General features: G+C 42.2%; 41 protein-coding genes, 3 tRNA genes and 3 rRNA genes (2 of these 47 running past the window's edge). 20 read left to right on the top strand and 27 right to left on the bottom strand.

Annotated elements, in window-relative coordinates; all coding sequences use genetic code 11:
• A protein-coding gene (locus H3302_RS00830) for a potassium channel family protein (protein WP_036974230.1) crosses the window boundary here: on the bottom strand, nt 1–519 show its 5' portion. The gene continues 549 nt to the left of window position 1, outside the view; only the first 519 of its 1068 coding nucleotides appear in the window; it begins with the start codon at nt 517–519; its stop codon lies beyond the left edge, outside the window.
• Nucleotides 520–665: 146 nt separating this feature from the next.
• On the opposite strand from H3302_RS00830, the gene H3302_RS00825 reads away from it, so the two are divergent.
• Complete coding sequence (locus H3302_RS00825; RefSeq protein ID WP_182395982.1) at nt 666–1616, top strand: chemotaxis protein CheV; 951 nt, start codon at nt 666–668, stop codon at nt 1614–1616.
• Nucleotides 1617–1723: 107 nt separating this feature from the next.
• Entirely contained in the window at nt 1724–3037 is a 1314-nt protein-coding gene (locus H3302_RS00820) for a short-chain fatty acid transporter (protein WP_036974234.1), read from the top strand.
• A 78-nt stretch (nt 3038–3115) separates the two neighbouring features.
• Here H3302_RS00820 and H3302_RS00815 read toward each other — a convergent pair whose 3' ends face one another.
• Nucleotides 3116–4132, bottom strand: a complete 1017-nt coding sequence (locus tag H3302_RS00815) for a metalloprotease (protein WP_182395980.1) — start codon at nt 4130–4132, stop codon at nt 3116–3118.
• Between the two features lie 176 nt (nt 4133–4308).
• Here H3302_RS00815 and H3302_RS00810 point away from each other — a divergent pair, with 176 nt between their 5' ends.
• Nucleotides 4309–5529, top strand: coding sequence for an EAL domain-containing protein (locus tag H3302_RS00810; protein WP_036974238.1), 1221 nt, complete (start codon nt 4309–4311; stop codon nt 5527–5529).
• On the opposite strand, the gene H3302_RS00805 is transcribed toward H3302_RS00810, so the two are convergent.
• A complete protein-coding gene (locus H3302_RS00805; protein WP_182395978.1) occupies nt 5526–6590 on the bottom strand; it encodes a hemolysin family protein in 1065 nt (354 codons plus the stop codon). The two genes, H3302_RS00810 and H3302_RS00805, sit on opposite strands and share 4 nt — an antisense overlap.
• Before the next feature lie 145 nt (nt 6591–6735).
• On the opposite strand from H3302_RS00805, the gene H3302_RS00800 reads away from it, so the two are divergent.
• Together H3302_RS00800 and H3302_RS00795 are read left to right on the top strand one after the other, a co-directional pair.
• On the top strand, nt 6736–9231 hold the full coding sequence (locus tag H3302_RS00800) for a S9 family peptidase (RefSeq protein ID WP_182395976.1): 2496 nt from the start codon (nt 6736–6738) through the stop codon (nt 9229–9231).
• Nucleotides 9232–9396: 165 nt separating this feature from the next.
• On the top strand, nt 9397–10101 hold the full coding sequence (locus H3302_RS00795; RefSeq protein WP_036974296.1) for a response regulator transcription factor: 705 nt from the start codon (nt 9397–9399) through the stop codon (nt 10099–10101).
• A 96-nt stretch (nt 10102–10197) separates the two neighbouring features.
• Here H3302_RS00795 and H3302_RS00790 read toward each other — a convergent pair whose 3' ends face one another.
• The 11 genes from H3302_RS00790 to nudE form a co-directional block, all read right to left on the bottom strand.
• Nucleotides 10198–11709: a YifB family Mg chelatase-like AAA ATPase gene (locus tag H3302_RS00790; RefSeq protein WP_180311289.1), complete on the bottom strand. Its 1512-nt coding sequence runs from the start codon at nt 11707–11709 to the stop codon at nt 10198–10200.
• Nucleotides 11710–11747: 38 nt separating this feature from the next.
• Nucleotides 11748–12362, bottom strand: a complete 615-nt coding sequence (locus tag H3302_RS00785; protein WP_036974258.1) for a trimeric intracellular cation channel family protein — start codon at nt 12360–12362, stop codon at nt 11748–11750.
• Between the two features lie 70 nt (nt 12363–12432).
• Nucleotides 12433–12804 carry a hypothetical protein gene (locus H3302_RS00780; RefSeq protein ID WP_075594189.1) on the bottom strand — a complete coding sequence of 124 codons (372 nt, stop codon included), beginning with the start codon at nt 12802–12804 and terminating at the stop codon, nt 12433–12435.
• Nucleotides 12805–12859: 55 nt separating this feature from the next.
• On the bottom strand, nt 12860–16357 hold the full coding sequence (locus H3302_RS00775; RefSeq protein ID WP_182395974.1) for a PKD domain-containing protein: 3498 nt from the start codon (nt 16355–16357) through the stop codon (nt 12860–12862).
• Nucleotides 16358–16654: 297 nt separating this feature from the next.
• Nucleotides 16655–19588 (bottom strand): ATP-binding protein, encoded by a 2934-nt coding sequence (locus H3302_RS00770; protein ID WP_220469619.1) that lies wholly within the window; start codon nt 19586–19588, stop codon nt 16655–16657.
• Nucleotides 19561–20655: a two-component regulator propeller domain-containing protein gene (locus tag H3302_RS00765; RefSeq protein WP_182395970.1), complete on the bottom strand. Its 1095-nt coding sequence runs from the start codon at nt 20653–20655 to the stop codon at nt 19561–19563. Before H3302_RS00765 ends, H3302_RS00770 begins: the two co-directional genes overlap by 28 nt.
• Nucleotides 20656–21105: 450 nt before the next feature.
• Nucleotides 21106–21182: transfer RNA gene (locus H3302_RS00760), tRNA-Met, on the bottom strand.
• Between the two features lie 63 nt (nt 21183–21245).
• Nucleotides 21246–21322 (bottom strand) — tRNA-Met (locus tag H3302_RS00755).
• Between the two features lie 63 nt (nt 21323–21385).
• Nucleotides 21386–21462: transfer RNA gene (locus tag H3302_RS00750), tRNA-Met, on the bottom strand.
• Between the two features lie 138 nt (nt 21463–21600).
• Nucleotides 21601–22398: a 3'(2'),5'-bisphosphate nucleotidase CysQ gene (gene cysQ, locus H3302_RS00745; RefSeq protein ID WP_036974269.1), complete on the bottom strand. Its 798-nt coding sequence runs from the start codon at nt 22396–22398 to the stop codon at nt 21601–21603.
• Nucleotides 22391–22963 carry an ADP compounds hydrolase NudE gene (gene nudE / locus H3302_RS00740; protein ID WP_036974304.1) on the bottom strand — a complete coding sequence of 191 codons (573 nt, stop codon included), beginning with the start codon at nt 22961–22963 and terminating at the stop codon, nt 22391–22393. Before nudE ends, cysQ begins: the two co-directional genes overlap by 8 nt.
• Before the next feature lie 61 nt (nt 22964–23024).
• Between nudE and yrfG the strand changes: the two genes are divergently transcribed.
• Nucleotides 23025–23681: a GMP/IMP nucleotidase gene (yrfG, locus tag H3302_RS00735; RefSeq protein WP_036974272.1), complete on the top strand. Its 657-nt coding sequence runs from the start codon at nt 23025–23027 to the stop codon at nt 23679–23681.
• A gap of 12 nt (nt 23682–23693) precedes the next feature.
• Here the strand turns inward: yrfG and H3302_RS00730 are convergent, their stop codons facing one another.
• The gene (locus H3302_RS00730; RefSeq protein ID WP_075594192.1) at nt 23694–24314 is read right to left on the bottom strand and encodes a dUTP diphosphatase; all 621 of its coding nucleotides are present in this window, start codon (nt 24312–24314) and stop codon (nt 23694–23696) included.
• A 124-nt stretch (nt 24315–24438) separates the two neighbouring features.
• Between H3302_RS00730 and H3302_RS00725 the strand changes: the two genes are divergently transcribed.
• Nucleotides 24439–25065 carry a peroxiredoxin-like family protein gene (locus H3302_RS00725; RefSeq protein ID WP_036974307.1) on the top strand — a complete coding sequence of 209 codons (627 nt, stop codon included), beginning with the start codon at nt 24439–24441 and terminating at the stop codon, nt 25063–25065.
• 43 nt (nt 25066–25108) lie between these two features.
• On the opposite strand, the gene H3302_RS00720 is transcribed toward H3302_RS00725, so the two are convergent.
• Nucleotides 25109–25477, bottom strand: coding sequence for a YacL family protein (locus tag H3302_RS00720; protein ID WP_075594193.1), 369 nt, complete (start codon nt 25475–25477; stop codon nt 25109–25111).
• 131 nt (nt 25478–25608) lie between these two features.
• Nucleotides 25609–25833, bottom strand: coding sequence for a hypothetical protein (locus H3302_RS00715; RefSeq protein WP_036974279.1), 225 nt, complete (start codon nt 25831–25833; stop codon nt 25609–25611).
• A gap of 259 nt (nt 25834–26092) precedes the next feature.
• On the opposite strand from H3302_RS00715, the gene uvrD reads away from it, so the two are divergent.
• The 4 genes from uvrD to H3302_RS00695 all read left to right on the top strand — a co-directional run bounded on the left by uvrD (nt 26093) and on the right by H3302_RS00695 (nt 32311).
• The gene (uvrD, locus tag H3302_RS00710; RefSeq protein WP_036974281.1) at nt 26093–28258 is read left to right on the top strand and encodes a DNA helicase II; all 2166 of its coding nucleotides are present in this window, start codon (nt 26093–26095) and stop codon (nt 28256–28258) included.
• Entirely contained in the window at nt 28236–30308 is a 2073-nt protein-coding gene (locus H3302_RS00705) for a GNAT family N-acetyltransferase (RefSeq protein WP_075594194.1), read from the top strand. Before uvrD ends, H3302_RS00705 begins: the two co-directional genes overlap by 23 nt.
• Before the next feature lie 76 nt (nt 30309–30384).
• Nucleotides 30385–31395, top strand: a complete 1011-nt coding sequence (locus H3302_RS00700; protein WP_227006853.1) for an ABC transporter substrate-binding protein — start codon at nt 30385–30387, stop codon at nt 31393–31395.
• A gap of 67 nt (nt 31396–31462) precedes the next feature.
• Complete coding sequence (locus H3302_RS00695) at nt 31463–32311, top strand: CZB domain-containing protein (RefSeq protein ID WP_036974285.1); 849 nt, start codon at nt 31463–31465, stop codon at nt 32309–32311.
• 543 nt (nt 32312–32854) lie between these two features.
• On the opposite strand, the gene rrf is transcribed toward H3302_RS00695, so the two are convergent.
• From rrf to rhlB, 5 genes are all read right to left on the bottom strand, one after another.
• Nucleotides 32855–32969: ribosomal RNA gene (gene rrf, locus H3302_RS00690) — 5S ribosomal RNA — on the bottom strand.
• A gap of 121 nt (nt 32970–33090) precedes the next feature.
• Nucleotides 33091–35976, bottom strand: a 23S ribosomal RNA gene (locus H3302_RS00685).
• 281 nt (nt 35977–36257) lie between these two features.
• Nucleotides 36258–37797 (bottom strand): 16S ribosomal RNA (locus tag H3302_RS00680).
• The 16S, 23S and 5S rRNA genes sit together here, the layout of an rRNA operon.
• Nucleotides 37798–38336: 539 nt before the next feature.
• Nucleotides 38337–39830 carry a guanosine-5'-triphosphate,3'-diphosphate diphosphatase gene (gppA, locus tag H3302_RS00675; protein WP_118843894.1) on the bottom strand — a complete coding sequence of 498 codons (1494 nt, stop codon included), beginning with the start codon at nt 39828–39830 and terminating at the stop codon, nt 38337–38339.
• 45 nt (nt 39831–39875) lie between these two features.
• Complete coding sequence (gene rhlB, locus H3302_RS00670; RefSeq protein WP_036974450.1) at nt 39876–41153, bottom strand: ATP-dependent RNA helicase RhlB; 1278 nt, start codon at nt 41151–41153, stop codon at nt 39876–39878.
• A gap of 90 nt (nt 41154–41243) precedes the next feature.
• On the opposite strand from rhlB, the gene trxA reads away from it, so the two are divergent.
• From trxA to H3302_RS19980, 3 genes are all read left to right on the top strand, one after another.
• On the top strand, nt 41244–41570 hold the full coding sequence (trxA, locus tag H3302_RS00665; protein ID WP_036974472.1) for a thioredoxin TrxA: 327 nt from the start codon (nt 41244–41246) through the stop codon (nt 41568–41570).
• A 178-nt stretch (nt 41571–41748) separates the two neighbouring features.
• Nucleotides 41749–43008 (top strand): transcription termination factor Rho, encoded by a 1260-nt coding sequence (gene rho / locus H3302_RS00660; protein ID WP_083633683.1) that lies wholly within the window; start codon nt 41749–41751, stop codon nt 43006–43008.
• A 297-nt stretch (nt 43009–43305) separates the two neighbouring features.
• Entirely contained in the window at nt 43306–44556 is a 1251-nt protein-coding gene (locus tag H3302_RS19980) for a methyl-accepting chemotaxis protein (RefSeq protein ID WP_182395966.1), read from the top strand.
• On the opposite strand, the gene H3302_RS00650 is transcribed toward H3302_RS19980, so the two are convergent.
• Complete coding sequence (locus H3302_RS00650) at nt 44529–47363, bottom strand: tetratricopeptide repeat protein (protein WP_182395964.1); 2835 nt, start codon at nt 47361–47363, stop codon at nt 44529–44531. The two genes, H3302_RS19980 and H3302_RS00650, sit on opposite strands and share 28 nt — an antisense overlap.
• Nucleotides 47364–47523: 160 nt before the next feature.
• Between H3302_RS00650 and H3302_RS00645 the strand changes: the two genes are divergently transcribed.
• A complete protein-coding gene (locus H3302_RS00645) occupies nt 47524–48105 on the top strand; it encodes a DNA-J related domain-containing protein (RefSeq protein WP_182395961.1) in 582 nt (193 codons plus the stop codon).
• 2 nt (nt 48106–48107) lie between these two features.
• On the opposite strand, the gene dbpA is transcribed toward H3302_RS00645, so the two are convergent.
• A complete protein-coding gene (dbpA, locus tag H3302_RS00640) occupies nt 48108–49496 on the bottom strand; it encodes an ATP-dependent RNA helicase DbpA (protein WP_036974444.1) in 1389 nt (462 codons plus the stop codon).
• 181 nt (nt 49497–49677) lie between these two features.
• On the opposite strand from dbpA, the gene H3302_RS00635 reads away from it, so the two are divergent.
• The gene (locus tag H3302_RS00635; RefSeq protein ID WP_182395959.1) at nt 49678–50634 is read left to right on the top strand and encodes a tetratricopeptide repeat protein; all 957 of its coding nucleotides are present in this window, start codon (nt 49678–49680) and stop codon (nt 50632–50634) included.
• A gap of 280 nt (nt 50635–50914) precedes the next feature.
• On the opposite strand, the gene H3302_RS00630 is transcribed toward H3302_RS00635, so the two are convergent.
• Together H3302_RS00630 and H3302_RS00625 are read right to left on the bottom strand one after the other, a co-directional pair.
• Nucleotides 50915–52873 (bottom strand): S9 family peptidase, encoded by a 1959-nt coding sequence (locus tag H3302_RS00630; protein ID WP_182395957.1) that lies wholly within the window; start codon nt 52871–52873, stop codon nt 50915–50917.
• Nucleotides 52874–52983: 110 nt separating this feature from the next.
• Nucleotides 52984–53889, bottom strand: a complete 906-nt coding sequence (locus H3302_RS00625) for a DUF808 domain-containing protein (protein WP_182395955.1) — start codon at nt 53887–53889, stop codon at nt 52984–52986.
• 155 nt (nt 53890–54044) lie between these two features.
• Between H3302_RS00625 and H3302_RS00620 the strand changes: the two genes are divergently transcribed.
• The 4 genes from H3302_RS00620 to H3302_RS00605 all read left to right on the top strand — a co-directional run bounded on the left by H3302_RS00620 (nt 54045) and on the right by H3302_RS00605 (nt 57244).
• Nucleotides 54045–54329, top strand: a complete 285-nt coding sequence (locus H3302_RS00620; protein WP_227006855.1) for an MliC family protein — start codon at nt 54045–54047, stop codon at nt 54327–54329.
• An 85-nt stretch (nt 54330–54414) separates the two neighbouring features.
• A complete protein-coding gene (gene ubiD / locus H3302_RS00615; protein WP_036974440.1) occupies nt 54415–55881 on the top strand; it encodes a 4-hydroxy-3-polyprenylbenzoate decarboxylase in 1467 nt (488 codons plus the stop codon).
• 87 nt (nt 55882–55968) lie between these two features.
• Complete coding sequence (gene fre / locus H3302_RS00610) at nt 55969–56682, top strand: NAD(P)H-flavin reductase (RefSeq protein WP_065978892.1); 714 nt, start codon at nt 55969–55971, stop codon at nt 56680–56682.
• Between the two features lie 145 nt (nt 56683–56827).
• A complete protein-coding gene (locus tag H3302_RS00605) occupies nt 56828–57244 on the top strand; it encodes a CBS domain-containing protein (RefSeq protein ID WP_036974436.1) in 417 nt (138 codons plus the stop codon).
• A 23-nt stretch (nt 57245–57267) separates the two neighbouring features.
• Here the strand turns inward: H3302_RS00605 and add are convergent, their stop codons facing one another.
• Nucleotides 57268–57671 carry the 3' end of an adenosine deaminase gene (gene add / locus H3302_RS00600; RefSeq protein WP_182395953.1) on the bottom strand. It continues 598 nt past the right edge of the window, so the window shows 404 of its 1002 coding nt (coding positions 599–1002); its start codon lies beyond the right edge, outside the window; the stop codon is at nt 57268–57270.

The raw sequence follows: 57671 nt of genomic DNA, 5'->3' as shown, positions 1-57671 counted from the left end.
GGCAAAATCGACGTGCGGGTTGGCTAAAAATGGATGCTCCATTTGCTCTGTCACAGCGAGCAGAATACGACGATCTAAACGTTTTTGATCTGCTAAAATATAGTCAATCATCTTTTTAGTCCGCGTGTCATGCCAGCCAAAAATAATGATGTGATTGTTAATATGTGCGAAGCTTTTATCACCCGTCATAGCGCGCCTAATTAAGTAAGTTACTGTTTGCCCTGTTTTTCCTAACAGAACGCCAAATAATGCTAAACCAAATGGTATTTGTAATATTGCAACAATCCAACGTCCCAATTCTGTACTGGCGCTAAAGTCGCCATACCCTACCGTTGACGTTGTCACAACATAATAATAAAAATAGGTGCTAAGTGGTGTTAAGGCCTGCTCGCCAACAAGCACAAGTAACCACCAAATAAGTAGCATGTGCAACAGGGTTGTTATTACCACAGCTTGCCAACTCACTTGGTCAATATGGCTGCGAATAATCACCACTAAACGATTAAATAGATGATGCATAATCCTTGCAAATAGTCGTAGAGGAATTTATCCGATACGGTACTTTAATGCTTAGCCTTTGGCAACTGATGGAAAATTACTAATGCGTAACAATGAAAATTAATAGTAGACTATACTTTCTCTGTATTTAGTATTTAGGGTGATATATGTCTGGTGTTTTAGCCTCAGTCGACAAACGCACGCAACTGGTCGGTGAAAACCGTTTAGAGCTATTGCTTTTTTACCTGCATAGCCGCCATCTATTTGCCCTCAATGTTTTTAAAGTCAAAGAAGTGGTAAAAATACCACATATAAGCAAAGTCCCCCACGCCCACCCTAAGGTTGCTGGCGTGGTCGATATTCGTGGCGAATCCATCCCCGTGATTGATTTACGCAAGGCAATTTGTATGCCTGATGCACTGCATATCGAAGATTCCAACCTTGTAATTACTGAATACAACCGAACGGTGCAAGGCTTTTTGATTGGAAAGGTCGACCAAATCATCAACATGACATGGTCTGACATCATGCCACCGCCAACGGCGATTGGTAAAAATCACTACTTAACCGCACTCACTAAAATCAAACGCGATGGCCAAGAACACTTAGTGGAGATCATTGATGTTGAAAAAGTACTCGCTGAAATCATCGAATACGAAGTCAATATTTCTGACGACATTTTAGATCAAAGCATCGTTAATGAGTTTGCTGGTCGTAAAATACTGCATGCTGATGACTCTCCCACAGCCCGCAAACAAGTGAGTGACACGCTCTCTCAACTTGGTATTGAAATTATCCCTGCACGTAACGGACTTGAAGCACTTAACATGCTGAAGAGGTGGGCAGATGAAGGCAAAGATGTTGAAAAAGAACTGCTGATGGTGATCACCGATGCAGAAATGCCCGCGATGGACGGTTACCGCCTTACACACGAAATTCGTAACGATAATCGTCTTAAAAACTTACACATTGTATTGAACACTTCACTCAGTGGTAGCTTTAATCAAGCGATGGTCGAAAAAGTCGGCTGTAATGCCTTTTTATCAAAGTTTCAGCCCATTTTACTGGTTGAAGAAGTGCAAGCACGACTAAAAGCGGTACTCGAACAGCAACCGTAACACTGCTTTTTCTAATACACCGAATACAGTCTCCTCGGTATCAATTTGCCAATTAGCTTCATTCATGATTAATTGGCACTATTGATTCAACGACAACAATAAAAACTATGCTAAATCGCGTTGCTAAACCATTTACCAAGCTGGTTGAACGTTATCTACCAGATCCATTTATTTTCGTCATTTTATTAACCTTGCTGAGCTTTATTGTGGCCAGTATTTTTACCCCCTCGTCCCCGGTGCAAGTATTAGCTGCGTGGGGAGGTGGTTTTTGGAACTTATTGCAATTTGCCATGCAAATGCTGCTGGTCTTGCTAACAGGTTATATGCTGGCAAGTACCCCTGTTATGCGACACCTGTTAACTACGCTTGCGACGCTCGCGAATACCCCCGCTAAAGCAATCATACTAGTAACGTTAGTTTCTTTATTGGCAAGTTGGATAAACTGGGGATTTGGCTTGGTTATAGGGGCTTTATTTGCCAAAGCGATTGCCAAACAAACCCGGGTAGATTACCGACTACTGGTTGCCAGCGCTTATTCAGGCTTTATTGTCTGGCATGGTGGTTTAGCGGGTTCAGTACCGCTAACTATCGCCACCGATGGGCACTTTTCGGAACAAAGTATTGGGGTAATTGGCACTGAAAACACCGTCTTCGCAGGCTTTAATATTGCGATTGTGCTGGGTTTATTTATTATTATGCCATTGGTTAATCGCTACATGTTGCCAAACGAGAAAGACAGTGTGTATGTTGACCCAGCAAAACTTAACGATGAGCCCACGGCATCAGTAAAACCCACTCGCCCAGCCGAAGTGATTGAGCATAGTCGTATATTAGGTATCGGTATTGGCCTTGTTGGTCTTGGCTATCTATTTTATTACTTTGTACTCAGTGGCGGTGGCTTAAACTTAAATAGTGTCATCGCTATTTTCCTGTTCAGCGCTATTTTACTGCATCAAACACCTCATAATTTACTGCAAAGCTTACAACAGGCGATCCCGAGTGGCGCAGGCATCGTGATTCAATTTCCATTTTATGCAGGGATTATGGCCATCATGGTCAAAACAGGACTTGCCCAACAAATATCTGAAGGGTTTATTGCCATTGCAACCACTGAATCATTGCCCTTTTGGAGCTTTTTAAGTGCGGGGTTTGTAAATATTTTTGTGCCATCTGGTGGAGGTCAATGGGCCGTTCAGGCACCAATCGTGATCCCGGCAGCACACGCACTCGGTGCCGACATACCTCGTGTAGCGATGGCCGTTGCGTGGGGTGATGCGTGGACTAACCTGATACAACCCTTTTGGGCACTCCCTGTGCTTGCCATTGCAGGCCTAAAAGCCAAAGACATCATGGGCTTTTGCTTGGTGCAACTGATCATCACGGGTGTGTTTATTTCATTAATGTTGAGTTTTTATCCTTAAAAAGCAAAGCAGGAAGTGTAAAAACACTTCCTGCTTAGTCATTAGATTCACAAAAATATTCGCTCTGCTTTTGTAAACTTAACTCGATAAAATTTTCATTGGTAGGCTTAAAATTGCGCTTTCAGAGTCGGCAAAGTGCATCATAACAGCCACATGTCCGGCAACAACAAGTGCATACATTACCGCTGAAAAGCCTTGGCCATAGGTGTCCAGAGGGATTAAATGCGAGTAATGACGGCCGCGCCATTCGAAGACAATTTCCAGCGCCCCGACAAATAAGAAAAACACCAACAGCATTAAGCCAAAGGTGTAACTTAACCATAAGCCAAATAACACCCCTAATAAACACACGCTTAAACCAATCCAAGATCGCATTGAAAAGCTAATACTTTTTAAAACATGGCCGCCATCTAGCGGTAAAATTGGTAATAGGTTAAATAAATTAAGCAAAGCACTCAGTACAGCAACACCGGCAAATATTTCCATTTCAGTGGCGTAATAAAGCACGACACCGAGCACTGAGGTAATTAAACCAAATGCAGGCCCCATGAGTGAGATCACCACATCTTGCCAGCGCGTTGTTATTTTATCGTCGGATACAGCCAGTCCTCCAACAAAAGGGATAAGATAAATACCCTTGGTTTTAATACCAAAGTATTTCATGGCTCTAACATGACCATATTCATGCACCACTAAACAAGCAATCAGCATTAGCGCAAACTCGATTGAGAATAGCCATGCATAGCCGGCAACTGACGCACCAGCGAGTGCCGCTTTGACGACCTTTGCACTTTTAAAGAGTTTAAATCCTAACGCGAGCAAACCGATGATGCCACGTTTTGGCTCAGCCTCTTGCATAGCGGGTAATGCAAGTTGACTCACCCACTGTTGATTTACATAAACACCCAAGCTTTTATCGTGCACGGTGCTGGTATCTAACCCGATACGCTGCCCTTGAAAATCAAACTCATACATTTGTTGTTCTGGGTTCTCGAACGCAATCGCTTGTTGTTGATGAAATAATTGCACTAACTGCGCGCCCTTTAAATGCAATGTAAAGATTTCATTTGCTAAGCTCAGCTGAAGTCTGATCATAATCTATTTAACGGCTAATAAGGAGTGTGGCTATTATACTGAGGCGGCGCTAAATTACGAATTAACTCTTGCGGCCCTTGTTGTGATTATTTACATCAATACACAAGTAAAAAACATGACGAAATAGCATTTTTCTACTACTTTTAACTAAAGCATTTCTTGTTCATGGAGTGAATATGGTGAAGTCAGCACGGCATATACTCGTAGTCGATGATTCTAAAGCGATTCTTATCGTTATGCAGGCCATTTTAAATGAGCTTGAAGTTCCTCATGTCACAACCTGCTTAAGTGCTTGCGAAGCCTTAGAGAAAATAAAAAAAGCCCCGCATTATTTTGATGCCGTCTTCACTGATTTAAATATGCCTGATATGGATGGCATGGAGCTTATGCGTCATTTAGGCGCAATGAAATACCATGGTGCGATCGCAATCATTTCTGAAATGGACCCTAAAGTCATCGATTTAGCGGCTGACCTTGCACGTAAACACAACGCGCATCTTATTGGCAATATTTCAAAACCCGTGCAACTGAATCAAGTTTACTTACTACTCCAAAAACTTGAGCATTTTTCGATTCATGTCGAACGAACAAAATCCCCGATTTCGGAGTCACTTTTACTGCATGCTATTAGCCACAATGAAGTCGTGCCATTTTATCAACCAAAAATTAATCGCCATGACAATCGGGTTGAAAGTATTGAAGTGCTGGCACGAATTAACACCAGTAAAGAAGATGATATCGTTTTACCCGAACGCTTTATCTGTATTGCCGAAGATTTAGATCTTATTAACCTTATTACTTTTCAATTATTTGAAAAGGCGACGAGCGACTTTTCTGAAATTAAAGAGCACTTTGAACCAAATTTAAAACTGGCTTTTAATTTATCGCCTTCACAGCTTGAAGACTTAAGCTGCCCAGATAAACTAGCCCTCATTTTGCACTTAAACAATTTATCGCCAAGCGAAGTGATTTTAGAAATTACAGAGCAGTATGCACTTCGTAGTGCCGCACAACTCGAAACCCTAAACCGCCTTAGAATGCGTGGTTTTGGTATTTCGCTCGATGACTTTGGGACCGGCTTCACCAACGTGCAACAACTCAAAACCCTGCCTTTTACAGAGATAAAAATAGACAGGACACTAATCAGTAATATTGAAACTGATCAGTTTTCACAAGTTATCGTCAGTAGCTTAGTAAATATTGCGATTCAAGAAGACTTAGCCATTGTGGCTGAGGGGATAGAGCGCGTAGAAGAGCTTGACTACCTAGACCGCTATAAAGAATTTATCTTAATGCAGGGTTTTTTACTTTGCCGCCCGAAAGCCAAAGAAGACTTTTTAAATTGGTCATTTTCATGGCGGCAAATGGTTAAAACCGCAGCGGGGTATCGCCGCTAAGACTCACGTTTATCGTCGCTAACAATCGTATTACTGCTCTCTAAACGCTGCCGCCAGCGCTGCTTTGCCTCTTTTTGCATATTGGCAGATTGGTCATGTTCGTCAACGATTTCAAGCCCCATTAAGGCCTCAATTAAATCTTCCAATGTCACAATGCCTTGAATATCACCATATTCATCAACCACTAAGCAAATATGAACACGTTGCGATAATAAGGTTTCAAGCAAAGTAGGCACATGCAAGGTTTCTGGCACCGTATAAATAGGCTTGACCAGCTTGCTAATTTTGTAGTCTTCACCCAAGCGATGGTAAGCAAGCATAATATCGTTTTTATGTACAAAACCAATAATGTCATCGCCATTTTTATCGTATACCAACACCCTAGAAAATGACGATGAACCATATTCCGATAAATACTGATTCACTGTAATATCTTTGTGTACTTTAAAAAGCACAGTGCGCGGCGTCATTAATGTATCAAGTTTGGCATGGCGAAAATGCAATAAACTGCGAATAATCTCAGACTCATCTTGTCTAAGTGCCCCAGATTCAGTGCCTATATCTGCCATTGCTTCAATTTCTTGGCGTATATAATATGCTTCATCGTAATTGCGCCCTAAAAAGCGCGTTAAGATATCCGCAAACCAAACAAAGGGTTTTAAGATAAAGACTAAACCCACCAGGCTTACGCTTACGATGGGGGTTAAAGCACGCCAGTAATTAGCACCTAATGTTTTTGGAATAATTTCGGATAACACGAGTACCAGTAGTGTCATTATTGCTGAAGCAATGCCGACAGCCGCATCCGAAAAAACCACCGCGGCTTGCGCACCAACACCCGCAGCACCTGCAGTATGAGCAATCGTATTTAAAGTTAAAATAGCCGCCAATGGTTGATCTATATTGTCTTTCAACTTAGCAACACGCTCAGCTAAAAGAGGTTGCTGTTTTCGTATTAAAGCAACATAGCTTGGCGTAATGCTTAGCAACACAGCCTCCATTACTGAGCATAAAAAAGAAACGGTAATTGCCACCAGCATGTATACAAGTAATAGTGTCACTGTGCGCCCTCAGCTTTAATGAAGTGCCTCACCTTAACAAGTGTTTACACGAAGCTCAATCCATTCTGCATTCTAACGCAGCACACTTTTTGACATTTTTGCTGCGTGTTATATTGCTCTAAACCACCATTTAATAGGCTAAATCATGATGTTTACAACAACTTGGCTGAGCAAGCGCGCTCGCTTAAAAACAGCACTCAGCGCTGTGGCACTGTGCACTTTAACAAGCACAGCAATGGCTGCTGCCATTGATAAGTCTGCAATACAATTTATTGGTCCACTTAGCGATGACATGCAACTTAAGCCCTATCAAACCGAGCACCGCGATGCCATCATCGCCAATCTACTGCCACACTTACAAAAAAATACCTCCCGTGTACGTGTCTTTGGTGATGAACAAGATTGGCAAGCATTTGATAAAGTAAGTGCCCTTACTTTAGGGGGCCTGCAAGCCCTAAAATTCACAGCGTCAGCCGAACGTTTTAGTCAAGGTAAGTTAACGTTAAAGGGGATCGAAAACGCCCAGTTATTTATTAACGGCGAAAAACAGACTGAAAAAGATAAAACTTATGAATTGGCATTGAGTCAAGGCGACCATCAAATAGTGATCATCACAGAGCAAGTGCCTAATTGGCATGATGTTGCCATTGATTTTGAAGCTAAATCAGAGGAAAGCGCTCTGACCTTTTCAGCAAAAGAGCAGCATGGTTTATCGGCAAAGCAATTATTTGATGCGCCAACGATAAGCTACATTTCTATGTCACCAAATGGCGCACATTTTTTGGCGAGTACACGCCATTACGACGATAAATCAGCAAACCAAGCTCTGTATGTCACTGAGTTAAAAAACGCTAAAAATAAGACTATTTATCGTTTTGAATCAGCGCAGCCTAGCAATATAACTTGGAGCCCAGACGGTTCAAGCTTGGTGTATTTAATCGAGGGCGAGCTTAAGCGCTTAAATTTAGAAACACTGCAACTCACTGTCATAGCTAAGCATCTTGCAGGCGCAAATGGGTTTCAATTTTACAATAATGACAGCTTAATTTTTAGTTGGTCAAAATCACCCAGCGACGATGGAAAACTCACCAAGCACTATCAAGGGCTTCAAGACCGTTGGTCTTATGCGCGTACCACGTCACAAGTGTACTTACTCGATATAAGCACAGGATTAAGTAAAATTTTAAGTCAAGGCCCGCTGAGCCATTCACTTGAAGACTTCGATGCTCAACAAGGTGTTGTGTTAATGAGTCGCTCAGCCCAAGCTATGAACCGTTCGCCAGAACCCGCGACTGAACTTGTTGAGCTAAATATTGCCACTGCAGCGAGTAATGTACTTGGCCAATTTAAAACCTTTAATCAAGCAAAATACACCGACGACGGTATTTATGTTACAGCTGGCCCTGACTTCAGAGATGGCCTTGGCCGTAATTTACCCGAAGGCATGCTTGCCAATAATTACGATGGGCAACTTTACTTACTTAGCCGCGATGGCAAAAAAGCGACACCACTAAGCAAAGAGTTTGACCCGGCGATAGGCCAACTTACGGTGCTTGCAAATGGCGATGCACTGTTAAAAGTGACTGAGCAAGATACTGTGCAATTATATCAATACGATTTAAGCAAAAAACGTTTTAACAACGTGAATACAGGCTTTGATGTTGTTGAGCAATTTAGTTTCTCAGACGAGCGTAACCCTACTCTGCTTGTTACAGGCACCACAGCATCAACACCACAACAACTTAAGCAACTCACTGTAGGTAAAAGTCGTACTAAGGTGCTGTGGGACTCCACACCAATTAGCTACCAACACACTGATATTGCAGCGCTTGAAGAGTTTAATTTCATTAACCCTGAAGGTGTAGAAATTAAAGGTCGCGTGTACTTGCCGCATAATATAGATAAGAGTAAACAATACCCTGCTTTGGTTTACTACTATGGCGGTACATCACCGGTGACGCGTGGCTTTACTGGGCGTTACCCTTTTAACCTGTGGGCGGAACATGGTTATGTGGTTTACGTTATTCAACCAACAGGTGCAACGGGATTTGGCCAAGAGTTTTCGGCTAAACACGTTAATGCATGGGGTGAATACACCGCAAACGATATTATTAATGGCACACGAGCATTTCTTAACCAGTATCCGTTTGTCGATAGTAAACGCGTTGGTAACTTAGGCGCCTCATACGGTGGCTTTATGACCATGCTGCTGGCGACAAAAACAGATATGTTTAGTGCCTCTATTGCACATGCGGGAATTTCAAATATCACGTCTTATTGGGGCCAAGGTTGGTGGGGATATTTATACTCAGCTGAAGCATCTAAAAATAGCTACCCGTGGAATAACCCGCAACTTTATAGCCAACACAGTCCCGTGTTTCATGCTGACAAAGTAACAACGCCGCTATTACTACTTCATGGTGACTCAGATACCAATGTACCGGTTGGTGAAAGCCACAATATGTACACGGCATTAAAGTTATTAGGTAAAGATGTTGATCTGATTGAATATAAAGGTGCAGATCACCAAATATTTGCCCGTGACAAACGCTTTGATTGGTGGAATACGATGCTGGCTTATTTCGATAAAAACTTAAAAGATCAGCCTCAATGGTGGCAGTATCTTTACCCTGAAAAATAACAAAAAAACATCACTGAGTACCTGCAAAGGTACTCAGCTTTTTACAAATATATAAAAGCTAAGCCATTAAATTGTAAGAAACAGTTACAAACCGCTCCATTGCACTTCTCAGCCTTTACCATACAGTGCTAACATAACAGCAAATCAAGTATGAAATTAAAGCGAATGACTATTCAAGTTTTATTGGTTGAAGACGACGAGCTTCTCGTTAAACGCATTCTCAATCATTTTAAAGAGACTGAATTTAATATTGAGGTAGATTCAACGGGAGCCGATGCTTTAAGCATCGTGCAATCACGTGCCTCTCTACAAGATGCAATTTCTCTGGCAGTGATCGACATAGTCTTACCCAAGCGCGATGGTTTGTTACTTGCCAAAGAGCTCAATGCACTGACCAATATTGGTGTAATTGTTTTATCTAGTCGTGACTCACAAGCCGATCGTATTGCAGGCCTTGCTCAAGGCGCTGATGATTATATTTGTAAACCGGTTGACCTGCTTGAACTTGAGCTAAGAATGCGCGCCCTTTACAAACGTTTAAAAGGCTCACAACACGACGATGAAAGTGAAGAGTTTATAGAATATGCCGACTTTAAGCTGCACCCTGACAATCGCACTTTGATCACCCCAAGTGGCGAAGAGTCTCGCCTCACTGAAGCTGAACATAAAGTGCTTATTTGCTTGATTGCCAACGCAGGAAAAGCAACCTCTCGAGAGAAAATATCTGAAGAGATTGGGCAACCCGACTGGAGCCCAAGTGACCGTACCGTCGATGTGTTAATTGGCCGTTTACGTAAAAAGCTCAGTGACGAAAAAGATCAAAAGCGCATCGTAACAGTTCGTGGTAAAGGTTATATGCTTTCTATTTAGGTATACACAGCGCCTAAATGACTCATTGTTTATAAACATACCACCTAACACGGTGACGCTTGCTAAAACACGTAAAATATTGAATAAAGCATCGATTTAAAATTGTGTTAATTGGCTTATTAGGCGCTCAAAGGCACGATAATTTAATGCCTCTTTTAATTCGCTTAAGGTGATCGTTGGTTGCTCTTTTAAGTCACTAATTGTTCGGGCAACTTTAATAACACGATGATAAGAACGTGGTGACAGCGCCAGTTTTTCACTGGCTCTCGCTAGAAACTGCAACTCTGCAGCTGCAAGCTCACAATATCGATTCATTTCTTTATTGTTCAATCGTGCATTCACTTTACCTTGCCGTGCATGCTGAAGCGCATGCGCTCGCTCCACACGTTTACGTACTTGCTGACTGCTCTCTTCTGGTTCGGTACTTTGCAATTGAGCGCTGGTAAGTCGTGGTAATTCAATTTGTAAATCTATTCGGTCAATAAACGGACCCGATACACGAGATAAATAGCGCAATACTTGATCTGGTGTCGCACGCTTGTCGGTATGGCTTCCCGTTGGGCTGGGGTTAAGTGCAGCTATAAGCTGAAATTGAGAAGGAAACTCCATTTGCCTCGCAGCCCTTGATATTGTTACGACCCCAGTTTCCATTGGCTCACGAAGCGAGTCTAGCACTTTACGCTCAAACTCAGGGAGCTCATCCAAAAATAACACGCCGTTGTGTGCCAGTGAAATTTCACCGGGCTTCGGGTTCGATGACCCTCCAACCAGCGCGACTGCCGAACAAGTATGATGTGGATTTCGAAAGGGACGCTCTCGCCACTTAGATAAATCAACAGACTGACCAATAATAGAATAAAGCGCCGCGGTGCTTATTGCTTCATCATCCGACATGGTCGGCATAATGCTTGGCATTCGCTGTGCTAGCATCGATTTACCCGTGCCTGGCGGGCCTAAAAAAAGCAAGTTATGGCCACCAGCAGCCGCGATTTCCAACACACGTTTGGCACCAGGTTGGCCTTTAACATCACTTAAATCATAGATTGAATCGCGTTCTATTTGTTGCTCTGGGTACTCAATATTAAGCGGTAAGGGCTGCTGATTCAGTAAGTCGTTCCATACATCTTGAATAGAATAAATCGCTTTACGTGACACACCAGAAACAAGACTGGCTAAGGTGTCGTTTTCCGCTGGTAAAAAACAGCACCGGCCCTTTTCTTTCGCTCCTAATACGGAGGGTAAAATGGCATTCACTCCCCTTACTTCACCATTTAAGGCCAGCTCACCATAAAACTCATAGCGATGAATATCAGGGCACACTATTTGCCCTGATGCCACTAAAATCCCAACGGCAATGGCTAAGTCAAAGCGCCCTCCGTCTTTGGGTAGGTCAGCGGGCGCAAGATTAACGGTGATGCGCTGATCGGGAAAACCAAATTGTGAGTTTTCAAGCGCACTGCGTACTCTATCTTTAGCCTCTTTTACAGAGGCTTCAGGTAAACCAACAATATGAAAAGCAGGTAAGCCATTCCCTAAATGCACTTCGACAATGACTTCTGGAGCTTGCACTCCTACTTGAGCACGAGAGAAAATCCGAGCTAATGACACGTTCCGTTGTCCCTGTAATGTATCCTTGTTATTACAGTTTAGTCGGGATATTTAAAAACATGTAATGTGAGGTTCCACTTCATTGCTGCAAGTCGTAATGTGAGTGTCATTAACATGGCCAGTACCATGGCCATTTCTGTCACTAACCCAAGTGAAATTCCCACTGTATAAACGATGCCACCCGCGATACAAGTGATCGCATAAAGCTCACCTTTTAATAACATAGGTATGTTGCCAGCAAGTACATCGCGGATCATGCCTCCGAAGCAACCTGTAATCACTCCCATAATAATAGCCGTGGTATCTGGCATGCCTGCAAGCAGGGCTTTTTGCGCCCCCATTACAGCAAAAAAAGCCAAACCAAACGCATCCGCTATTTGTAAAGCATATAACGGAATAGAGCGCTGTTTATTGATTAGCCGTGTCGAAATAAAAACTGAGACTAGAATAGCCCAAAAGTAACTTTGATCATGTAACCAAAAAACTGGAATATCTAAAATGAGGTCTCGTAAGGTCCCACCCCCAATGGCTGTAACGGTCGCTAACACAACAACTCCAAAGCCATCCATTTTTTTATCGTACGCTAACAACGTCCCAGAAACAGCAAACACGGCAACGCCGATTAAATCAAACCAATGGTAAAGTTCCGTCATGTTTGTAACTAAAAAGTAATGTTACTTACGTTGTAACATAAACTTTTCAATCTTTTAAGCGAAGAATCAATTACTCGCCGCTTTCTACCAGCTCAATAAATTGGAGACTTTGCATCATAACCCCATCAGCAAGTGTGGTATCAGAAAAGTACGATTCCTTTTCGGTCGCTTTACTGGGTGTCGCTAATAACACGTTATAGTCCTCTTCTAGCTCAAGCCATAAACTCCGCTCTTTGGCAGTCAACTGCGAATGTTGCTTGCGAACACGATCAGCTTCATAAAAGGCTTCTTGTGCTTTTAAAAATGCATCTTGTGCACTTTCATCCATTTCTTCGCTTGAAAACAAACTAGTACCAATATCGCTGATATCTTCTTGTACTGCATCCATTGTTTTACAGGCTGTTAGGCTGAGTAGAAGAACTGAGAAATAAAATAGTTTCATTGATTAAATCCTCAAAAAAAGCCCAGTAACATTGCTGTTACTGGGCTGTGCACGGTTACTGCTTAATTAAACTGCCTGATACAAAAGAATGCAGAGCAGGGTCATCGTTATCATCATAGGTTTCTGGCACTTCGAAGCCTAAAGTCTCAACACTAAAACCGCCATCTATCATCATTATGGGGGTCATGAGTACACCATAACCGTAGTTTTGAGTAACGGTCGGGTCGCTGTACATCATTAACGAACCTAGGTGTAGCTCCCATGTCGCTTCTCTCACTTCACCCTCTAATTCAAATGTTGCGGTACCATCATTTGAAATAACAACATTCGATGTTTGCATACCACTGCCATCATCTGCCATGTAGGTAAATACATGTGAGCCCACTAACTCTGTTTCAGTAAAGGTCGCTTGTTCTATTACTCGCGTGACTCGCTCCATGATGCCGAAATCGTCGCCATCTTTAAAGTGTATAAAGTTACCTTGCGCTTTCACAATAAAGTTAGGGTCGGCTTGCTCAATAGGACTACCATAGGTTTTTTCATAGAAGTCTACTGACACCTTTTGAGTTTCTGTATCGTAGCTGTAATAACCACCTGAAATACCTAACTCATTAAACTCAGTATCATGTGCTAACTCTAAGAATGTGCCATCTTCTTTAAATACGGCAATAAAGAAGTCACTGTCAAATGAGCCATCATAGTATCCCCCTATCAGCGGATTAGTTGCACTGTAAATGCGTGTGAGCGTTACAGTACCTTCACCTTCAATATCTAGGGTTAACGTATCACCAGATACGGTGGCTGTGATTGCTCCAGCATCATCAATACCAAAACTACCATTTGTATCTTCGCTAATTTGAACAGAGAACTCACCTGTTGACTCGTTCCAGGTAAAGTCACCTATTTCATAACCCGCAAAGGCTGTCTCATCATCAGGGTCTGACATAGCTTGGATTTGTAACCACTTACCATCACGTAAAATCACCGCCACTTCAGGTTCATCAGCGAGTTGCCATGCACCATCAAGAGGATGAATAGTCGCGGGACGTTCTATAACAACTTGTTCTTGAGCCATAGCCTCATCGAAGTACCATGCCTGCTTAGCATCTTCTGTACAGCTACTTCCTTGACTGTAAACACACACAGTTAAGAAATCGCGGTCAAATTCAACGACCTCAAACACCCATTCATTAGACATCAACTTACCACTTTGCAGTGCATAGCTGTTTTGCATATACGCGCCTTGATAGGTTGTTGCTATTGAGTACTCAAAAGCATCTGAACTTTTGTCAGTGATAGTTGCCAACTCAATGGTTTCTACCCCAAGCTCTTTTGGAGTATAGAAGTTTGAGAAGTAACGATAGCTTGTATCATCTTCAGCATACATATGCTCCCACCAATACGGCGCAAATCGACTTACACCATAATCGCTTGAAACAGAAAACTCTCGAATGTGAGAAGCATAATATCCAGGCATTTCGGTGCCATCCATTTCAAATGCACGGTATTTACGATAGGTAAAGAAGTGCTCGCCATCTTTTGCTAGCAGCTGTTGTGTAAACTCAGTATAGACAGGGCAGCTATTGTCGGGTTTATCACAGGTTGCCGATATGCCTCCGGTGTCGGTGTAGTAGTTATTTCGAACAAACACACCTTCGCTGTTAATCTGCCAAGAGCGATAATGTTGATTAAGGCTAAAATTCATTAAGCCATCATCATATACGTCGTAATGGAGATCAGGTTGCGCTGAATTTACACCTTGATAAATAGTCCATTTACCCAACACATCACTGTTTGTAAGCTGCAGCGTGTTATCTTTTACAAATAACCCTGTACTTGTAATACTTGAATCATCCGTTTTAGACATTAAAGATGCTGTGAATTGGTAACCGACATTCAGTGATTTTATAAACCAAAACGAGTAGTCAAACGTAAGTGACTCATCGGTGCTAGAAATCATCAACTGGTTATCAGACACTGACCAAGTAATCGCAACCGGTGCATTGCTATTATTGATAAGTGTTCCCGTACCACCTTCAACTAAATTAAAATTAACGGCACTGCTGTAGCCGTAAAAATCAGATGTATTATCGACATACCATGAACCGACTAAATCGGCTGCGGCAACATTTAAGGTTTGTGTTTTATCGATTAACGTACGATTCGCGGTCAACTCTTCTGTCGATGTTATCTCAGTCGTTGATTCGTTTTTCGTTTCAAACGCTGAATAAAGCTCAACAGTTCTATTAGCGTCATTTTCAAGTAAAATGCGCATATCCAAATCAGTTAAGTACTCGCACATTTCTTCTTGAGTCACTGTACCTACATCAAAATAACACGATACTTTGACTGGCTCAGGAACAGTAATACTGACGACATCATTGTCCTGTGTCCAAGAGAATGAAGCATTAAAATTAATAAAAACATAACTGCCCGTTCCATCAGCGTTAAAATTAATCTGACCCGCGCCAAAACGCGTGTAATACTTGGGCGCCATAACAACATAGTCACCCACAACACTGCCAAATGAGTTATCAACCAACTCTTCATCGTCTTTAATGGTTTCTTTTACTGTTTCTATTAAGGCTGGATCTTGACTGTTCACGGTGTTGATAAAGTCATCAATACCCTCGCTGTCACTGACTAAATCAAGCGTAGACTCTACCCCTTCAGGTAAGCTGTAATCAGGATTATCAACAATAATTTTAATTAGTGCTGATAGCAGCAGTTTTTCGTCAGCATCAATCGCAAGCAAGGCTTTGTCTAATGCATCCTCAGAATCAACCGTGTCGTTATCACGACTAATAAGAGCAAATTCAGCAGTACTTACATTGGTAATGTTGACACCAAAGTTTTCTTCTTTGCTCAGTGTTCCATCTTCGCCTGCTTGCGAGATTAAAGTAGCAATCGACTTAAGTTGAGAAACAAACTCTACACCCGGGTTGATGGCGTTATCGCCTTGCGCAACAAGTTTCACCAGTTTATTAGCAAAAGAGTCGTCTACTTCAACATCAACACGGTAGCGGCCTTGCTCATCAGCAGTAATCTCAAATAACTCATCTCCAATTTGTACCGCCACATTTGAATTTATAATGGGCTCATCCGTTACAATACCTGTAATTGTGACACTGAGCACTTTACGCTTTAATTGAATAGTGACTTGTGCATTAGCTGTTGCACCATCGTCATCGGTGACGGTCACAGATAACACCACATCCGCATCATCTTCAATTGCAGGTGCCGTTATCGTTAGGCTGCTACTGTCACTACCCGACAAAGCTAAATCAGGACCAGAAATCTGCGACCATGCATAAGTACTAATAGTGCCGTCACTATCAGTGGCGGTTGCTAGAAGCGTTAACTCGCTACCTTCGGTGAGTGTTTCATCGCTGCTTATTGATACTGTAGGGCTTTTATTTTCTGCAACTGGCGGCTTTTTATCCTCGTCGCTATCGCTTCCACTGCCACCACAAGCGGTTAAACCGACAAGACTTGTCGCGAGCAGTAGCTGTTTAAAGTGATTTATTAATCGTGAATTAGGAGGGCTCATCATGTCATTCCTTACATTGATTGCTACGTAGCCACCCAAAAAGAGGCAACTGCACAAACAGTTGCCATATCTCAAGGGAAGCGAAATCTAACAATTATGAACAAAGGCGGGATCTCCGTGACTTCCTTAACCATATACTGAGTTCAGCTATGTTTGCCCGTCAAATATGAACACGTGAGATCCCATCAAAACGGTTCATCTTTCGTTAAGTTTTATAGGTTAGATGAGATGCAAAAATTATGTATGCTTGATGCCGACAAAAATGTACTCAAATACGACATAACAATAAAAATCAATAAGTTAAACGTAGTGACACTGATATTCTTTTGCCGTCATACCATATTTTACTTTAAAAAATTTCGAGAAATGTGAGCGAGATGAAAAACCAATATCGTCAATCACCAAACTAATTTGACGACCTTGGCGTAACAACTCGGCAGCTTTTATGAGTCGATAATCCCGTAAATATTCACTCGGTGTCATGTTGAGAAACACTTTTAACTTACGCTGCAACTGACGTTCACTCAGTGCGAGATGCTTAGCACAATGCGTCATTGAGAATCCTTGTTGCTGATAATTTTCAGATACATAGTGCTCAAGCTTTTCAAGTAACTGTTTATCACGCGGATCAACGGGAGTATCTGCCTTTGGTGGGCTTTGATCTGGCACCTGAATCACATGCTGTTGAGCATATTGATTAACCCAATCAATCCAATTTTCGACTTTTAATAATAATTCTTCCCTGTCAAAAGGCTTGGTGATTACATCCAGAGCATGTTGTTTTAAACCGCTTACCCGCGTTTCATAGTCTCCTTTAGCAGTGAGTATTATCACGGGAATATGGCACGTAACAGGGGAGCTATGTAACGCATCTAATACGGCAAAGCCATCCACTTTTGGCATCATTAGGTCTGTCACTATCAAATCTGGCACTTGGCTTTGCGCTATTTGCAAACCAACGTGGCCATCTTCTGCCAGTAATACCTGATAACGCGGGTGTAATTCAGTTTTTAAATAATGACGCAACTCATCATTATCCTCGATAACCAGTACGGTAGGTTGCTCACAATTTTTCTTGGCTTTAAGGTTCTCACTGTCGATACTCACCGAGGTTGCCTGCTCGAGAGCCTCAGCTAATGGGAAGCGAAGCGTAAATGTTGTGCCTACCGCTAAGCGACTAACAAGCTGAATGTCGCCTTGATACTTATCAACGAGACGTTTCACAATGGCTAACCCAACACCACTGCCTTCTACATTAGCTTGGCTGCTTACACGATAAAAGATATCAAATACTTTCTCTTTCTCCGCATCAGCAATCCCTTTACCTGTATCGGTCACCTCAATAAAGGCATTGTTATCATGCGTTGTAATTTTTAAGCTTACACTCCCTTGTTTTGTATACTTGAAGGCATTGCTGAGTAAATTGCTTAATATAGTAATTAGCCCCTCTCGGGTGCTTGATATAAAAATTGCTTCTTCTATTTCAACATAAAACTCTACTGATTGCTCACCGAGTACAGAAAACTGTCCTGCAACCTCACGCGCAATCGCAGACAAGGATACAACCTTAATAATCTCTTCATTGCGCTCATCATAACGGGTCAATGTTAAGAGTTTATCGACCAGATTTTCTAAACGTCGACTGTTTCGTAATACCAAGGTTAACTGCTCACGTTTATCTGTGTTTTTTTCATTAAAAATAAGACGCTGCAATGGTGCGATTAACAAACTAAGGGGCGTACGTAACTCATGAGATGCATGCGTAAAAAAGCGCACTTTATTTTCAAGCGAATCACTAAGCGCATCAGCTTGCTGTTCTATCAGCGCTTTTTGCTCTGCAATTTCATCAGTGCGCTCATTGACAAGTTGCTCTAGTTGATACTTTTGTTTACGGATCCGATAGGTCCAAAGCACCGTTAATAACCACACCAAACATAAGACAAGTACTGCGCAAACAACATAAAAAGCAGGGCTTTGCCACCATGGAGCCAGCACTTTGATATTCAATAACAATGGGGCGAGTGCGTTCGCTCCACTTTCGCTACTTGCTTTAACGATAAGCTGATAACTGCCAGGCGGTAAGTTGGTGTAATCTATTGATAAGTAAGGACCAGTTACATTTCTCCATTGCTGTTCAAAACCTTCTAAACGGTAAGAATACTTATTAGTTTTAGGTTCTGAATAATGCAAATAACTGACCTGTAAGTGCATGCGTGTAATATCGGCTGGCACTGTGACGATGCGACTCTTCTCGATTTGGTAAAGGCTACCGAGCTTACTCCCAGCAGAAATAATAAGGTCTTGATCGTCAAACTGTAAACGCGTTAATGCTAACTGCCCACCTTGTTTATTCTTAACGAGTGTTTCAGGGTTAATAACACTTACACCTTGGGTGCCGCCAAACATTAACCGGCCATCTCGCATTTTCAGATAGGCGCCGGCATTAAATTCATTGCCTTGCAAACCGTGACGAGCTTTATAACTGGTGATTGCAAAATTCTCTGGATTTATTTTAGCTAATCCATTGTTTGTACTTACCCAAACCATGCCATCATTGCCTTTTAATAAAGCATAAATCACTTGATTAGGCATACCATCTGCCACATTAATAACCTTTACTTGCTGGCTATTGGTGTCAATGATATTTATTCCATTAGACGTCGCTAACCACATACGTGAACCTTCCTGTAAAAAGGCTCTCACCGTATTATCAGATAAAGCCGATGCGGGGTTACCTTTGCGATAATTAATTAAAGAATCAGTCGCAAAGTTATAGTAATACGCCCCATCCCCATCGGTTGCTATCCACATGTCTGTTGCGGAGCTTTGATATAAGCTTGTCACCCTTGCTGTAGGTATGACTAATTGAGAATGTGCCTGTTTTTCTGAAAAACTGATAAACCGACCTAATTGCCTATCAAAACAAAATAATCCACCACCATTCGTCCCTACCCAGACATTATTTTTCTCATCCACCAGCAAGGCGTAAATACTGTTTTCAGTTAATCCATGGCTCCCTTCATCAGCTCGAAAATGTGTCACACTGCCATCTTGGTGGAGCACATCAATGCCCTGCTGCCAACTACCAACCCAAATGTCTCCATTTAAATCTTCGGTTATCGCTTTAATTGCGTTACTGGTAATTGAATTGGGTAAGTTGCTCGCCACGAGGTGTTTAATACGGTTTAATTGTTGATCAAGGATATCTATCCCGCCCCCCAACTGCCATACCAAATACGTTGCTGCGAATCTTCAAATAGCGCCCAAGCATCTTTACTTGAAAGCGGTGTCGGTTTTTTTAATTTACTGAATTGAAGTGAAGCAGGATCTAGCTTGCTGATACCATTGGCAGTACCAAACCACATAATATCGCTACTATCACGGTAAATACTGTAAACTCGGTCGTGCGCTAAGCTATATCTGTCAAATGGGTCATGGGTTAAAGCAGAAAACGTGTTGGTTTTGCGATCAAAAATATTGATGCCGCCCCCTCGCGTTGCAAGCCATACTCGACCTTGCTGATCAAACTCGATATCACGAATTTCGTTACTGGTTAACCCGTGCTCTGAGTCGCTCGATTTAAGCCATTGCTGCATCGATTTTGCTGATAAATCAATCTTAAATAACCCACCGCCTTGACTGGCCAACCATATTGTTTCGTCATTTGCCTGCTTTATCGCAAAGATACTCGAATGAATGCTAGGTGGCTTTGTAAATCCATTCAACAACGTACTGACAGGTTGTTGCTTAGCAAGATCATAATGAATTAATCCTGCACCATGAGTACCTAGCCACAATACATCGTGTATTTTTGTTATCGCATAAATAGGCTTTTTTATATCCCGCACTAGTGGGGTCACTTTTTCATTGCGTTTATTGTAAGCGAATAAACTGCCATCATACGTGCCGATATACAGCACGTGAGAATCAACAAACAAACTGGTAATACGGTAGTCTGTTAAAATGGGCGAAGAAAATTGGTAATCGTATAACGGGAGTTGATTTACGCCCCCATTGCGGGTGCCTATAAAAAGGTGCGATTCGTTATCGAGTGCAAGCGGATAAATGTAGTTATTCGTTAAACTATTGTTTTCTCCTGTTGACGAAAAAACAATAAATTCATTCCCATCAAAGCGGTTTAACCCTGCTTGCGTAGAGAACCATACAAACCCCTGCTGATCTTGTTGAATATCAAATACAACGCTTTGTGATAAGCCATTATCAATACTGAAATTTTGAAACGCAGGCCACGCAAAAGGTAAAAAAAATAGACTAAAAAGATAAATAAGAAACCGAGTCATCCCTAAAAGCTACACATTTATTATTAGTTATTAATAAAGAATAGTTCAGTTCAGTTAACATTCATAATAGTTCCCCATTTTAACTACATGAAAGAAAAGCTTTTATTATAGCCGGTTCTAAAGCTCATCACGTTTAAGCCCAATAATACCGCTATTGTTTCAGGCAAAAATACGTTGATGTGTATCTAATAATTTTAGTTAATTTAATTTCAGTGGGTTGCGGGAGCGGGGAATTATGAAGGCGAACCGGCGACCTTTAGGTTATAAACCTGAATGTCAGGCATAAAAAAACACGCGGCTGCGTGTCTGATCATTGTTGCTAATTTAATTTCAGTGGGTTGCGGGAGCCTATGAAAGCAAACCGACGACCTTCGGGTCATAAACCTGAATTTCAGGCATAAAAAAACACGCGGTGGCTTGTCTGATCATGTTTGCTAATTTAATTTCAGTTGGTTGCGGGAGCCGGATTTGAACCGACGACCTTCGGGTTATGAGCCCGACGAGCTACCAGGCTGCTCCATCCCGCGCCTGAAATTATTAAGTTTACTTTTCTTCTCACTTAATTTAAGAAGTCAGCCAATTCAAAGAATTGGTTGCGGGAGCCGGATTTGAACCGACGACCTTCGGGTTATGAGCCCGACGAGCTACCAGGCTGCTCCATCCCGCGCCTGAAATTATTAAGTTTATTTTTCTTCTCACTTAATTTAAGAAGTCAGCCAATTTAAAAAATTGGTTGCGGGAGCCGGATTTGAACCGACGACCTTCGGGTTATGAGCCCGACGAGCTACCAGGCTGCTCCATCCCGCGCCTGTAATCTCTTAGTAACATAAGCATGTTAACGATGCCCTGTACCAGAGAGAGCGCTATAATATAGCAAAAAAATTAGAAATCAAGGGTTATAATAATAAAAGCGGTTCAAGCGAACAAAAAGCACACAAAACTACTCTAAATAGCACGTTGATGAGGACTGATCATTTTTTGCCACTCCCAATCTGGGTGTCCCATTACAATAAAATCAGGATTCTCAGTACTTTCTCGTTGATTGTAAGTCAGTGGGTTAAATTCAGCGTCAGTAATGCATCCGCCAGCTTCTTCGACAATTACTTGAGATGCACCAGTATCCCATTCACCTGTTGGGCCAATACGTAAAAAGCAATCTGCTTTCCCCTCAGCAATAATGCAAGCCTTTAATGAACATGACCCTAATGCTACGGTGGCAAACTGAGTATTTAAATATTGACTGACCGCCTCAATTTTTTGCCTGCGACTCACCGCTAATGTTAAGTTATCTGGCGTTGCTACCGAAATTTGCTTATCTTGGCCATTTTCACGTTTAAACGCACCATTTTGATAACTTGCGAAATACGTCACTTGTTTAGCTGGCCAGTGTATAACGCCTAAGACGGGATGATTGTTTTCAATCAACGCAATATTTACCGCAAAGTCGCCACTTTCTAAAATAAACTCTCCCGTACCATCCATAGGATCTAGCAACCAATATCGCTGCCAATGTTTCCTATCTTCAAGTGCTGGAATAGGCGTCTCTTCCGACATAATCGGAATATCGGGAGCCAACTTTCTTAGGCCTGCCATCAATACTTCGTTCGATGCCAAGTCAGCTTTCGTTACGGGTGTATTATCTGACTTTTCTTCAGCACCAATATCATCTTGCTGATAAATAGCCATAATAGCCTCACCTGCCTGCTCAGCTAAACGAATGCACGGTTCTAAAAAATTATTCATTGCCCGCTCCTGACTCTAGGTACTTTGTTAATAATAGCAAAGCTGCAACACTTCGTGCTTCAGTAAAGTCATCTTGTTGTAATAAAGATTGCCAATCTTGTATTGGCCATTTAACAACAACGAGCGGTTCAGGCTCATCACCAGGTAACGTTTCTGGATAAAGTTGCTCTGCATAGAGAATATGCATAGTGGCATTAAAGTAACTGGGTGCCATCGTTACTTTTTTTAGTGCAGAAAAATGCTTCGCACCAAAACCGACCTCTTCTTTAAGCTCTCGGTTTGCGGCTTGCTCTGGTGTTTCTCCAGGATCAATTAAGCCTTTAGGAAAACCGAGTTGATAGTCGTTCGTGCCTGCACAATATTCCCTTACTAATAGCAATTCATTATCAGCTGTAACGGGCACAATCATCACAGCTCCCCGGCCACCACCACGAATTCTTTCGTACTGCCTTTGTTCATCATTAGAAAACTTCAAAGCCAGAGATTCAACAGTAAATAGTCGGCTTTTGGCGACGACTTCGTTAGACAATATTTGCGGAGGTGTTGGGTGCTTTTTCTGTGTCATTGGCATTAATTTGCTATCATGTCAGTTACACTCATGATAAATCTTTTAAAGTGAATTGCCTATGTTAAATTGGTCAAAAATCGATACAGTACTGCTTGATATGGATGGCACTCTGCTCGATTTGCATTTTGATAATTACTTTTGGCTTACCGTTATTCCCGAACAATATGCATTAAAGCATGGACTCAGTTTAGAGCAGGCGAAAACAGACATTTTTCAACGCTATCAAAAAGTAAGCGGCCAAATAAGTTGGTATTGTTTAGATTACTGGCAACAGCAACTCGATTTACCCATTATGGCGTTAAAGCGTGATATTCAGCATTTAATAAAAATTCGCGAAGACGTCCCCCCTTTTCTAACCGAACTTAGAAAAACAGGCAAAGAATTAATCTTACTTACGAATGCCCACCCAGATTGTGTCATGTTAAAGTTTGAGTTAACGGCAATAGACAATTATTTAGATGGCGTTATTTCAACCCATCAATATGGTGTGAGTAAAGAACATCAACCTTTATGGCAGCAAGTGCAACAAGAATGGCAGTTTGATAAAGCGCGCACTTTATTTGTTGATGACAGTCCCGCAGTGCTCGATGCGGCCAAAGAGTTTGGCATAGGCCATATACTTGCGGTTGCCAACCCTGATAGCCGACAACCGCATAAACAGTTCGATGGCTATTTATCTACCACCGACTTTCGTGACTTCATGCCCCTAAAATGAGCATAAATAGGTTTATTTAGGGTAACGCTGCTCTAAGCCTTGATAGACAAGCTTTGCAAAATCAGCATGCTCCGTACCGAGGCTTTTAACGACTTCAACTAAATGCTCGTTATCTTCTTGACCGTTCCACACCTTTATATAACTGCCATCTTTGTAACCATGATCTTGGCGGAAGAAATTAAGTGTATTTTTGCCAACATAGCCACGATATAAATCGTCGATATCCATGCCAATTTGCGCCATACATCCAGCGAATGCGGCAGCATTAAAACGCTTTTCAGCAACGGCGGTTGCAGCCAATAACTCAAGCGTTTGTTTAAAATCGTCAGCTTGCTCAGGCGCACTTAGTTCAGCTTCAAGTTGAGCGGCAAGTTGCTCGTAACTTGTTTCCCCGTCGATACGCAGTGATAAACCAAAATGGAAAATGTCGACCAGCTCCAAAATAACTTGCTCAGTATCTGGGGTTTGTTTTTTCCACCATTTCCAACCATAGTGGTCGAGCATTTCAGCACACTCAACCCAAATAGCACGATACCATTCAAAACCTTGGCTAAACCATTGCTCATGCACTTTTGTATTCATGGCATTTTGCATCTCGAGCATGACAACGATTTTTTGTAAATTAGCAGACATTTTTAATCCCAACTTGCATTTTTATTTAGCTATATACTACAGATAAATTCAGCATTGATGAAATTAAAAAACAGCTAAGCAGGTCTTCATAAGCAGTTGAAAAAAATAATTGAGGAATACCATGCTGAGAACCCTTCTTGTTAGTGCATTACTTGTGCTATCTAGCCAAACACTTGCAGCCACAGCTCATAATATTGCTGACTCGGCAGAGCACGTCAGTCCACTATTGCCTGGATTAACAATTCCAGATGTTGATTTAAAAGACCAAAACGGCACAACCGTTTCTTTAAAAAAACGTTTTAAAGAAAAAACTACCGTATTAATCGTTTACCGAGGTGGATGGTGTCCCTATTGTTCCAAGCAATTAGCCAACGTACAAAAAATTGAGGATCAATTAGCAGACTTGGGGGCACAAATTATTGCAATATCTCCGGATAGTCCAGAAAAGCTAGCCGAGACTAAAATAACCTCTGCGAACTATCAACTACTCTCTGATGATAGTTTGGCATTGAGCCAAACGTTGGGATTGGCATTTTATCTCGATGACAAGACCGCAAAAATTTATCGCAACAAGTTAGGGGTTAACTTTGTATCACTCGATGGCAAAGCACAGGTTGCGTTACCCGTTCCTGCTGTTTTTGTAGTAGATAAGCAAGGGCTTATCCACTTTCAGTATGCGAACCCTAATTATAAAGTTCGTTTAACAGAAGACGTATTGTTAGCCGCAGTTAAATCAGTGAGCGAACAATAAACACACTATCGAGTGATTAATTAAGTAGGGCTTTAAGCCCTGCTTAACGACCTTGCGCAAACGCGTGCCAAGACTCAATTAAATCAACAAAATCCTCAAAACCGCAGCCACTGCTTAAGCCATTTTCTTCAAGCATTAAATCATCATCCTGATACGCCATGAGATCTTCATTATCTTGATGAAGAGCATGGGCTTCAAACAACGCTTCGTCCTTACTCAAAATCAAATCTATTTCTTGGCCTTGCAGTGTTAAGGGCTCATGGCTATTTTTAACGGCGGAAATTAGCGCCTGGACCATCGCTATTTTTTCTTTGCCTATTTCTTCATTCAACCAACGACCGATAACCGCATGTTCAGTCGAAATTTTAATACGTAAACCGCTCATTGGATCGCGGATAAATTGATATTCCATCGTAAATACTCACAACTCTTGATGCAGTAATTATATCGGTTGCGGCATGCAGTAGCGAGTTCAGAAGGCCAAAAACAACACTAGCGCCCAATGGCGCTAGTGTTAATGCTGTTTAGATATATAAAAAATTGCTAGAGTCGCGACTTGAAACGCGCGGCATCAATGATTGCCCATAGGTATACAATCGGAAGTAATATGAAACCAACGGCGACATAAATTAATACCCCACTTATGATCCACGCTAAGAAAAATGCGATCGCCGCCATCAAACGACCTTGCACCAGTTGCCCTAAACCGGGAAAAAAGATATTACATATTGCTGCGATTACATTACCGCCAGAACCTTGCTCTGCCATACTAACCTCTGTAGTTTTTGATGATTATACTTTTTATAAACACACTTCATGCCAACTTATTATATTTTATAAATCAACACGTTAAATTTTCACACTGTTTTTATTTTAGTTCTTTTTGCCACAAATAGGTCAAATTCACAATTTTTATTATGCAATTTTAATAACTTGCCAAAATAGCTGTTTATAAAAACAGTATTTTATTTAGCCTTGCATAAACACCTGTTATACTCCTCTCATTATAGATTGAAAAGGCGTAACGATGGACGTTTCTGAATTACTCGATGGCTTAAATGACAAACAACGGGATGCAGTCGCAGCCCCATTGCAAAATATGCTAGTACTTGCTGGTGCAGGTTCTGGTAAAACTCGAGTACTTGTTCATCGTATCGCATGGCTAATGCAAGTTGAGCAAGCCTCTGCCTACAGTATTTTTGCGGTCACCTTTACCAATAAAGCTGCAAAAGAGATGCGCTCTCGCGTAGAAGAAACCTTAAAAGCGCCTGTTGGTGGCATGTGGATTGGCACTTTCCACGGGTTGTCTCACCGTATTTTGCGTGCACATCATCGTGAAGCAAAATTACCTGAAAGCTTTCAAATCTTAGATTCAGACGATCAGCAGCGAATGATCAAACGCTTACTTAAAGCAATGAATATCGATGATAAAAAGTGGCCAGCGAAACAGTTTAGCTGGTACATCAGTGCTAAAAAAGACGAAGGTCTGCGCCCTAAAGATATTCAGGCTTACGATATCAATGAGCAAATGATGCTGAAAGTTTATGCAGCATATCAAGAAGCATGTGATCGTGCTGGTTTGGTCGACTTTGCAGAAATTTTATTACGCTGCTACGAAGTACTTAACAATCACCCTACGCTACTGCGTCATTATCAGCAGCGTTTTGCTCATATGTTGGTAGACGAGTTCCAAGATACCAATACGATTCAATATGCTTGGTTAAAGCTGCTAGCAGGAAACACCAACAGCATTATGATAGTAGGTGATGATGACCAAAGTATCTATGGTTGGCGCGGTGCACGTATTGAGAATATTAAACGCTTTTTAACCGACTTCGAAGCCGAAACCATTCGTCTTGAACAGAACTACCGCTCAACAGCCACAATATTAAAAGCCTCCAATGCGCTAATTAAAAATAATGCTGAACGCATGGGTAAAAGCCTCTGGACCGATGGTAACGAGGGTGAACCAATTTCGGTGTATGCCGCTTTTAACGAATTAGATGAAGCCCGTTTCGTAAGCAGTAAACTGCGTAGCTGGCTAAATGCTGGTAATGCCTTGCAAGATGCCGCGATTCTATACCGTAACAATGCGCAATCTCGTGTACTCGAGGAAGCCATGTTACAAGAAGGGCTTAAATACCGCATTTATGGCGGCATGCGCTTCTTCGAGCGTCAAGAGATTAAAGACGCCCTTTCGTACCTGCGCTTAGTGGGTAATCGCCAAGATGATGCCGCCTTTGAGCGCGTTATTAACACCCCTGCTCGTGGCATTGGAGATAAAACCCTCAGCCACATTCGTGACTGTGCGCGGAACGAGTCTCTTCCTCTGTGGTATGCTGCAAAAGCCATTATTGAACAGCAGCATCTATCAGGGCGTGCAGCCAGTGCAGTAACAAAATTTTTAGAGCTGGTTGAGCACATTGAAGACAAAATCAGTGATCTTACCTTAGAAGAGCAAGCTAAATACGCGATTCAAACTTCAGGATTGATGGCCATGTACCAAGCTGAAAAAGGTGAAAAAGGCCGCGCTCGCGTAGAAAACTTAGAAGAGCTCATTAGTGCCTGTGGCCAATATGAGCTACCTGAAGACGAAGAATTCAGCTCACCACTGCAAGGCTTTCTTGCGTACACTTCTCTCGAATCAGGCGAAGGTCAAGCCGATGAGCACGAAGATGCCGTGCAAATGATGACACTTCATTCAGCAAAAGGCCTTGAGTTCCCGCTTGTTTTTATGGTGGGTGTTGAAGAAGGCATGTTTCCTTCACAGCAAAGTAATGAGGAGTCTGGTCGCTTAGAAGAAGAGCGCCGTTTGTGTTATGTAGGCATGACCCGAGCGATGGAAAAGCTGTACATTAGTCACGCTGAAACTCGCCGTTTATATGGCCAAGAAAAATACCACAGCCCCTCTCGATTCTTGCGCGAAATGCCAGAAGACTGTGTTGAGGAAATTCGTATCAAAACACAAGTTTCAAGGCCCCCAGCCGCAGGCCGTTTTAGCTCATCAGTCACACATGCCGCATTTGAAGACAGTGGCTTTAATTTAGGGCAACGCGTTTTACATGCAAAATTTGGTGTAGGAACGGTACTAAATTATGAGGGCAGTGGTGCACAGTCACGTATTCAAGTGAACTTTGATGATTTAGGCAGTAAGTGGCTTGTTACTCAGTATGCAAGACTTCAAGCCTTATAACGACTACCTAAGCATGCTCATCACTGAGCTGACGATTGCCAAGCATCGTCAGCTTATTGTGGTGCAAGGCGATGCAACCTGGTGTTATGCATTTGCCAATCAACTGTCACTGCCAAACACGTATGTGTTTAGCAGTTGCCATCAATTAAAAAATAGCGTCTTCCCAAAGCATGTTCATCAAATTCTTGGACAAGAGTTTCAACACGCGATTTTTGATGGTTTTAGTGGACTGTATGCAGATAAGTTAGCCGCGCTTGCCGGTACAGTTAAAGCTGGTGGTGTGTTTATTTTATTACTCCCGAATGACCCAACATGGGTCGATCCTGCGCTTGAAAACGTCACATCGTTTGGACAAACAATAACGCATAGTTTCTTTAATGAACGCCTAACTACATTATTAGAGTCGCAAACACACATTTTTAAGCAGCACATCACGCCAACGACATATCAAACAATACACCCACATCACGCATTAATTGACTTTTCTCAACAACAGGCGTGTATTGAGCAAATAATTAAAACAGCACAGGGTCGCGCACATCGTCCTCTCGTAATTAGTGCTGATAGAGGGCGAGGAAAATCAGCCGCATTAGGCCTTGCAGCTGCTGCATTAAAGGATAAAAAAATACTGCTGTGTGCGACTCAAGTTAAAGCGGTGCAAACCACATTTAAACACTTAGCTGAACAACTTAATGTCCCTTTGCAAGCCAATTGCAAGCAACTTGCAAACCTAAGTTATAGTGCTCCTGATAACCTCCTTAATGAAAAACCTCAATGCGATCTGCTATTTATAGATGAAGCTGCAGCTATCCCTGTTCCTATGCTAATGCAAATTTTACACTCGTACCCACGTATTGTGTTTGCTAGCACCATGGTCGGTTATGAAGGCAATGGCCGCGGTTATACACTGCGCTTTTTACATTATTTGCGCAGCCAGTTTAAGTCATTAAAGACAATAAACTTAGACGCACCGATCCGCTTTGCAAAGCATGATCCGCTTGAGTACGCCATACGCGATTTATTACTGCTTGATGCGCAATACAATCAAGTCGCTAGTTCGTTACCTTTGCAGTTCGAGCAGGTTAGCAAGGAGCGCCTTATTCGTGATGAACACTTATTAAGCCAAGTTATGGCACTCCTCGCGTTAGCGCACTACCAAACCAGTGTGAGTGATTTACGTCAATTGCTTGATGCACCTGAATTACACTTATTTATTTGCCGACAAGCAGAAAACCTACAAGCCGTCTGTTTAGTCGCAATTGAAGGGGGACTATCGCAAGATATTGCAGAGCAAGTAATAACAGGCGAACGCCGCCCGCAAGGGCATTTAATGGCACAAACATTAACTCAGTTAACGCATGATACGCAGTGGCTAACAGGTCACTCTGCACGCGTTGTGAGAATCGCTGTAGCACCAGAGAGCCACCAACAAGGTATAGGATCTGCCTTATTAGATTTTTGCCAACAACAACTAAGTACGTGCGATTTCTTTGGTGCAAGTTTTGGGGCAAATGCGTCATTAGTTAGGTTTTGGAAAACAAATGGTTTTCGCCTTGTAAAGCTAGGTTTTAACCGTGATAAAGCCACTGCAGAACATGCTGCACTTGTTATTAAGCCATTAAAAACACAAAGCAAAGCAGTCACAGAGCAATTAAAAGAAGAATTTAAGCAAGACCTATCCGTGCAACTATTTGGGCATTTTAACTCTTTACCATGGCAACTAGTTGATGAACTACTTTCAGGCTATTCAACAATAGGTTGCTCTTCAGAAATGCTTAATAGAGCAGACAGGTTACTCAACAACGACGTTACACTCTTTAAATTACAACCCTTACTGTGGCAGCTTATTTGGCACATGCCTATTAGTCTAAATTTACTCGACCAAGATACAAAAATGATCCTTATTAGACTAGTATTACAGCAAATTGATGTGAAAAGCGTAATTGATGAAGCACACTTCACGGGTAAAAAAGAGTTCGACATTCGGTTCAAAAAAGCAGTACACGATTGGTATGCCCAGTTTACTTTACTTAATAAGAGCAACCCTTAAGCGCCTAGCGATTTGCTTGCTTTTCGTGCCTATTATAGGCAACACTCAACATACACAGCCACCTATAAAATTAGGGATGTCTACCGCACTAACAGGCCCTGCAAAACACATCGGCGAGCAATTAGCACTGGGTAGTACAATCTATTTCAACAAAGTAAATGCACGTGATGGAATACATGGTCAAAATATTGATCTTATTCTTGCTGATGACGGTTATGAGCCTAAAAATACCGTTGTAAACACGCGACAATTTTTATTTAACGACAAAATAGACGCTATCTTCGGCTCGATGGGTACACCGACTGCAAATGCGATTAAGCCCCTTTTAGATAGACATCGAGTGCCCTTCTTGATGCCTTTTACTGGTGCTGACTTTCTCCATAACCAGTCAATGCCAAACGTCTTTAACTTACGCGCAAGCTATCAAGATGAAGCGATAGAGCAAATTAATTATTTAGTTCAGGAGCGCAAGCATAAAAAAATAGGGTTGATGATCCAAGCCGATGAGTTTGGTTTTTTAGTTGAAAGTAACTTAATAATGGCACTGCAAAAACACGATTTGGTACCGGTTGAAGTTGCACGTTTCAAACGAAATAGCGAAGAGATATCAAAGGCACTAGAACAACTTAAAGTTAGTGGAGTCACCGCAGTATGCATGGTAGGCACTTATCAACCATTAGCCGAATTTATTAATACTGGATACGAGCAAGGTTTTAAACCCGACTATACCTCAGTATCATTTGTGTCGAGTTTTGATTTATACTCTCTCATTCACCACCCAAGTACTATTATGGTAACGGAGGTTGTGCCAGACCCCAATCAGTGTGACAACTCCTTATGCAAGCAATTTAGAGCAGATATCAAGCCCTATAACACAAGCCCTAACAGAATTATTTTTGAAGGCTATTTGAATGCAGTTGCGTTAGTGAGCGCCGCACAAAAGTGCACAACACCGTTGAATAATCAATGCTTGCTGACTGAACTAAATAAGCTCTTTAGTGATACGTCTGAGTTTGCCGATTTATTTAACAATCAGACAAACAACACGGATAAAAAGATCTACCGATCCTATTTTAAAAGTAATTGAAATTAACTACTGCTAAATCGAAATAATGTTCTATGCTTTAAAGACTTAACAAGGCTTTGAGGGAAATATGGATCTGATTAATTTTCGTGTTGGGCAAAAGACCATTTCACTTAAGATTCTCGATATTCTTCTAACAGAACGTTACGAAAATAACCTGACATCTTTGCCTAATGAAAATAAAAGCTTCATTGGTGTAAAAGATTACATGGAAACACCCACGCCCATCTTTGATTTAGGCATTGTACTTAATAACCAATCAACCAATAAGACAAATGCTGAGCTCACTGACTTATTGGTTGAAAAAGAAAAAGATCACCAACAATGGTTGAGCGCACTAGAGCATAGCCTGCTCACAGGCGCAGCCTTCACAAACACAATTGATCCGGATAAATGCGATTTTGGCCGATGGTACAACAGCTTTAAAACTGACAACGAAGACCTGCAAAATATCCTCGATAAGTTCGACACCCCCCACAGAGAATTGCACGCCATGGCGCGTGAATTCTTAGACCTTCAAAAAACAATGACAAAAGAGAACGTTATTCGTTTATTTGAAGAAAAGAAGCGCCAAGTGTTTAATCAGTTAATACGCTTGTTTGAGTCTGCAAGAGAGCAGATTATTCTGGATTACAAGCCTATCATAATCTTTACCACTAAAGATGGCGTAACACCTCATATAGGCCTCCTCGTTGACAAGGTAGAAGACAATATCAATGTAAAGAAAGAGGATATTAAACCGCTTGATAAGCTTACCTCCGTAGGTTTTGATGTAGATCCTCAAACTAAAAATATGATGCGTGGTTTAATCAAAATGAAAAACAAGCATAGTTTGTTACTCGATCCTAGCGCCATATTCCGCCCTGAGCATTTAATGCGCCATGAAGCCGAAGAGACCGAAGAATATGGCTTGTTTTAATAACTAGCAATGAATCACTATCTCGTTGGAACAGCTATAGCCGTGAATATCAGTGGTTATGCATGAAGGGCATATCAGACACTTTCGGCACTCAAGTGCCTCTACGTCCTAATTATTTGAGCCAGAAGTGAAATGAGCGATTTAGAGCCCCTTGCACTTCTGTCATTGTGATTAAGAAGCGTGGGAACGGCTTTAGCCGTGAATGTCAGGGGTTATGCATGAAGGGCATATCAGACACTTCGGCACTAAAGTGCCTCCTACGTCTTTTCACCTTGCGCTTATGCGCCTTTTTATCTCTGTATGCAATCTCAGTATGATACTGGACGATTTAGCCCTGAACGCAAAAAACCCGCTGCATTGCTGCAACGGGTTTCTCTAATTAGGAGCCATGGTGCGCTACGCAGTAGGATGTCCTACTTTCACATGGTCAATGCCACACGATGCTTACAAAGATATAGGTCGTAGGGGTCTTGGTTGGGTATTTTATTTTTCTACAGGCAACAAAAAACCCGACTCTTTCGAATCGGGTTTCTCTAATTAGGAGCCTGGCGATGTCCTACTTTCACATGGCAAATGCCACACTATCATCGGCGCTGTTTCGTTTCACTACTGAGTTCGGCATGGAGTCAGGTGGGTCCAAAACGCTATTGTCACCAAGCATATTCTGGTCGTTAATCGCATCTGCAATTAACTAAAATCTGGAAATCTGATAATCGTAAATCTACTTTAGTATACTAACTTCTGTCTGTTACGCTGTCATAAAACGCGTTTGGCGTTGTATGGTTAAGCCTCACGGGTAATTAGTACAGGTTAGCTTAATGGCTCACACCACTTCCACATCCTGCCTATCAACGTTGTAGTCTTCAACGGCCCTTCAGAGACTTTAAAAGTCTAGTGAGAACTCATCTCGAGGCCTGCTTCGCGCTTAGATGCTTTCAGCGCTTATCAGTTCCGAACGTAGCTACCGGGCAATGCCATTGGCATGACAACCCGAACACCAGCGGTTCGTTCACTCCGGTCCTCTCGTACTAGGAGCAACCCCTCTCAATTCTCAAACGCCCACGGCAGATAGGGACCGAACTGTCTCACGACGTTCTAAACCCAGCTCGCGTACCACTTTAAATGGCGAACAGCCATACCCTTGGGACCGACTTCAGCCCCAGGATGTGATGAGCCGACATCGAGGTGCCAAACACCGCCGTCGATATGAACTCTTGGGCGGTATCAGCCTGTTATCCCCGGAGTACCTTTTATCCGTTGAGCGATGGCCCTTCCATTCAGAACCACCGGATCACTATGACCTACTTTCGTACCTGCTCGACGTGTCTGTCTCGCAGTTAAGCTGGCTTCTACCATTACACTAACCGTACGATGTCCGACCGTACTTAGCCAACCTTCGTGCTCCTCCGTTACTCTTTGGGAGGAGACCGCCCCAGTCAAACTACCCACCAGGCACTGTCCGTAACCCCGATCAGGGGCCAACGTTAGAACATCAAAACTACAAGGGTGGTATTTCAAGGACGGCTCCACAAAGACTAGCGTCTCTGCTTCAAAGCCTCCCACCTATCCTACACATGTAGGTTCAATGTTCAGTGCCAAGCTGTAGTAAAGGTTCACGGGGTCTTTCCGTCTAGCCGCGGGTACACAGCATCTTCACTGCGATTTCAATTTCACTGAGTCTCGGGTGGAGACAGCGTGGCCATGGTTACACCATTCGTGCAGGTCGGAACTTACCCGACAAGGAATTTCGCTACCTTAGGACCGTTATAGTTACGGCCGCCGTTTACCGGGGCTTCGATCAAGAGCTTCGTCCGAAAACTAACCCCATCAATTAACCTTCCGGCACCGGGCAGGTGTCACACCGTATACGTCATCTTGCGATTTTGCACAGTGCTGTGTTTTTAATAAACAGTCCCAGCCACCTGGTCACTGCGGCTCCAATCAGCTTAAAGAGCAAGTCTCATCACCAATCGGAGCGTACCTTCTCCCGAAGTTACGGTACGATTTTGCCTAGTTCCTTCACCCGAGTTCTCTCAAGCGCCTTAGTATTCTCTACCTGACCACCTGTGTCGGTTTGGGGTACGATTCGGTATAATCTGAAGCTTAGAGGCTTTTCCTGGAAGTATGGCATCAACAACTTCACCACCTTAGTGGCTCGTCTCGTGTCTCAGTCTTAAGAGTCCGGATTTTCCTAAACTCTCAACCTACTCACTTTCACATGGACAACCAACGCCATGCTTGCTTAGCCTGCTCCGTCCCCCCATCGCAATTATACCAAGTACGGGAATATTAACCCGTTTCCCATCGACTACGCCTTTCGGCCTCGCCTTAGGGGTCGACTTACCCTACCCTGATTAACATGGGATAGGAACCCTTGGTCTTCCGGCGTGCGGGTTTTTCACCCGCATTATCGTTACTCATGTCAGCATTCGCACTTCTGATACCTCCAGCATACCTCCCGGTACACCTTCAACGGCTTACAGAACGCTCCCCTACCACTCAAAATAAATTTTGAATCCGCAGCTTCGGTGCATAGTTTAGCCCCGTTACATCTTCCGCGCAGACCGACTCGACCAGTGAGCTATTACGCTTTCTTTAAAGGGTGGCTGCTTCTAAGCCAACCTCCTGGCTGTCTGGGCCTTTCCACATCGTTTCCCACTTAACTATGACTTTGGGACCTTAGCTGGCGGTCTGGGTTGTTTCCCTCTTCACGACGGACGTTAGCACCCGCCGTGTGTCTCCCGGATAGTACTTTACGGTATTCGGAGTTTGCAAAGGGTTGGTAAGTCGGGATGACCCCCTAGCCTTAACAGTGCTCTACCCCCGTAAGTATTCGTCCGAGGCTCTACCTAAATAGATTTCGGGGAGAACCAGCTATCTCCCGGTTTGATTAGCCTTTCACTCCTAGCCACAGGTCATCCCCTAACTTTTCAACGTTAGTGGGTTCGGTCCTCCAGTTGATGTTACTCAACCTTCAACCTGCCCATGGCTAGATCACCGGGTTTCGGGTCTATACCTTGCAACTCAACGCCCAGTTAAGACTCGGTTTCCCTACGGCTACCCTAATCGGTTAACCTCGCTACAAAATATAAGTCGCTGACCCATTATACAAAAGGTACGCAGTCACCCAACAAGTGGGCTCCTACTGCTTGTACGTACACGGTTTCAGGTTCTATTTCACTCCCCTCACAGGGGTTCTTTTCGCCTTTCCCTCACGGTACTGGTTCACTATCGGTCAGTTGGGAGTATTTAGCCTTAGATGATGGTCCACCTATATTCAGTCAAAGTTTCACGTGCTCCGACCTACTCGATTTCACTTAAGATGCATTTTCGTGTACGGGACTATCACCCTGTATCGTCATACTTTCCAGAATGTTCCACTAACACATAATAAGCTTAAGGGCTGGTCCGGTTTCGCTCGCCGCTACTTCCGGAATCTCGGTTGATTTCTGTTCCTACGGGTACTTAGATGTTTCAGTTCTCCGCGTTCGCCTCTTACACCTATGTATTCAGTGCAAGATACCTGCAAGCAGGTGGGTTTCCCCATTCGGAAATCCTAGTCTCAAGTGCTTTTTACTAGCTTGACTAGGCTTATCGCAAGTTAATACGTCCTTCATCGCCTCCAACTGCCAAGGCATCCACCGTGTACGCTTAGTCACTTAACCATACAACCCAAACGGGTCTTTGTTAGTGACAGCTGTTAACTTCGCCAGAAGTTAATTCATCAAATAATGATGAGAATACTAAAGTAGATACCGATTAATTTTTCAATTAATTGGCATATTTTTACTTTTGAAAACTCTTGATAAATAACAATTGTCATTCATCAGAATTTTATTATCAGCTTTCCAAATTTTTAAAGAGCATATTAATTAGTGAAGCCAACGGCTTTACTAACTAACAATCATCTGTGTGGACACTACGAACAAATAAGTTCTAAATCGTATAAGGAGGTGATCCAGCCCCAGGTTCCCCTAGGGCTACCTTGTTACGACTTCACCCCAGTCATGAATCACTCCGTGGTGAACGTCCCCCGAAGGTTAGACTATCCACTTCTGGAGCAACCCACTCCCATGGTGTGACGGGCGGTGTGTACAAGGCCCGGGAACGTATTCACCGCGTCATTCTGATACGCGATTACTAGCGATTCCGACTTCATGGAGTCGAGTTGCAGACTCCAATCCGGACTACGACGCACTTTAAGTGATTCGCTTACCCTCGCAGGTTCGCAGCACTCTGTATGCGCCATTGTAGCACGTGTGTAGCCCTACACGTAAGGGCCATGATGACTTGACGTCGTCCCCACCTTCCTCCGGTTTATCACCGGCAGTCTCCTTAGAGTTCCCGACCGAATCGCTGGCAACTAAGGATAGGGGTTGCGCTCGTTGCGGGACTTAACCCAACATCTCACAACACGAGCTGACGACAGCCATGCAGCACCTGTATCAGAGTTCCCGAAGGCACCAAACCATCTCTGGTAAGTTCTCTGTATGTCAAGTGTAGGTAAGGTTCTTCGCGTTGCATCGAATTAAACCACATGCTCCACCGCTTGTGCGGGCCCCCGTCAATTCATTTGAGTTTTAACCTTGCGGCCGTACTCCCCAGGCGGTCTACTTAATGCGTTAGCTTTGAAAAACAGTTCCGAGGAACCGAGCTTCTAGTAGACATCGTTTACGGCGTGGACTACCAGGGTATCTAATCCTGTTTGCTCCCCACGCTTTCGTACATGAGCGTCAGTGTTGACCCAGGTGGCTGCCTTCGCCATCGGTATTCCTTCAGATCTCTACGCATTTCACCGCTACACCTGAAATTCTACCACCCTCTATCACACTCTAGTTTGCCAGTTCGAAATGCAGTTCCCAGGTTGAGCCCGGGGCTTTCACATCTCGCTTAACAAACCGCCTGCGTACGCTTTACGCCCAGTAATTCCGATTAACGCTCGCACCCTCCGTATTACCGCGGCTGCTGGCACGGAGTTAGCCGGTGCTTCTTCTGTAAGTAACGTCACAGCTGAATGCTATTAACATCCAACCTTTCCTCCTTACTGAAAGTGCTTTACAACCCGAAGGCCTTCTTCACACACGCGGCATGGCTGCATCAGGCTTGCGCCCATTGTGCAATATTCCCCACTGCTGCCTCCCGTAGGAGTCTGGGCCGTGTCTCAGTCCCAGTGTGGCTGATCATCCTCTCAAACCAGCTAGGGATCGTCGCCTTGGTGAGCCATTACCTCACCAACTAGCTAATCCCACTTGGGCTGATCTTATGGCGCGAGGCCCGAAGGTCCCCCGCTTTGGTCCGAAGACATTATGCGGTATTAGCAGTCGTTTCCAACTGTTGTCCCCCACCATAAGGTACATTCCCAAGCATTACTCACCCGTCCGCCGCTCGTCAGCAGAGTAGCAAGCTACTCTCTGTTACCGCTCGACTTGCATGTGTTAGGCCTGCCGCCAGCGTTCAATCTGAGCCATGATCAAACTCTTCAATTAAAAGTTTTTTCTGTCCTTCCCATAAGGGAGCGGACATGCTCAATGAATTCTGAATTTATTTAACATCTTTCGATGTTGAATTGACTGTGCTGAAATAAGTAAACTTATTTCCGTTGGTCACTCAGTTCAATTGAGACTCTAAATTTGTCTGTCTTACTACCTAAGTAGCTCGACTGTTAGAACTCAATCTGTACGAGTGCCCACACAGATGATTGCTTTATATTGTTAAAGAACGTTGCGATTAAAGCGTTTCACTTTAACTCGCTAGGGCTGCGTATATTACGCTTTCCTATTTTTTTGTCAATACTTACTTTTGAGAAAATTTAATTTTTCGAAACTAAGTTTTACTTAACACTCTGAGTTGCTCTTGCCTCGCTAAGCGTTGCAGTCTGCCGTCTCAGTGGGGTCGCATTATAGGGAGATCCGAATTCAGATCAACTGTTTTTTTACGTTTTTATGAAAAAAATGACTGTTCGTGCAAAATACGAACGAAACGGGTAAAAACAATACTAAAAAAGGCCCTGAAGGGCCTTTTTTAGTTATTTGATTATGAGCTTCCAACCAGCTTTCGCTTGTAACTTGGACTCTAGTTGTAGCTCACTTGCCATTAGTGGGTGATATTTTAACCAATCACTATCAAATGTCAGTATAAGCGCATTTTTATCTACACTTAGACCTAGCGCTGGTAATACATCGTCTTGGCGACGCATCGATAAGATCACTGCGATCCGAATGATACGTGTTAAGCATTCAGCTAATTGCTCATTACACCCTAGATATGCAAAGCTATTTTTTGCAAGATCAGCCCTGTGTCCATTCGCTACTGCTGTAATAAGTTTATGCTCTGACTGTGAAAAGCCAGGCATGTCTGTGTTTTCTAATATATAGGCCGTATGTTTATGGTAAAGCTTATATTCGATTAGCAAACCAATCTCATGCAATTTAGCCACAGTCTTTAACAGTGCAATCGCATTACTATCCATTGATTGCCATTGGTTCATTACACTTATTGCCAGTTGTTCCGCAAGTTGCGCTACTCGGCACGCTTGTTTTTGATCAACATGGTAACGATTCATTAAACCATCAACGGTGCGTTTGCGAATATCATGATTATGTAGCTCAGGCACCATGCTATATAACACACCTTCACGCAATGCACCGCGCGCAAGCCCCATTTGCTTTATTTCTAACGATTCAAATAAAGCAATAAGAATTGCAAGTCCAGATACAAACACCAAACGACGCTCTTCACTAAGACCAGGTAATTCAAGATCAGCAATGGTGTCAAACGTGACTGACTGTTCTTTAATTGCTAACAGTTTATCTAGCGTTAGTAACTCATCCTGGTTTTGCGCAACCATAATCTCTTGAATGGCTTGAACTGTACCGGATGCACCACTGGCAATCTCCCATCCAGCAGCTTTATATTCAGGTACAATATCTTCAACAACATCTCGCGCTGCTTTAATAGCGGTATTGAAATTTTTGTTACTCAGCTTTTGATCTTTGAAATAGCGCTCAAGGAAAGTGACACACCCCATGTTGAGGCTCTTATAATGCAACGCGTCAAAACCTTTTCCAATGACAACCTCAGTGCTTGCTCCACCAATATCAATAACCAGCTGTCGACCACCACATGAAGACGTATGAGCAACCCCTTTATAGATAGTCTTTGCTTCTAACTCGCCACTTATAACATTGATTTTATGGCCAAGGATTTTCTCAGCTTTTTGTTGAAATACATCGGCATTAATAGCAAGGCGCAGTGTTGCGGTTGCAACAATGGTGATATTTTTCTTTGGTATATCTTGTAAACGTTCAGCGAACAAGGCGAGGCATTCCCAGCCTCGTTGCATGGCTTCAGTACTTAGAACATTGTTTTCATCAAGTCCTGCTGCTAGCCTTACTTTGCGTTTGACTCGGCCAATAGTTTGTAGGCCGCCAGCCATCGATTTGGCAATCAGCATATGGAAGCTGTTTGATCCTAAATCGATAACTGCATACACATTTTTTTGCGGTTGAAGTTGCCCCACCGTTCAAAAACCTCTAGTTACTACTACGTCTTAAACAACGGCCAGTTATGATGACCGTGATTTTTGGTAACTATTATTTGGTCGACGTCCGTTGTTATTACGATTACGTGGGCCTGTTGAATAGTTCCGCTTTTTCTGAATAGTAGGCTTTGTTAAATCATCAAGCAATGCACTTTTATCATAATGTGATAATGGAATGCTGTGCTCTATGTATTCTTCGATTTCGTGAAGATTATAAGCATACTGTTCGCAGGCAAAGCTGATTGCATGGCCTGATGCGCCAGCACGTCCTGTACGTCCAATTCGGTGTACATAGTCTTCACAATCATCTGGCAAATCAAAATTAAATACGTGACTTACTTCTGGAATATGTAAACCACGCGCTGCAACATCGGTCGCAACTAAAAAGTCTAAATCACCTTTGGTAAATTGCGCCAGAATTGACTGACGTTTTTTCTGATTAACATCACCAGTCAATAACCCAACGCGATGCCCATCCGCCTTCATCCACGCATACACGTTTTCACAACTGTGTTTGGTATTTGCAAACACAATGGCTTTTTCAGGCCATTCTTCTTCAATTAAGGTTAACAACAACTTAATTTTATCATCTTGTGATGGATGAAAGAGCTCTTCCTGAATGCGCTTACCTGTTTTCACATCCGGTTCAATTTGTACATGCTCAGGATTAGTCATATGTTCAAATGCTAATTCCTGTACACGATACGATAAGGTCGCTGAAAACAATAAATTTAAACGCTCAGATGCTTCCGGCATACGTCTGAACATATAACGAATGTCTTTAATGAAGCCTAAATCAAACATGCGATCCGCTTCATCAAGCACAACAACCTCAATTTCGTTCAGGGTATAACAGCCCTGCTTATAAAGGTCGATAAGGCGTCCAGTCGTCCCAATTAAAATATCAACGCCTTTTTCTAGTTGTGCACGTTGTTTTTCATAATCTTCGCCACCATATACTAATCCTAAGTTAAGATTACAATGTGGCGCTAAAATTTTTGCATCTTTGTGTATCTGAATCGCCAGCTCCCGCGTAGGGGCCATGATCAGGGCTCTTGGATGTTTACTAGGTGCTTTGCTAGATTGTAATAACCGATGGCACGTGGCCGTTAAAAACGCCAACGTTTTGCCCGTACCTGTTTGTGCTTGGCCCGCAATATCACGGCCCTCACAAATAAAAGGTAGGCATTTAGCTTGTATGGGTGTGCAATATTCAAACCCATTTTCGGTTAAACCGGCAACCACTTCCGGTGCGATAGCAAAGTCTGAAAACTTTTTATCGGTCAAATGTGTCTTAGTCATAGCGTTTAAGCATAACGTTTAAACTTGCAATAAGAAACAAGAGTGTTTAAATACGCATTAAATATTTCGCCTAACTTATCGGAGATCGCAATGAGCGAGAAAATTATTCAATTAACTGACGATAGCTTTGAAGCTGACGTACTTCAATCAGACAAACCTGTACTTGTTGATTTTTGGGCAGAATGGTGCGGACCTTGTAAGATGATCGCCCCAATTCTTGACGAAGTAGCAGGCGATTTTGATGGTCGTGTTACCGTTGCAAAACTGAATATTGACCAAAATGCAGGCACACCACCTAAATTTGGTATTCGTGGTATCCCTACACTTCTTCTTTTCAAAGATGGTCAAGTTGCAGCCACTAAAGTAGGTGCCCTTTCTAAGACTCAATTAGTTGAGTTTTTAGAAAACAACATCTAATGAAATAAAAAAAGGGCTTTTTGCCCTTTTTTTAGCTTTATTTTGTTTAAAGACTGGACGCCTTGCTAGTGACCTGCTAGTTTATAAAGCCAACTAATCCTTAGTTATACCAACAAACCTCACTCATGTATCAAACGACGATTTTGAGTATGACAATTGTAATAAAGAACCCACCAATATGCATTTACGCGAATTAAAAGACAAGTCTATCAAAGAGCTTGTAAACTTAGCTGAGTCCATGGGGCTCGAAAACGTAGCCCGTTTAAGAAAACAAGACATTATTTTCGCCATTCTTAAAGCACACGCAAAAAGCGGTGAGAACATTTATGGCGGCGGTGTATTAGAAATCTTACAAGATGGTTTTGGTTTCTTGAGATCATCTGAAGCATCTTACTTAGCCGGTCCTGACGATATTTATGTATCTCCGAGTCAAATCCGTCGATTCAGCATGCGTACTGGTGACTCTATTTCCGGTTTGATTCGTCCACCGAAAGATGGTGAACGTTACTTCGCTTTACTGAAAGTAAATGAAGTAAACTTCGATAAACCTGAAAACTCACGCACTAAAATCCTTTTTGAAAACCTTACTCCACTCCACGCAAATGAACGTTTACGTATGGAGCGCGGTAATGGTAGTACAGAAGACATCACAGCGCGTGTACTCGATTTAGCCTCGCCAATTGGTAAAGGTCAGCGCGCACTTATCGTTGCACCACCGAAAGCAGGTAAAACGATGCTTCTGCAAAATATCGCCCAATCGATCAGTTATAACCAACCAGACTGTGAGCTGATGGTATTACTTATCGATGAGCGTCCTGAAGAAGTAACCGAAATGCAGCGCCTTGTAAAAGGTGAAGTGATTGCTTCAACATTCGATGAGCCTGCAAGCCGTCACGTTCAGGTTGCTGAAATGGTAATCGAGAAAGCAAAACGCCTTGTAGAGCACAGAAAAGACGTGGTTATCTTACTTGACTCAATTACACGTCTTGCTCGTGCATACAACACGGTAATTCCTTCATCGGGTAAAGTACTAACCGGTGGTGTTGATGCAAACGCATTACATAAGCCTAAGCGTTTCTTCGGTGCGGCACGTAACGTTGAAGAAGGCGGAAGCCTGACAATCATCGCGACAGCGCTTATTGATACTGGTTCGAAAATGGACGAAGTTATCTACGAAGAGTTTAAGGGCACTGGTAATATGGAATTACACCTAAATCGTAAGATTGCTGAAAGACGTGTATTCCCTGCCATTGACTTTAACCGCTCTGGTACCCGTCGCGAAGAGTTGCTGACTAAACCTGATGAGCTACAAAAAATGTGGATCTTACGTAAGATCGTACATGACATGTCAGAAATTGATGCGATGGAATTTTTAATTGATAAACTGTCAATGAGCAAAACCAATGACGAGTTTTTCGATTCAATGAAACGTCAATAATCACATTTGAATGTTTTAAATAAATGCCTGTATTAAACAGGCATTTTTTTTGCCCAAAAGAAGCCCCTTTGATACCCATTCGCTGCATTCAATACTCTATTTGAAGCAAGTAATACCCCTGCCTACTCTTTTGTTATTTTGTTGTTCTAAATAAGAAATATCTATCACTGATAACAACCACTGTCACTTAGCCACGTGGGTAAGTGTTATTTCAGGTTAATATAAGTTCATAATATAAATGGAATTTCATTGAAAGCTGTTCTATAAATAATGAGATGAAATGCTTAGGAACACTCAATGACGCGCATTAAAATAGCAATCGCTCTGTTTTTAACAAGCTTACTGGGGTGTATTGCTAGTTTTGCTGTGTTTGATTTCTCTACTTCGGCTCTACTTATACTCAGTCTCTTTATCTGTGGACCGTGGGCAGTAATGATTTATAGTCTCTATTCGACAGACAAGCAGCAGCTGGACTTCTTAAATAACTTTGCGACGAATATGACCGCAGAGCAAGGTATTAACTTCTCCTTTCGTTTTGATGAAAATAACCCTAATTTACCGCAAGCATGCCATGCATTAAATGAAAGTTTAACCACAGTAGAGCACTTGCTCGGAGAGATTTATTGTTCTTCTGCGCGATTGCTCCCTATGGCGGATGCACTAAGAGACACTTATGCCTCTATGACCCAAAAAGCCACGATTCAAGATGCTCACGGTGTCGATCTCGCCATTACAATAAAGCGTACCATTGACGTATCAAGAGAGCTCGATCGAAGTTTAGAGCAAATTTATCACGCGGTTTCTAATGCCACGAATTCCGTAAAACAAACCCGTTTAGACACTGATAAGAGTCAATCAAGTTTATTAAAACTCGCCGATAATATTAATCAAACAAGCCAACAAATTGTTTTGCTCAAGCAAGATAGCGACGCAATAGGTTCTGTGATTGAGGTCATTAATAGTATTGCCGAACAAACTAACTTATTGGCTCTTAATGCCGCCATTGAAGCAGCCCGAGCAGGCGAGCAAGGAAGAGGGTTTGCAGTAGTGGCTGATGAGGTTCGAAACTTAGCTGCACGCACAAGCAAATCAACACAAGAAGTTCGAAATATGGTTGCTAAAATTCAGCATAATACTGAGCAAGCGAATCAGTTGATGCAAAAGGCATTAAAAGAAACAGAGCACACCGTTAAGCTATCTGACGAATCAACACGTGAAACAAATAAAATAGAACAAGCGATGTTAGCCATCGATGCTTTATCAGAAAGTATTCACGCACAAGTTGCACTGCAAAGCCAAATGTCTGATGAAGCACAAGCAAGTATTGACTCTATGGTTGAAATTAACTCAGATGCATTATCCAGCACACAAATTCAAGCCGTTTCAAGTAAGGATCTCGTTAATCTCGCACATTCAATAGATAATAAGTTGTCGATGTTTAAAGTGACCTACCCTAGCATTGATTTAAAAAAGCGAGTAGACCGCTCACGATTCATCAATGACGAAGAAATAAAACAAGCTCAAGATGGTGATATTGAGCTATTTTGAGCTAAACGTGTGCAGTGCATAAGCTCGAGTAGTTGCGTTACTAAGTGATTAATTTCAAACGCTGTCTTGTTTTTTATGGCCAGCTCGAGTGCTAAAGCACTGTGTGCAATATCATCTAAGGCAAACATTTTTGCAGCCCCTCCAATTCGATGAGCATCTTGTTGTAAGCTCATTAAATCATCCGCTGAGAAATGCTGCTGAATCAAGTCCGCTTCGTAGGCAAAACTATTGATAAAGCTAGTGACAAGATCACGCGTATCGGGCATTGAATTAGCTAGTTGAGAGGTACTTTTACAATGCTTTGCAAGCTGCGTGTAAAACACTTTTTTATCGATTGGCTTAGCAAGATACCCAGTAAAACCCGCTTCTAAATAACCTTCAATTTGGTGGCTAATCGCATTCGCAGTTAATGCGTATACAGGTTGAGTAAAGCCACATTTTTGTAATAGCTTCAATGCGCTTAAACCATCAAGTACTGGCATTTGAATATCGAGTAACACCACATCTGGGAACTCTTTTAAACATTGCTCAACAGCCTGCTCACCATTTTCTGCTGTAATGACTTCTAGCCCCATAGATTCTAAATAACGGCAAATTAAGCGTCTGTTATCTGGGTGATCTTCGGCAAGTAATACTTTGCCTGATAATCCTTTAGAAGCTGAGTGTGTAATCGCTTGATTGTCATCAATATACGCCGCAGGCTCAAGTTCTTTACAGGGTAAGTAAAAAGAGAACTCACTGCCTTTATTCGCCTCGCTCTCAACACTGATGTACCCGCCCATCATCATCGCCAATTGCTGCGACAAGCTAAGTCCAAGCCCAGTACCACCAAAACGACGACTAATACTGTTATCACCCTGACTAAAGCAATCAAAAATTAGTTTCAATTGCTCAGCATTCATGCCAATGCCGGTATCTCTAATGCGAAACACAATGCCTTGCTCGACGCGCGATACATGTAACTCAACTTCTCCTTGCTGAGTAAACTTGATGGCATTCGCGCATAAGTTTATTAATATCTGTTTTACACGCGTAAAATCTAAGTAGCTGAAAAACTGCTCACCAAGTTGATTTTGAAACGCAAATTTTAATCCTTTCTCTTTCGCCTGACCGCTCAGCATAGAATGCACATCTGTCAGTAATTCCACTAAGTTGCCCTCTTCTAAGTTCAACTCAAGTTTATTCGCCTCAATCTTACTAATATCAAGTACATCATTAATAAGCTCTTTTAAGTGATCACTTTGTTTTTGAATAACCGCAAGTTCTTCATTCAACTTCTCAGGCTTATAAAGACCATTCATTAAATGATCGGTTTGACCAAGAATAGCAGTCAGTGGAGTGCGGATTTCATGGCTAATATTGGCAAGAAACTGACTTTTGATATCATTTGCACTACGCAACTGCTCTGCAATTTCTTCAAGTTCTTGGGTGCGCTTAGCCACCATTAAAGAGAGTTGCTCCTTCGCCTCTTTTTCAATCTTGCGTCGGTAAATAGTAATTCCTGTCACAACAATCATTACAAACAAAATGAACAGCATGATCGTTAGCTGGCGTTGTTTAGACATTTCGAGCTCTTGCACATGCTGATGTTGCTTAAGATCGACAATTTCTTGATTTAACTGACTGGCTTGAATTTGGCTTTGTAGTTTACCCAATGATTTTAAAAGCTGTTCATTTTTAGATGCATTCATTTTGCGAACAAAGCTATCAAAGTATGACACTGCACTTTCAAAGTCTCCTTGACCCGCTTTTATCAATGCATGCATACCCAAACCATCGAGTACTCTGAGCTCATCTTTATACTCTTTCGCCATACTAACAGATGTGTTAAGCGTGACTTCTGCTTCAGGTAACTTCCCTTGTAACAGCTCGATTTTCGCTTGTGATAATAACCCCGCTAACTCGAGCCCCTTATTATCAATTTGCTTTGCGAATTTTATCGCTTTTTCCGTGTGACTCAAGGCCATCTCAAGGTCGCCCGTTCGCAAGTACACGTTAGCAATGTTACCGTGTCGAGAGGACAGGTAGTATGCATCATTCGTTTCTTGGTAATGGCGCAAAGCACGTTGGTAGTAATGCAATGACAGTTGATACTCGCCAAGCTCTGAGTAAGCCACTCCCATATTGCCATAAGATTGAGCGATACCATCTTCATCATTAAGCTTTTGAAAAATAGCCAGTGCTTCTCGATACATATCCAGTGCAATATCGTAGCTAGACAAACGGATATAAATACCCGCTATATTGTGCAAAATATCCGCTTTATCTTGTGCTGTTCCATATTTATCGTAAATCGTTTTCGCTTGTTTATAATAATCAAGCGCTTGATTCATATTAAACATATTGAAGTAAGCAAGACCAATATTACTCAAAAGGTTAGCTTCAGAAATTGGCTGCTCCATATTTCTTGCAACACTCAAGGCACGCATATACGCACTCACAGCTTGCTGCATTAACCCTTGATAATAATAGGTCACACCTTGCATTTTAAGAGCTTGAAAATAACGTTGTGGATGCTCTTCAAAAGAGGTTGATGTTGCAGCCAGTTGATAGTGTTCCACTGCAGTAGAGAAATTATCTTTCTCTAGTGCAAAGTCAGCTAACTGTAGATAAACCTCTAATTTTTCATCGGATGTGATATTAGGTGCGGCTAGCAGCTTTATTGAAAGTTGTTTTTTCTCATCCCATTGCTGCGATTGCGTAAACTGCTCAAACAATGAGTGAGATGAAAAACTAGGAGACGTAAAAAACAAACAGACACACGCGAGCGTTGAATAAAGCAAGCTGAGGCGCAATGTGATGTACATATGTTTATATCCCTAAAAATCAACCAAGCGTGCATTAGCAGAACTCGCTAAAGCATCGCCAAATGCATTCCTTTAAACCTAAAACATGTTCGTAGTTTCAATAACGCAGCTGTGTTAGCGTATATACTTTAAGATTACACTAAACATTGGCCTACGAACAATGGTTAACCCACTGATTGATGAGATTTTTTACCTTCTTCTACGACAGTCTACTTGGAAGGTGCATACGCTAGCCAGCGCGCTGGGAGAGACGAATTACCTTAAGCAACTCGATGAAGACCCGCAAAAAGACCTCTTTAAACGTAATTTTCTAATTATGAACGGATTGTATCAGTTACAAGCACAGCTAGCCCCGACCCAGCGATTAGAGATTGCATCGCTTCATATAGAGCTTATAGATACATGCCCTACAGACCGTCCAGAAAAAGACGATCCGCTAAGAGCATATTATTTAGATTGGCAAAACTATGACACGTCACGAGACGCCATTGATGCATTACTTGACCAATTTTGGCAGCGTTTTAGCACACACAATCGCTTCTGTCTTACTCAAGTATCAGCTGAGCAACTTTACCCGATCATACAACACTGGCAACTCCCTGCAGATTATTCATATAGAGAGCTGCAAAAACGGTGGCGACAACTCGCCTTAAAGTATCACCCTGATCGACAAGGTTCTGCTACCAAGTTCAAAAAAATACGGCAAGAATATGAGCAACTCAAGGCGAATTGCTCACATTAATTTTAGCGCGTTAATCGACGAGCTCGTATTTTACGCTTTTTAATATTACCTTCTGTTAATTTACGCAGAGCAGGCTTAACAGCAGCACGCTCAACAGCAATAAAGGCAACATTATCAAGTACATTTATTTTACCAACTTGGTGTCCCGCGACCCCTTCTTTACCCGTTAGCGCCCCTAAAATATCACCCGCACGAATTTTCTGCTTTTTACCTGCATCAATCATAAGCGTTGCCATTGTAGGCTTATAAGCTGGCTTTTCTAATAAACTAAACGGCGGAATAGGCTCTGGTTCAAAATCTTTTTCATAGTGATCACCTATTTGTGCCACTTTAAACTGCTCAGCTTCACCATAAATTGAACAGGCAATCCCTTTTTTACCTGCACGCCCGGTGCGGCCCACACGATGCACATGTGTTTGAGGGTCATGTGCTAAGTGGTAATTCACCACCATATCCATATCATTAATATCAAGCCCGCGTGCAGCAACATCCGTCGCGACCAAAATTGAAGCGCTTTTATTAGAAAAACGAATTAATGTACGTTCTCGTTCTCGTTGTTCTAAATCACCATGCAATGCGACGGCACTAAATCCTTCAGCAAAAAGGTCATCACAAATTTGCTGAGTCTCAACTTTCGTGTTGCAGAACACCACACAACTTTCTGGCTGAAACTTTAACAGTAAAAGTTTTAAAGTATTAAAGCGCTGCTTGTTATTATCAAGTTTGTAAAAGTACTGTTTTATTGTGCTCTTTGCCTGCTCTTCTTCAACTTTGATCGTCTCAGGATTGCTCAATACACGCTCTGCAATCGCTGCTATTGATTTCGGATACGTCGCACTGAACAATAATGTTTGACGCTGGGCTGGAATGCATTCAACAATCGCATCTAAGGTATCTTGAAAACCCATGTCGAGCATTTGATCGGCTTCATCAAGCACTAAAGTTTCAACATCATCTAAGCGCAATGTCCCTTTACGAATATGGTCATCGACCCGCCCTGGTGTACCTACGATAATATGTGCACCATGTTCAAGCGAACCAATTTGCGGTCCAATTGATACGCCACCACACAAAGTAAGTACTTTAATATTGTGAATACTACGCGCTAACTTACGGACTTCTTCTGCAACCTGCTCAGCTAATTCACGCGTTGGGCAGAGAATTAATGATTGGATTCGAAAACGTTTAACATTTAATTTAGCCAGCACGCCTAAACTGAATGCAGCAGTCTTCCCTGAGCCAGTTTTAGCTTGGGCAATAATATCTTTTCCTTGCAAAATGACCGGCAAACTTTGCGCTTGCACTGGCGTCATTTGTGAATAACCTAAGGTCGATAAATTATCGATTAACTCTTGCGGCAAAGCCAACGATGAAAAAGCAGTAGCAGTCACAGTAACATTCCAAACTTGATAGTGGAGGGATATCCTCGAAGATTCAGAGGATCATAGCAGAGAATGGGTTTATTCTCTAAGTGAAAAGCCTTTCATACTGAAATTCATATTTGGTTACAGTTTGCATCTTTATAACTTGCTGCATTTGTTCTAGTTTGTAGTTATTACCAAGGAAGACACTATGCTACTTTTTAATACTGCTGCTGCTGATGTTTTTTACAAACAACCTAAAACATGCCCCCACTGTCAAAGCGAGCATTATTCATTAACCAATCACAGCAAGATACTGCGTTTTACTATTTTGCCAGTTATTCCACTATCAATCAGTTATCAGCGCCAGTGTGATGATTGTGGCTATATGACTCCCGTGTCTTGGTACGCACTTCCTACTTTAGAAATGCTCTCGATTATTAAGTACTTTGCCGGCGTATTACTTTTAGGCTATTTTTTAATTCAAACTGTGCTTGGTATTCATCAACAAACTACGAACGAAGTTAGTTATATAAATAAGCCAAAACTGTTCGACACGTATTTTGTCCACGCTGACAAATTTACCGACACCCCAAAACGGATTAATAATTTAAAAGTGGCACAACTGGTTGAATTTGATAATGACAACATGACCTTTCGTGTCGGTAATTACACCTACAAATATAATAAAGACATTGAAATTGCTATGCGCACAAGCATGTTGGTCCAAGATAATTATTTCTCAAGTAAAACCATGACCTTTCGCAAAGAACAAATACAGCAATTTTATGAAGACAACAGCATTTACAAAATCATGCGCCCTGAGCTTTATAGCTTATTCGGAGGCTTTGTAATGCACCCACCAAAGCCGAAACCCTTATATACCGGCGTAAAACTTGATAAGCACAATCAAGAAGGTATCACTTATTTTAAAGATGGGCTTTACACAGAAGCGCTAGACAGTTTTACGCTTTCTGCAGAGGGGGGTTATTCGTGGGGGCAACTTAACTTAGGGCAAATGTATCGCGATGGTCAAGGCACTCAAAAAAGTCTAGAAAAAGCGGCCTATTGGCTCAATAAAGCCACACAACAAGGCAACCTTAAAGCTAAAATTGAACTTGCTGAATTATGCCTAAGCTACGACTGCAGTAATTTAAACACAGATTAAATCCACTTTTTATAACATCCAATAAAGTAAACCAATGAATAACAAACGCATTGGTTATTTACATCAGAAAGGTTATGTTATAACATACTTTAACTAATGCATAATGAAGTGTAGATAGAAAGAGCAAAATAACTCTCCTGCTTTGTTTTAGGGGTTCTATGAGTGCCAGAAGACAAACACCTTTGGGTTTATATAGCTTAAAGGAACACCCTGCACATTAGCACGCTTACGTTCCCGTGCTAACTTCTTGCCGGCGAGGTTTCTCGCCGGCACTTTTTATTTATAGTTTTAAATGTTTATCTAAGAACGCCAATACCTTTTTGTAGTAAAGAGTACGGTGCTCCTCTTTATAAAAACCATGACCTTCATCATCAATAATGGTGATTTCATAAGGGTGCTTTGCTTTTTTTAGTGCGGCCTCTAAAGATTCTGCTTGTTCAATAGGTGCACGTTCATCCTCACCACCATGAACAATAAGTACCGGCGCTTTTAGCTTATCTATATTGTAAACAGGTGAAAACGCTCTTAGCTGTACTTCATCTGTACCAATCACAGTTTTTAAGTAATTAATCCCACTTCTGCGCTCTTGTGTATCACCTTCTTCATACATTAGTGGTAAATCATAAACCCCCATTAAGCCAATCACACATTTGAACATATCGGGCTCTAAAACGGCGCTTTGTAATGCTGAGTAGCCACCAAAACTAGTTCCCATAATACAGATGTTATCTTTAGCAACAGTACCATCAGCAATAAGCAAATTTATACCATCAATAATATCGTACTGAACATTTTGCCCCCACTGACGATAGCCAGCTTCCTGGAAATTCATCCCAAATCCTTCAGACCCACGAAAGTTAACCTTAAGTACAGCAATACCCTTATTCGCTAACATTTGTACTTCAGGATCATAACCCCAATAATCGCGTGCTATTGGACCACCATGCGGCAATACTACCAGCGGTAAGTTCTTTTCAGCCATGCCATTTGGCACCGTCAGATAAGCTAGTATGGTCAAACCATCACGACTTTTAAAACGTAGTGGTGTAGTTTGCGCCATATCATCTTGATTGATCCAACTACGAGCAGAGAATAATACTTGTAACTTATTACTGCTCGCATCGTATAGGTAATATTGGCCTGGGTTTATATCACTGGAAGCAAAAATAATATTTTTTATACCATCTTTAGTACTACTAATCAGTTGTACTTGGCTCCCAGGTAACGCTGCCAACATGTCTTTAAGGCGTTGTGATTTTGCCGCGTTATTATCAACAAACGCATAGCTCGGGTAGTCAGCTTCAACCCCTATCGCAAATAACTCCTTGCTAACTTCATCAACCCAAATATGTGAAGGAGAAACATATTTATCTTGAAAGATTTTCGTTACTTCTTTAGTTTTAAGGTTAATTTTAATTAGGCTTTCTGCTTCTCCACCTTTTGATGCTGTGGCATAGACAGATTCCCCTGACTTATCAAACGCCTTAAGTGTAATATCTGTGTAGTTAACACCTTTTAAGTCAAACTCTTTCCAAAAGCCACCATCAGCTTCTCTAATATGTAGGGTAGCATTTAGGTAATCATCACTAGATACTGCAACACGTACATTACCATCATGATCTGTTAAAAAGCGCCCCATAGGTGCTGGAGAACGGGTTATCAAAGTACGTAACCCACGATAAACATCCACTTCATAAACAACGGTGGTTGGTTCATTACTCGCTGTCCAAGGATAAGTCACAACCAAGACTTTTTTATCATCATTCAGTAATGGATCTAAGAGATATGAAGTACCTTGCACCGGAGTTTGTTTTTTTAAGCGGGAGCCTGTTTGCTGCTCGCCATGATAACCAATAACATATTTACCACGGCTACCATCAACATTTACGGCAAATAATTCACCGTAATAAATAGGGGTATCTTGCCAGCCTTTTAAATATTCTTTTTCTAGAATAACGCGTTCGTTATTAACCCAATGGTATTCACCGACTTGTGCGTTATCAGGAAAAGTCACTGCATGGGTCACAGCAAACTTTGTTACATCGACAAATATAAGTGAATTCTTACCTTCATGCTTTTTAATTGCAGCAATATAGCTGCCATCTGGTGAGATAGTAACGCGGCTAAACTCACTGCCTTTGCTGAAGTCTTCTACTGAAAGTTTTACAGGTTTAGCTAAGCTGATAAACGACATTAAAGATAATGCCATCCCCAGTATAATAGCGAGGTATCGAGACATGATTAACTCCATTTAACTATTTATTTTTATTTTTATAACTTAGTAAGAATAAAACAAAGCCCCTATTCAAGCTACAAAAAATTAACAATAATGGTCTAATATACTTCATTTTACTGACGAACTTTGTGCCACAACTCAACCACTAGCACCACCACACTCCCCGCAGCGACGCCAAGCAAACCATCAAATAAAATCGGTGTTACAACTTCCCCTGTTTTACCAAGATAAGTAAGTGCAAACTCACTCGCGCCTTGCTGAGCGTGATGTAACACAGGTATGCCGTGAACGAGTATGCCACCGCCAACCAAAAACATTGCAACTGTGCCTGCGAACGCTAAAAAACGCATCAACTGAGGGGCTGCCGCGACTAAAAAAGTGCCTAATAGCTGTTTAAATTTCCCGCCTGTTTGCTGGGCTTTTTGCAGCAAATACAAACCGGCATCATCAAGTTTTACAATGCCTGCAACAAGACCATAAACGCCGATAGTCATAATGATTGCAATAACCGTTAACACCAATGCTTGATTAACCAGTGTTGCACCGGCAACAGTGCCCAAGGTTATAACAATAATTTCGGCTGAGAGGATAAAGTCCGTGCGAATAGCCCCTTTCACTTTCTGTTTTTCGTATTCTTGCAAGTCTTGATGTTCGATGGCAGATTCATCTTCAGCTTTTGTGTGATCAAACAGCTTTTCAATAATTTTTTCAGCACCTTCAAAACACAAAAATAAGCCACCTATCATTAAAAGTGGCGTGATAAGCCAAGGTAACCACACACTAATCAATAATGCGGCAGGCACCAGTATCGCTTTATTGATAAACGATCCCTTTGCAACAGCCCAGACTACGGGTAATTCTCGATCAGCCGTGACCCCAGTTACTTGTTGCGCATTGAGTGCTAGGTCGTCACCCAATACCCCTGCTGTTTTTTTAGTTGCGACTTTACTCATCGTCGCAATATCATCTAAAAGCGTTGTAATATCATCAAGTAAGGTTAATAAGTTAGTCCCAGCCATAGCAGCTCCTTGCCCATTAATTTCAATAACAACATAACTTATCCTGGTATTTTCACCAACGGTTAATTTTTCTTTGTTAGGCTTATAAATCCACACCATCTGAAGAAACACATTTCCAATGGTTTGGGTAGATTCATTAAAACAGGGGTGTTTCCATGATTAAGCCACTTACTTTAGGGCTCGCTTTAGTCACCTTGTGTGCTTGTGCCGAGCAAAGTGCGCCAAACAATTATAAGTGTGATGAAGAAATCGCGAGTATTACCGACATCAATGAAGAGCAAGCAACACTTTCATTTCAACAAGAGTCTTTTTTACTAAGCCGACAAGTCAGCGCCTCGGGTGTAAAGTACAGTAATGACACCGTACTTTTTTGGTCTAAAGGTCCTGAGGCTATGCTCATTTTGAGAGGTAAAAAATACCACTGTGCTCTCGCCCAATAAAACAGCGAATTCTCCCTGCTAAATTAGCTTAAAGATTGATTTTGAGTATAATAGCGACAGTTTTTTCAGCGTTTAAGCGACCAAAATGAAATACAAAGATCTTCGCGAATTTATCGAGTTATTAGAACAAAAGGGTGAACTAAAGCGGATCAAACAAGAGATTGATCCCTACCTAGAAATGACCGAAATTGCCGATCGCACCTTACGTGCTGAAGGCCCTGCCCTATTATTCGAAAATCCAAAAGGCCACTCAATTCCTGTACTTGCCAACTTATTCGGAACACCCAAGCGTGTTGCGATGGGTATGGGGCAAAATGATGTGAGTGAACTACGCGAAGTCGGTAAGTTACTGGCCTTTTTAAAAGAGCCTGAGCCACCAAAAGGAATTAAAGAGGCGCTAGGTCAAATCCCCGTATTTAAACAAGTGTTAAATATGCCAGCTAAGGAAGTTAAAAAAGCAGCGTGCCAACAAGTGATTCTTGAAGGCGATGACGTTGATTTAACAAAACTGCCTATTCAACACTGTTGGCCGGGTGATGCAGCACCACTTATCACATGGGGTCTGACGGTCACCAAAGGACCTTATAAAAAGCGCCAAAACCTAGGTATCTACCGTCAGCAATTATTAGGTAAGAATAAAATCATTATGCGCTGGTTATCTCACCGTGGTGGCGCGCTTGATTTCCGTGAGTGGTGCAAAGAACACCCGAACGAGCCATACCCAGTGTCGGTAGCCCTTGGCGCAGACCCTGCCACTATTCTTGGCGCGGTAACACCTGTACCAGATACACTCAGTGAATACGCATTCGCAGGCCTGTTACGCGGTAGTAAAACCGAAGTGGTTAAATCTATTTCCAATGACTTGCAAGTGCCTGCAACAGCTGAGTTTATCTTAGAGGGCTATATTATGCCGGGTGAAACAGCCCCAGAGGGCCCCTACGGTGACCATACAGGCTATTACAATGAGGTAGATGAGTTTCCTGTTATGACAGTGACGCACATCACGCATCGTGAAAATCCAATCTACCATAGTACTTATACAGGTCGTCCACCTGATGAACCCGCTGTATTAGGCGTGGCATTAAACGAAGTCTTTGTGCCTATTTTACAAAAGCAATTTCCAGAAATTGTCGACTTCTATTTGCCCCCTGAAGGCTGTTCATATCGTATGGCTGTCGTGACCATGAAAAAACAATACCCAGGCCACGCAAAACGCGTAATGATGGGTGTGTGGTCATTTCTTCGCCAGTTCATGTATACAAAGTTTGTCATTGTCTGTGATGACGATGTAAATGCACGTGATTGGAATGATGTGATCTGGGCGATAACCACACGCATGGATCCTGCCCGTGATACCACACTGATTGAAAATACACCGATTGACTATTTAGACTTTGCATCACCCGTCTCTGGCCTAGGTTCAAAAATGGGAATGGATGCGACAAATAAATGGCCTGGAGAAACCGATCGGGAATGGGGTGAGCCCATTGTAATGGACCCAAAAATTAAAGATCGTGTTGATGAAATATGGGACAGCTTAGATATTCTCTAAGCTGTGTCTGTGATAAACTGCTCAAAAATTAACGGTTGTGAGCGCACTCGCAATCGGTTATGCGTCTCTGCTTTATAAAGGTAAACTATGCAAACATTACTCGCTGACGTTGTTGCGATCAGCCCGCTTACAGACCACGTACATAAGGTCATTTTGAAACCACAGCAACCTGTGTCATTCGAGGCAGGCCAATATATGCAACTTGTATTAGGCGAAAAAGATAAGCGTGCCTTTTCAATTGCTAGTCGCCCATCGCAAACTGAGCAAATTGAATTACACATAGGCGCATCAGGTGCGGATTCATATGCAATGCAGGCACTTGAACACTTACGTCACGCTCATACAGAACAACAACAGGTTAACGTTGAAGTTGGTTTAGGTGTGTCACAACTTCGCACTGAAGGCGAACGCCCTATCATTTTATTAGCGGGCGGTACGGGCTTTTCGTATGCAAAATCGATGGCTGATCACCTAGCTGAAATAGGCTGTGATCGCCCCGTGTTGTTTTACTGGGGTGTGCGTGAAAAATCGGCTCTTTATGCCCATGACGAAATGCAAGCTTGGGCTGAGAGTAACCCTCACTTTCAATACATTCCCGTTGTTGAAAATGCCCCTGCAAGTTGGTCTGGCAAAACAGGCTTTGTTCACAAAGCGGTCATGGCTGATATAGTGTCTCTTGAGCCATACGATATATATATGGCTGGCCGTTTTGACATGATTGGCATTGTGCGCGATGACTTTATTGCACATGGTGCAGTTCGTGAAAACATGTACGCAGATGCATTTGCATTTATAAAGTAAGTGATCCTTTCTTGCTATGAAGGCACCCAGTTTACTGGGTGCCTTTTTTATTTGTTTTAACTCACACTTAAATCCATATAACGATTTCACAAACTGCATTTCCTTGACCATACTTTATATAGAATAATGATGGGGAGAGACCCAAATGCTAAATACAAAAGTACAAGATTTTATGCAACGTAAGTTGCCACATATTACACCCGAAACCGAAATGACCACCGCCATTAGCGAGCTGCAAAAGTTTAAACTATTAGGCGCGCCGGTGTTTGATGATAATAAAGCTTTGGTTGGCTTTATTTCTGAGCAAGAATTACTACAACCACTGATGCAAAACAGTTATTTCTGCGATGGTGTGGTAAAGGTGAAACAGCTAATGCGAACAGATGTCGTCACCGTGAGTATTGATCAAAATATCATTGAGCTTGCCGACGGCATGAAGACTGGCAAACCCAAAAACTACCCAGTTGTTGAAGGTAACAAAGTGGTTGGCATGATCAGCCGTGGCGATGTGCTCAAAGCACTTTATGAGAACTATGTCTCGTGCCAAGAGCATCAAGTGTAAGTTTTGTAGCTAGCTGCTGCTCATTAGCGGTTCGCAGCTAACTCTCTTAAAGCGGCTTTATCGGCATTACTCAAATAAGCAATTTCAAGCGCATTCGCTTGTGCTTTTTCTATGTCTGTTTGGGTTAAGCCCGCAGCGGGCGCAGCGACACGATACTCATGTTCAATTTCAATGCCTTCCACGGCGGGATCATCCGTATTAATTGACGCCAAAATACCGTGATCTAAAAATGTTTTTAAAGGATGACTTGCCAGTTCGGCCACTGTGCTGGTTTGAATATTACTGGTTAAACAAGATTCAATTCCGATGCGGTTATCGCGTAAATAGTCCATAAGTTTTGGATCTTCAATGGCTTTTACGCCATGCCCAATACGCGTCGCACCCAGCTGATTTATTGCCTGCCAAATACTGTCACTGCCTCGCGCTT

It is taken from the genome of Pseudoalteromonas sp. MT33b, from assembly GCF_014117385.1.
Lineage (GTDB): Bacteria > Pseudomonadota > Gammaproteobacteria > Enterobacterales > Alteromonadaceae > Pseudoalteromonas > Pseudoalteromonas lipolytica.
The sequence above is the reverse complement of the archived record's forward strand: the minus strand, read 5'-3'. Positions and strand labels throughout refer to the sequence as shown.

Bases quoted from the DNA above. Each gene is read 5' to 3' on its own strand.
- nudE (WP_036974304.1), bottom strand. From the start codon at position 22,963: ATGACACAGAAAAAGCACCCAACACCTCCGCAAATATTGTCTAACGAA.
- H3302_RS00730 (WP_075594192.1), bottom strand. From the start codon at position 24,314: ATGTCTGCTAATTTACAAAAAATCGTTGTCATGCTCGAGATGCAAAAT.
- uvrD (WP_036974281.1), top strand. From the start codon at position 26,093: ATGGACGTTTCTGAATTACTCGATGGCTTAAATGACAAACAACGGGAT.
- H3302_RS19980 (WP_182395966.1), top strand. From the start codon at position 43,306: ATGACGCGCATTAAAATAGCAATCGCTCTGTTTTTAACAAGCTTACTG.
- fre (WP_065978892.1), top strand. From the start codon at position 55,969: ATGCAAACATTACTCGCTGACGTTGTTGCGATCAGCCCGCTTACAGAC.
- H3302_RS00630 (WP_182395957.1), bottom strand. From the start codon at position 52,873: ATGTCTCGATACCTCGCTATTATACTGGGGATGGCATTATCTTTAATG.
- H3302_RS00765 (WP_182395970.1), bottom strand. From the start codon at position 20,655: ATGACTCGGTTTCTTATTTATCTTTTTAGTCTATTTTTTTTACCTTTT.
- H3302_RS00810 (WP_036974238.1), top strand. From the start codon at position 4,309: ATGGTGAAGTCAGCACGGCATATACTCGTAGTCGATGATTCTAAAGCG.
- rhlB (WP_036974450.1), bottom strand. From the start codon at position 41,153: ATGACTAAGACACATTTGACCGATAAAAAGTTTTCAGACTTTGCTATC.
- H3302_RS00625 (WP_182395955.1), bottom strand. From the start codon at position 53,889: ATGGCTGGGACTAACTTATTAACCTTACTTGATGATATTACAACGCTT.
- H3302_RS00815 (WP_182395980.1), bottom strand. From the start codon at position 4,132: ATGATCAGACTTCAGCTGAGCTTAGCAAATGAAATCTTTACATTGCAT.
- H3302_RS00775 (WP_182395974.1), bottom strand. From the start codon at position 16,357: ATGATGAGCCCTCCTAATTCACGATTAATAAATCACTTTAAACAGCTA.
- H3302_RS00785 (WP_036974258.1), bottom strand. From the start codon at position 12,362: ATGACGGAACTTTACCATTGGTTTGATTTAATCGGCGTTGCCGTGTTT.
- ubiD (WP_036974440.1), top strand. From the start codon at position 54,415: ATGAAATACAAAGATCTTCGCGAATTTATCGAGTTATTAGAACAAAAG.
- H3302_RS00800 (WP_182395976.1), top strand. From the start codon at position 6,736: ATGATGTTTACAACAACTTGGCTGAGCAAGCGCGCTCGCTTAAAAACA.
- H3302_RS00820 (WP_036974234.1), top strand. From the start codon at position 1,724: ATGCTAAATCGCGTTGCTAAACCATTTACCAAGCTGGTTGAACGTTAT.
- yrfG (WP_036974272.1), top strand. From the start codon at position 23,025: ATGTTAAATTGGTCAAAAATCGATACAGTACTGCTTGATATGGATGGC.
- H3302_RS00650 (WP_182395964.1), bottom strand. From the start codon at position 47,363: ATGTACATCACATTGCGCCTCAGCTTGCTTTATTCAACGCTCGCGTGT.
- H3302_RS00780 (WP_075594189.1), bottom strand. From the start codon at position 12,804: ATGAAACTATTTTATTTCTCAGTTCTTCTACTCAGCCTAACAGCCTGT.
- H3302_RS00825 (WP_182395982.1), top strand. From the start codon at position 666: ATGTCTGGTGTTTTAGCCTCAGTCGACAAACGCACGCAACTGGTCGGT.
- H3302_RS00715 (WP_036974279.1), bottom strand. From the start codon at position 25,833: ATGGCAGAGCAAGGTTCTGGCGGTAATGTAATCGCAGCAATATGTAAT.
- H3302_RS00695 (WP_036974285.1), top strand. From the start codon at position 31,463: ATGGATCTGATTAATTTTCGTGTTGGGCAAAAGACCATTTCACTTAAG.
- H3302_RS00620 (WP_227006855.1), top strand. From the start codon at position 54,045: ATGATTAAGCCACTTACTTTAGGGCTCGCTTTAGTCACCTTGTGTGCT.
- H3302_RS00795 (WP_036974296.1), top strand. From the start codon at position 9,397: ATGACTATTCAAGTTTTATTGGTTGAAGACGACGAGCTTCTCGTTAAA.
- H3302_RS00605 (WP_036974436.1), top strand. From the start codon at position 56,828: ATGCTAAATACAAAAGTACAAGATTTTATGCAACGTAAGTTGCCACAT.
- H3302_RS00700 (WP_227006853.1), top strand. From the start codon at position 30,385: ATGTCTACCGCACTAACAGGCCCTGCAAAACACATCGGCGAGCAATTA.
- H3302_RS00720 (WP_075594193.1), bottom strand. From the start codon at position 25,477: ATGGAATATCAATTTATCCGCGATCCAATGAGCGGTTTACGTATTAAA.
- cysQ (WP_036974269.1), bottom strand. From the start codon at position 22,398: ATGAATAATTTTTTAGAACCGTGCATTCGTTTAGCTGAGCAGGCAGGT.
- rho (WP_083633683.1), top strand. From the start codon at position 41,749: ATGCATTTACGCGAATTAAAAGACAAGTCTATCAAAGAGCTTGTAAAC.
- H3302_RS00635 (WP_182395959.1), top strand. From the start codon at position 49,678: ATGCTACTTTTTAATACTGCTGCTGCTGATGTTTTTTACAAACAACCT.
- trxA (WP_036974472.1), top strand. From the start codon at position 41,244: ATGAGCGAGAAAATTATTCAATTAACTGACGATAGCTTTGAAGCTGAC.
- H3302_RS00645 (WP_182395961.1), top strand. From the start codon at position 47,524: ATGGTTAACCCACTGATTGATGAGATTTTTTACCTTCTTCTACGACAG.
- H3302_RS00705 (WP_075594194.1), top strand. From the start codon at position 28,236: ATGCAAGACTTCAAGCCTTATAACGACTACCTAAGCATGCTCATCACT.